This is a genomic window from Solibacillus sp. FSL W8-0372 (assembly GCF_037969735.1).
In the GTDB taxonomy this organism is placed as follows: domain Bacteria; phylum Bacillota; class Bacilli; order Bacillales_A; family Planococcaceae; genus Solibacillus; species Solibacillus faecavium.
The window spans coordinates 3207439-3265109 of the sequence record NZ_CP150204.1 but is presented as its reverse complement, the minus strand read 5'-3'; the positions used below and the strand labels follow the sequence as shown (position 1 = coordinate 3265109).

General features: G+C 39.0%; 51 protein-coding genes, 1 other RNA gene and 1 riboswitch (2 of these 53 only partly in view). Of the genes, 41 read left to right on the top strand and 11 right to left on the bottom strand.

All coding sequences use genetic code 11. The features are described from left to right. Positions 1-793 carry the 5' portion of a Zn-dependent hydrolase gene (locus MKY13_RS16705; protein ID WP_339214034.1) on the bottom strand. The gene continues 455 nt to the left of window position 1, outside the view, so only the first 793 of its 1248 coding nucleotides appear in the window; it begins with the start codon at positions 791-793; its stop codon lies beyond the left edge, outside the window. 125 nt (positions 794-918) lie between these two features. Between MKY13_RS16705 and MKY13_RS16700 the strand changes: the two genes are divergently transcribed. The 9 genes from MKY13_RS16700 (at position 919) to MKY13_RS16660 (ending at position 12870) form a co-directional block, all read left to right on the top strand. Further along, the gene (locus MKY13_RS16700) at positions 919-2460 is read left to right on the top strand and encodes a PucR family transcriptional regulator ligand-binding domain-containing protein (RefSeq protein ID WP_339214032.1); all 1542 of its coding nucleotides are present in this window, start codon (positions 919-921) and stop codon (positions 2458-2460) included. A 169-nt stretch (positions 2461-2629) separates the two neighbouring features. Beyond that, positions 2630-3985, top strand: coding sequence for an aspartate aminotransferase family protein (locus MKY13_RS16695; protein WP_339214030.1), 1356 nt, complete (start codon positions 2630-2632; stop codon positions 3983-3985). Positions 3986-4000: 15 nt separating this feature from the next. Then, entirely contained in the window at positions 4001-5518 is a 1518-nt protein-coding gene (locus MKY13_RS16690; protein ID WP_339214028.1) for a CoA-acylating methylmalonate-semialdehyde dehydrogenase, read from the top strand. A 692-nt stretch (positions 5519-6210) separates the two neighbouring features. Next, positions 6211-7608, top strand: coding sequence for a dihydropyrimidinase (hydA, locus tag MKY13_RS16685; protein ID WP_339214026.1), 1398 nt, complete (start codon positions 6211-6213; stop codon positions 7606-7608). 183 nt (positions 7609-7791) lie between these two features. After that, complete coding sequence (locus tag MKY13_RS16680; RefSeq protein WP_339214024.1) at positions 7792-9129, top strand: NAD(P)-dependent oxidoreductase; 1338 nt, start codon at positions 7792-7794, stop codon at positions 9127-9129. Positions 9130-9140: 11 nt separating this feature from the next. Further along, positions 9141-10424 (top strand): NAD-dependent dihydropyrimidine dehydrogenase subunit PreA, encoded by a 1284-nt coding sequence (gene preA, locus MKY13_RS16675; protein ID WP_339214022.1) that lies wholly within the window; start codon positions 9141-9143, stop codon positions 10422-10424. 118 nt (positions 10425-10542) lie between these two features. After that, positions 10543-12024: an NCS1 family transporter gene (locus MKY13_RS16670; protein WP_339214020.1), complete on the top strand. Its 1482-nt coding sequence runs from the start codon at positions 10543-10545 to the stop codon at positions 12022-12024. A gap of 19 nt (positions 12025-12043) precedes the next feature. Then, complete coding sequence (locus MKY13_RS16665; protein WP_339214018.1) at positions 12044-12256, top strand: hypothetical protein; 213 nt, start codon at positions 12044-12046, stop codon at positions 12254-12256. A gap of 158 nt (positions 12257-12414) precedes the next feature. Then, the gene (locus MKY13_RS16660) at positions 12415-12870 is read left to right on the top strand and encodes a nucleotide-binding protein (RefSeq protein WP_339214016.1); all 456 of its coding nucleotides are present in this window, start codon (positions 12415-12417) and stop codon (positions 12868-12870) included. 238 nt (positions 12871-13108) lie between these two features. On the opposite strand, the gene MKY13_RS16655 is transcribed toward MKY13_RS16660, so the two are convergent. Further along, a complete protein-coding gene (locus MKY13_RS16655; RefSeq protein WP_339214014.1) occupies positions 13109-13978 on the bottom strand; it encodes a helix-turn-helix transcriptional regulator in 870 nt (289 codons plus the stop codon). A 192-nt stretch (positions 13979-14170) separates the two neighbouring features. Here MKY13_RS16655 and MKY13_RS16650 point away from each other — a divergent pair, with 192 nt between their 5' ends. Next, on the top strand, positions 14171-14671 hold the full coding sequence (locus MKY13_RS16650; protein ID WP_191699563.1) for a hypothetical protein: 501 nt from the start codon (positions 14171-14173) through the stop codon (positions 14669-14671). A 16-nt stretch (positions 14672-14687) separates the two neighbouring features. Then, positions 14688-14960, top strand: coding sequence for a hypothetical protein (locus MKY13_RS16645; protein WP_191699564.1), 273 nt, complete (start codon positions 14688-14690; stop codon positions 14958-14960). A gap of 121 nt (positions 14961-15081) precedes the next feature. Here the strand turns inward: MKY13_RS16645 and MKY13_RS16640 are convergent, their stop codons facing one another. Together MKY13_RS16640 and MKY13_RS16635 are read right to left on the bottom strand one after the other, a co-directional pair. Further along, positions 15082-15258: a hypothetical protein gene (locus tag MKY13_RS16640; protein WP_008406370.1), complete on the bottom strand. Its 177-nt coding sequence runs from the start codon at positions 15256-15258 to the stop codon at positions 15082-15084. A gap of 177 nt (positions 15259-15435) precedes the next feature. Beyond that, positions 15436-16047, bottom strand: coding sequence for a spore coat protein (locus MKY13_RS16635; protein ID WP_339214011.1), 612 nt, complete (start codon positions 16045-16047; stop codon positions 15436-15438). Positions 16048-16142: 95 nt separating this feature from the next. On the opposite strand from MKY13_RS16635, the gene MKY13_RS16630 reads away from it, so the two are divergent. The 9 genes from MKY13_RS16630 (at position 16143) to eno (ending at position 25658) form a co-directional block, all read left to right on the top strand. Next, on the top strand, positions 16143-16730 hold the full coding sequence (locus MKY13_RS16630) for a LemA family protein (RefSeq protein WP_339214009.1): 588 nt from the start codon (positions 16143-16145) through the stop codon (positions 16728-16730). A 33-nt stretch (positions 16731-16763) separates the two neighbouring features. After that, a complete protein-coding gene (locus MKY13_RS16625) occupies positions 16764-17543 on the top strand; it encodes a TPM domain-containing protein (RefSeq protein WP_339214007.1) in 780 nt (259 codons plus the stop codon). Positions 17544-17853: 310 nt separating this feature from the next. Next, positions 17854-18087 (top strand): glutaredoxin family protein, encoded by a 234-nt coding sequence (locus MKY13_RS16620; RefSeq protein WP_339214005.1) that lies wholly within the window; start codon positions 17854-17856, stop codon positions 18085-18087. 170 nt (positions 18088-18257) lie between these two features. After that, the gene (locus MKY13_RS16615; RefSeq protein WP_339214003.1) at positions 18258-19286 is read left to right on the top strand and encodes a sugar-binding domain-containing protein; all 1029 of its coding nucleotides are present in this window, start codon (positions 18258-18260) and stop codon (positions 19284-19286) included. A 66-nt stretch (positions 19287-19352) separates the two neighbouring features. Continuing rightward, positions 19353-20366 (top strand): type I glyceraldehyde-3-phosphate dehydrogenase, encoded by a 1014-nt coding sequence (gene gap, locus MKY13_RS16610; protein ID WP_339214001.1) that lies wholly within the window; start codon positions 19353-19355, stop codon positions 20364-20366. A 342-nt stretch (positions 20367-20708) separates the two neighbouring features. Beyond that, positions 20709-21893: a phosphoglycerate kinase gene (locus tag MKY13_RS16605; RefSeq protein ID WP_339213999.1), complete on the top strand. Its 1185-nt coding sequence runs from the start codon at positions 20709-20711 to the stop codon at positions 21891-21893. Between the two features lie 102 nt (positions 21894-21995). Further along, on the top strand, positions 21996-22757 hold the full coding sequence (gene tpiA, locus MKY13_RS16600; protein WP_191699571.1) for a triose-phosphate isomerase: 762 nt from the start codon (positions 21996-21998) through the stop codon (positions 22755-22757). Then, complete coding sequence (gpmI, locus tag MKY13_RS16595) at positions 22750-24291, top strand: 2,3-bisphosphoglycerate-independent phosphoglycerate mutase (protein WP_191699572.1); 1542 nt, start codon at positions 22750-22752, stop codon at positions 24289-24291. Before tpiA ends, gpmI begins: the two co-directional genes overlap by 8 nt. A 74-nt stretch (positions 24292-24365) precedes the next feature. Next, a complete protein-coding gene (eno, locus tag MKY13_RS16590) occupies positions 24366-25658 on the top strand; it encodes a phosphopyruvate hydratase (RefSeq protein WP_191699573.1) in 1293 nt (430 codons plus the stop codon). Positions 25659-26009: 351 nt separating this feature from the next. Here eno and MKY13_RS16585 read toward each other — a convergent pair whose 3' ends face one another. Beyond that, a complete protein-coding gene (locus MKY13_RS16585) occupies positions 26010-27227 on the bottom strand; it encodes a Zn-dependent hydrolase (protein ID WP_339213995.1) in 1218 nt (405 codons plus the stop codon). Further along, on the bottom strand, positions 27220-27939 hold the full coding sequence (locus tag MKY13_RS16580) for an L-2-amino-thiazoline-4-carboxylic acid hydrolase (RefSeq protein ID WP_339213993.1): 720 nt from the start codon (positions 27937-27939) through the stop codon (positions 27220-27222). Before MKY13_RS16580 ends, MKY13_RS16585 begins: the two co-directional genes overlap by 8 nt. 261 nt (positions 27940-28200) lie before the next feature. Between MKY13_RS16580 and MKY13_RS16575 the strand changes: the two genes are divergently transcribed. The 3 genes from MKY13_RS16575 (at position 28201) to MKY13_RS16565 (ending at position 31377) form a co-directional block, all read left to right on the top strand. Further along, complete coding sequence (locus tag MKY13_RS16575; RefSeq protein ID WP_339213991.1) at positions 28201-28785, top strand: TetR/AcrR family transcriptional regulator; 585 nt, start codon at positions 28201-28203, stop codon at positions 28783-28785. A 462-nt stretch (positions 28786-29247) separates the two neighbouring features. Next, complete coding sequence (locus tag MKY13_RS16570; RefSeq protein ID WP_339213989.1) at positions 29248-30663, top strand: DHA2 family efflux MFS transporter permease subunit; 1416 nt, start codon at positions 29248-29250, stop codon at positions 30661-30663. Positions 30664-31146: 483 nt separating this feature from the next. After that, complete coding sequence (locus tag MKY13_RS16565) at positions 31147-31377, top strand: hypothetical protein (RefSeq protein WP_339213987.1); 231 nt, start codon at positions 31147-31149, stop codon at positions 31375-31377. Positions 31378-31655: 278 nt separating this feature from the next. Here MKY13_RS16565 and MKY13_RS16560 read toward each other — a convergent pair whose 3' ends face one another. Then, complete coding sequence (locus MKY13_RS16560; RefSeq protein WP_339213985.1) at positions 31656-32585, bottom strand: nuclease-related domain-containing protein; 930 nt, start codon at positions 32583-32585, stop codon at positions 31656-31658. A gap of 180 nt (positions 32586-32765) precedes the next feature. Here MKY13_RS16560 and MKY13_RS16555 point away from each other — a divergent pair, with 180 nt between their 5' ends. After that, positions 32766-32999 (top strand): hypothetical protein, encoded by a 234-nt coding sequence (locus MKY13_RS16555; RefSeq protein ID WP_339213984.1) that lies wholly within the window; start codon positions 32766-32768, stop codon positions 32997-32999. A gap of 62 nt (positions 33000-33061) precedes the next feature. On the opposite strand, the gene MKY13_RS16550 is transcribed toward MKY13_RS16555, so the two are convergent. After that, positions 33062-33673 carry a hypothetical protein gene (locus MKY13_RS16550; protein ID WP_339213983.1) on the bottom strand — a complete coding sequence of 204 codons (612 nt, stop codon included), beginning with the start codon at positions 33671-33673 and terminating at the stop codon, positions 33062-33064. After that, on the bottom strand, positions 33670-34311 hold the full coding sequence (locus MKY13_RS16545) for a phosphate starvation-inducible protein PhoH (RefSeq protein ID WP_339213982.1): 642 nt from the start codon (positions 34309-34311) through the stop codon (positions 33670-33672). The genes MKY13_RS16550 and MKY13_RS16545 overlap by 4 nt, the downstream gene beginning before the upstream one ends. Before the next feature lie 212 nt (positions 34312-34523). On the opposite strand from MKY13_RS16545, the gene MKY13_RS16540 reads away from it, so the two are divergent. The 4 genes from MKY13_RS16540 to secG all read left to right on the top strand — a co-directional run bounded on the left by MKY13_RS16540 (position 34524) and on the right by secG (position 37860). Continuing rightward, positions 34524-35645, top strand: a complete 1122-nt coding sequence (locus MKY13_RS16540; protein ID WP_339213981.1) for an ABC transporter substrate-binding protein — start codon at positions 34524-34526, stop codon at positions 35643-35645. Between the two features lie 17 nt (positions 35646-35662). After that, a complete protein-coding gene (locus MKY13_RS16535; RefSeq protein WP_339213980.1) occupies positions 35663-36664 on the top strand; it encodes an iron ABC transporter permease in 1002 nt (333 codons plus the stop codon). Next, positions 36661-37506: an ABC transporter ATP-binding protein gene (locus MKY13_RS16530; RefSeq protein ID WP_339213978.1), complete on the top strand. Its 846-nt coding sequence runs from the start codon at positions 36661-36663 to the stop codon at positions 37504-37506. The genes MKY13_RS16535 and MKY13_RS16530 overlap by 4 nt, the downstream gene beginning before the upstream one ends. A 126-nt stretch (positions 37507-37632) precedes the next feature. Next, on the top strand, positions 37633-37860 hold the full coding sequence (gene secG / locus MKY13_RS16525) for a preprotein translocase subunit SecG (RefSeq protein WP_191699596.1): 228 nt from the start codon (positions 37633-37635) through the stop codon (positions 37858-37860). Between the two features lie 92 nt (positions 37861-37952). Here the strand turns inward: secG and MKY13_RS16520 are convergent, their stop codons facing one another. Further along, on the bottom strand, positions 37953-38606 hold the full coding sequence (locus MKY13_RS16520; RefSeq protein ID WP_191699880.1) for a response regulator transcription factor: 654 nt from the start codon (positions 38604-38606) through the stop codon (positions 37953-37955). A 55-nt stretch (positions 38607-38661) separates the two neighbouring features. Next, positions 38662-38745: riboswitch (cyclic di-GMP riboswitch) on the bottom strand. A gap of 1000 nt (positions 38746-39745) precedes the next feature. Here MKY13_RS16520 and MKY13_RS16515 point away from each other — a divergent pair. From MKY13_RS16515 to MKY13_RS16480, 8 genes are all read left to right on the top strand, one after another. Beyond that, positions 39746-40357: a TasA family protein gene (locus tag MKY13_RS16515; protein ID WP_339213975.1), complete on the top strand. Its 612-nt coding sequence runs from the start codon at positions 39746-39748 to the stop codon at positions 40355-40357. A gap of 227 nt (positions 40358-40584) precedes the next feature. Then, positions 40585-41526, top strand: coding sequence for a hypothetical protein (locus tag MKY13_RS16510; protein ID WP_339213973.1), 942 nt, complete (start codon positions 40585-40587; stop codon positions 41524-41526). Positions 41527-41582: 56 nt separating this feature from the next. Beyond that, positions 41583-42197, top strand: coding sequence for a signal peptidase I (locus MKY13_RS16505; protein ID WP_339213971.1), 615 nt, complete (start codon positions 41583-41585; stop codon positions 42195-42197). Between the two features lie 27 nt (positions 42198-42224). Next, positions 42225-42899: a hypothetical protein gene (locus MKY13_RS16500; protein WP_339213969.1), complete on the top strand. Its 675-nt coding sequence runs from the start codon at positions 42225-42227 to the stop codon at positions 42897-42899. Positions 42900-43080: 181 nt separating this feature from the next. Continuing rightward, complete coding sequence (locus tag MKY13_RS16495) at positions 43081-43827, top strand: carboxylesterase (RefSeq protein ID WP_339213967.1); 747 nt, start codon at positions 43081-43083, stop codon at positions 43825-43827. Between the two features lie 241 nt (positions 43828-44068). Beyond that, a complete protein-coding gene (rnr, locus tag MKY13_RS16490; protein ID WP_339213965.1) occupies positions 44069-46480 on the top strand; it encodes a ribonuclease R in 2412 nt (803 codons plus the stop codon). A gap of 74 nt (positions 46481-46554) precedes the next feature. Continuing rightward, positions 46555-47019: an SsrA-binding protein SmpB gene (smpB, locus tag MKY13_RS16485; RefSeq protein WP_191704340.1), complete on the top strand. Its 465-nt coding sequence runs from the start codon at positions 46555-46557 to the stop codon at positions 47017-47019. A gap of 271 nt (positions 47020-47290) precedes the next feature. Continuing rightward, a complete protein-coding gene (locus tag MKY13_RS16480; RefSeq protein WP_339213962.1) occupies positions 47291-47545 on the top strand; it encodes a hypothetical protein in 255 nt (84 codons plus the stop codon). A gap of 25 nt (positions 47546-47570) precedes the next feature. Here MKY13_RS16480 and MKY13_RS16475 read toward each other — a convergent pair whose 3' ends face one another. Then, positions 47571-47729 carry a hypothetical protein gene (locus tag MKY13_RS16475; RefSeq protein ID WP_339213961.1) on the bottom strand — a complete coding sequence of 53 codons (159 nt, stop codon included), beginning with the start codon at positions 47727-47729 and terminating at the stop codon, positions 47571-47573. 63 nt (positions 47730-47792) lie between these two features. On the opposite strand from MKY13_RS16475, the gene ssrA reads away from it, so the two are divergent. The 5 genes from ssrA to MKY13_RS16450 form a co-directional block, all read left to right on the top strand. Continuing rightward, positions 47793-48149: a transfer-messenger RNA gene (gene ssrA / locus MKY13_RS16470) on the top strand. A 466-nt stretch (positions 48150-48615) separates the two neighbouring features. Then, complete coding sequence (locus MKY13_RS16465; protein WP_339213960.1) at positions 48616-50373, top strand: hypothetical protein; 1758 nt, start codon at positions 48616-48618, stop codon at positions 50371-50373. A gap of 13 nt (positions 50374-50386) precedes the next feature. Then, on the top strand, positions 50387-51895 hold the full coding sequence (locus tag MKY13_RS16460) for a hypothetical protein (protein WP_339213958.1): 1509 nt from the start codon (positions 50387-50389) through the stop codon (positions 51893-51895). Positions 51896-51900: 5 nt separating this feature from the next. Continuing rightward, positions 51901-57186: a DUF87 domain-containing protein gene (locus MKY13_RS16455; RefSeq protein ID WP_339213956.1), complete on the top strand. Its 5286-nt coding sequence runs from the start codon at positions 51901-51903 to the stop codon at positions 57184-57186. 2 nt (positions 57187-57188) lie between these two features. Further along, positions 57189-57671: the 5' portion of a DUF4007 family protein gene (locus MKY13_RS16450; RefSeq protein ID WP_339213954.1), read on the top strand. The gene runs 354 nt beyond the window's last position; the window shows 483 of its 837 coding nt (coding positions 1-483); its start codon is at positions 57189-57191; its stop codon lies beyond the right edge, outside the window.

Below are 57671 nucleotides of genomic sequence, written 5' to 3'. Positions count from 1 at the left end.
TGATACGTCCGATTGTATAAACAAGATCATCAGGAAGCTGTTTTAGTTTGTTTTGCAGAATTGAAATAATTTGCATGGTTGCAAACATACTATCTTTTCGCATTGAAATAGGAGTTGTCCCAGCATGGTTCGATTCGCCGGTTAATGTGATGTCATAGCATACCATGCCAAGCACACCATCAACGACACCGATCTCTTTTTTGTAATGTTCGAGCACGGGACCTTGTTCAATATGAAGCTCTAAATAGGCATGAGCATCTGTTAGGCGGTTTGCGATATCACCTTCATAGCCGCTTTGTTTTAGGGCCTGTTCAAAGGTTACGCCTTCTACATCAGTGGAAGCGAGCATGTTTTCCTTTTCGAATTTTCCTGACAGAACGCCTGATGCCATTAACGAAGGCTCAAAGCGTGCGCCTTCCTCGTTTGTGAAGTTCACGATTGTGAGAGGGTGATTCAGTTCAAGGCCTGCGTCAACGATTGTTTGTACGGCCTCTAACGCAGTTAAAACACCGAGCACGCCATCAAAGCGTCCGCCTTTAATAACGGAATCCAAATGGGAGCCCATCACAATCGGTAAATGGTCGGGTTTGCCTGGCAATGTGGCGTACATTGTTCCCATATCATCTGTTGTGACAGTCATGCCAAGCTGTTCGCAAGTTTCCTTCAATTGGTTGCGGGCTAAAATATCCTCCTGGGAAAGGCTTAAACGTGTGACACCGTTATTTTCCGTAGCTCCAAATTGACTGTATAAATCAATACTGTTTTTAAGTCGTTCGCGATTCGTTTTTAACATTAGGAGTCCCCCTTTAATCCATTAATATATATACATTAGCATTTTCATATAACAAATTAATATATACCTAATGTAAAATGATACAATAATTGTATGGACGATTTGTTAATTAGAGGAGGCTGCCTATGATAACTGTAAAAGAAGTTCTAAATCGAAAATACTTTGAATCTGCCAAAGTTGTTGCAGGTCAATCAGGGTTAAATCATGCGATAAAATGGATACATATATTGGAAGTTATCGATGTGAAGCAGTTAATAACAGGTAATGAGCTTATTTTGACAACAGGCGTTATTTTAAAGGATAACGAGCAAGGTTTTTTAAACTTTGTCCAGCAGCTTAGCGATTTGGAAGTTGCGGGACTGTGTATCGAACTCGGTATGTATATTCAGGTCGTACCGGAAAGTGTCGTTAATTTAGCGAATAGTCTGGATTTTCCGCTCATTGTGTTTCAGGAAATCGTGCCGTTTATCGGGATTACGCAGGATTTGCATACAGCAATTATCCATCAGCAATACGATATACTGAGGCAGCTGGAGGATTATTCCCAAAAAATAAACAACTATGTTTTAAAGGTGAATGACAAAGCGAAGATTCTGCAGTATATGCAAAAATATTTAAACGTGAATACTTATTTTGAAGTGAATAAAGGGACAAGTCTCGCAATCCCGGATAAAAAGATTGAAAATTATAAATATTTCATCAATAGACTGAACAGTAAGAATAAGGCAAGTCTTGAAATGACGTTATTTGATCAAGTGTATGGTACGGTCCATATCTATTCTGAGAAAAGGGAAATTACTGAATTGGATTTATTAATTTTGGATCGCACAGTCGTTACTTTGTCTCAGTTTGTTTTAAGAGATTTATATATTGAGGAAAAGCTTGAAAGTGAAAACCGTAAATTTTTTGAAAAGTGGCTGGAAGGTGAAAACAGTGATGATGAAATGCGTTATTTTATTGAAGAGTCAGAGCAGAAGCTAAAGCAAAACGGCTGGATGGTTATGATTCATCAGATGCGAAGAAAAAATATTATAAAGGATTTAACGAATTATAAAATCAATCTTCGGCAGGCTTTGCAAAAGGAAGGCTTTTATACTTTTATTGTAGAGCAGTCGCAGTATTTAATTTTTATATTGAATGATTTGGGGCCAGAAGATACGTATAAAGAACGTATGAAGCGCGCGATGAATGAACTGATCAATCAGTACAGGCTGGATACGCTCATTGCGGTAGGGAAATATGTATCTCATTACAATGAATTGAAGGAAAGTTATCAAACTGCTCAGGAGACGCTTCAAATACGGATGACGAATATGGAGCTTTCGTATTTCTATGATGAGTTGCTACTTTATCATATGGTAAAGGTTCTGCAAAACAACAATAGTTTAATGCAAGCGGCAAAGGAAAAGATTGAAAAGCTCAGTCAGTATGACAGTAAGCACAACACGAATTTAATTCAAACGTTGGATATATATTTTCAGTGTAATGGATTGAAAAAGGAAACGGCCGAAAAATTATTTATTGTGCGTCAAACGCTGTATCACCGTCTTGAAAAAGTGGAACAAATTATTGGCAATGATTTTATGAATTACGAAAATCGTTTATGTATAGAACTCATGTTATTAATGACAAAGCATAATTATTATGAGGGGATGAAAGTCACCTAATATCGCTGGCCGGACTATACAAAAACGTTATATTAACCTACTAATGATGAACCAACTAATTACCTTAATGTGAAGTGAGTGCAAAAAATCATTTTACATAATGTATAGTGCCCTCGTAAGTGCGATAAGCGAAAATAGAGGTAAGTTCAGAAATTTAGGAGGGAAATGCATGAGCCAATACGTAGAGTATAACTGGAAGGCAAATGACGAAAAGCATGTGTGGCATTCGATGAAGCCTTATAACCCGGACGCGACGTTTATAGTGGAAAGAGCGGAAGGGGCTTGGTTAACGGACATCGATGGCAATAAATATTTGGATGCGATGGCAGGGCTATGGTGTACGAATATTGGCTATGGGCGCAAGGAAATTGCAGAAGTAGCCTATGAGCAGATGCTTAAAAATTCCTATACGCCACTCACATATGGGCATACTCCGTCCATCTTACTTAGCCAAAAAATTAGCGAGCTGCTTGGCGATGAATATGTCGTTTTCTACTCCAACAGTGGTTCGGAAGCAAATGAAGTTGCATTTAAAGTAGTACGACAATACCATCAGCAAAAAGGTGAAACGAATCGTTATAAAATTGTGTCCCGCTATCGTGCCTACCACGGCAATACGATGGGTGCTCTAGCAGCAACAGGCCAGGCACAGCGTAAATATAAATATGAGCCACTTGCTCCAGGGTTTTTGCATGTAGCACCACCTGACCAATACCGTAATCCGGAAGAAATGCAGGGTGAAGATCCAACGACATTGCCAAGTGTGAAAAACTTGGATCAGGTAATGACGTGGGAAATGTCGGAAACGATTGCCGCTGTTATTATGGAGCCTATCATTACGGGGGGTGGGGTGATCGTCCCGAATGAGGCTTATTTGCAAGGTGTCCAGGAAGTATGCAAAAAGCACGGTGCGTTACTCATTATTGATGAGGTTATTTGCGGATTTGGGCGAACGGGGAAAGCATTTGGATTCCAAAACTACGGAATTAAGCCGGATATCGTTACGATGGCAAAGGGGCTGACAAGTGCCTATATGCCATTATCGGCTACTGCCATCCGTCGTGAAATATATGAGCAGTTTATAGCTGAAGGAGATTACGAGTTTTTACGTCATGTAAACACATTCGGTGGTTCACCGGTAGCTTGTGCGGTTGCGTTGAAAAACATTGAAATTATGGAGCGTGAAAATTTATTTGATCAATCCACTATGCTTGGGGAATCGCTCAAGGAAACGTTAGCGGAACATTTACAAGATCATCCTTATGTTGGGGATATTCGAGGAAAAGGTTTATTAATCGGCATTGAGCTTGTGGAAAATAAAGAAACGAAAACGCCACTTGATATTAACAAGGTCAATGCGGTTATTGGCTATTGTAAGCAAAAGGGTGTCATTATCGGTAAAAATGGTGTGACAGTAGCGGACTTCAATAATGTATTAACACTTTCACCACCGCTTTCCATTACGTTAGAGGAAAAGGACTTTATTGCAACGACATTGATAGAGGCATTAAACAGCATTAAATAGAGGAGGACATTCATAATGACAGAAGCAGTTTCGGTAAAAAGATTAACGCATTTTATAAATGGGGAATTAGTCGAGGGGAAAAGCAGGAGCTATTCAAAGGTCTATAATCCGTCTACCGGCGAAGTGATTGCTGAAGTACCGATTGCAACAGCCGAGGAAACACGTGAAGCTATTGCAGCGGCAAAAGCGGCATTTCCTGCGTGGAGAGATTTATCTGTTGCGAAGCGAGCTGAAGTTTTAATGCGCTTCCGCTATTTAATTACGGAAAATATGGAGCAGCTGTTGGATATCATTTGTACGGAAAGCGGTAAAACGTTGGAAGATGCGCGCGGTGAAGTGACGCGGGCATTGGAGTCTGTTGATCTGGCAATCGGGGCTCCTCACCTTGTGAAGGGGGAGTATTCGGTCAATGTCGGCGGTCAAATTAATGCCTACTCGGCGAAGTATCCTTTAGGTGTCGTAGCTGCTATTTCTCCGTTTAACTTTCCAATCATGGTACCGCTGGCGCAAACGTCAATGGCGATTGCTGTAGGGAATGCTGTTATTTTAAAAGCTTCTGAAAAGGTGCCGATGACTTCGCTGTTTGTAAGTGAGCTATGGAAAAAGGCTGGCTTGCCGGATGGTATTTGGACAGTAGTAAACGGCAGCAAGGAAGCAGTAAATGAGCTTTTGGAAAACCCGACTGTGCAGGCGATTTCATTTGTTGGATCAACGCCGGTTGCGAAATATATTTACGAAACGGGTGCTAAATACGGTAAGCGTGTCACTGCACTTGGTGGTGGAAAAAATAATATGGTTGTTATGCCGGACGCAGATTTAGAGCAAGTGGCGAACGCATTTATCGGTGCTGCATATGGCGCGGCTTCCCAGCGTTGTATGGCGATTTCTACAATTGTGCCGGTTGGTGAAGAAACAGCTGATAGATTAGTAGCAATTTTGAAAGACAAAATCAGCAAATTGAAAGTAGGCAGCTACACAGAGGAAGGTACGGATTTTGGACCGGTCATTTCGAAGGAGTCCAAAGAAAGTATTTTAAAAGCGATCGATTTAGCTGAGCAGCAGGGTGCGACGGTTGTGAATGACGGTCGTGAATTGGATATTGTGAAAAACTCGGAAGGCTTCTTCGTAGGTCCTACACTATTGGACAATGTGACAAAGGAGATGGATATTTGTGATCAGGAAGTGTTCGGACCGGCTCGAAATGTTGTGCGCGTAGGTTCGCTTTCTGAGGCGATTGATTTCATTAACGACCAGGAGCTGGCAAACGGTGTAACGATCTTTACGAATGATGGTGCTGCTGCGCGTAAATTTACAACGGAAATTGATGTCGGCATGGTCGGTGTTAATGTGCCGATTCCTATCCCAGTAGGCTATCATAACTTTGCCGGCTTTAAAGGATCACGCTTTGGTGAAGGGCATATGTTTGGTCCGGATCAGGCGCGATTCTTTACAAAGACGAAAACGGTATCCGAGCGCTGGCCGGAGACAACAGAAACGACGGCATCGACATTCGCGTTTCCGAGTAATAACTAAGTTAATATGCAAAAACAGCTTGATTCCGGAAAAGGGGGATCAGGCTGTTTTTTATGTAGTGGGCGGCGGTTTGGTTTGGCTTTTATTAGAACATTGGTGGTGGATATTAGAAAATGTGGTCAGGATATTAGAAGGTTGAAAGGGGATATTAGAAGATTGCGGACTTATTTTAGAACATTCAAAGGATTTATTAGAAAATCGTAAATATATTAGAACAAATAAAAATATATTAGAAGATTTCTAAGTTTATTAGAAAATCCCTCGAATGTCATACTTAAATTCTAGGTTTAAATCCCGAATTAGCACTTATTGTGTCAGAAAATGTCACATGAAAACCTGTTTTCACGTTAACTTTTTACGTTATGTCCAAAAAGATTATTGGAAAAATTACCTTTTGTATATTAATTTTTAGTCGAGCATCGAGTAAAGTTAAGTGTATGAAGGGGAAATGTACCTTTTAGAAGTTTATTTAAATTATTTAAAATAATTAGATATTATGTTACGAAAAGTAACATATAATAATATATATATTTAATTATATGCTTTATAAAAGTTAAATATGCATAAATAGCAATTTTAATAGCGTAGTTGCGGCTTAAATTTATTGAAAATTCAGATTAAAATGTAAGGTATGGTTACATCGGTTCTTTCTAGAACTTAGCTAAATTACTAGAAAAATAGGAGGGTTTACTATGAAAAAGATCATTACTGGGGGAACAATTGTTACGGCTACAGATACGTATAAAGGTGATGTGCTGATTGAGGATGGCGTGATTAAGCAGATTGCGGCAAGTATCGAAGACGTGGATGCAGAAATTATTGATGCTACAGGGAAGCTTTTATTTCCGGGTGGTATTGACCCTCATACCCATTTGGACATGCCGTTTAACAATACGGTAACAGATGATGATTGGCAATCAGGTACCATTGCAGCAGCATTTGGTGGAACGACGACAATTATTGATTTTTGTATTAGTGCAGGCTCTCCGACATTGATGGATGCGATTGATACTTGGCATGGCAAGGCGAAGGACAAGGCCGTGATCGACTATGGCTTCCACTTGATGATTGGTGATTTAAATGAACAGCGCTTAAAAGAATTACCGGAAGCACTAGAACGGGGCGGGATTAGCTCGATCAAAGTGTTTTTAGCATATGCAAAGGAATTCCAGGCGACGGATCGTACGTTATTCCAGGCGTTTAAAGTCGGGAAGCAATTAGGTGCAACGGTTATGGTGCATTGTGAAAATGGGTCTGTTATTGATGAGCTGGTGGAAGAGGCAAAGGCAAATGGGCAGACGGAGCCGATTTATCATGCGTTGACTCGTCCACCGGAAGTTGAAGGTGAAGCGACGAAGCGTGCGATTGAACTGGCAAACTTGGCTGGAGCACAACTGTATGTCGTGCATGTAACGTGTAAAGAAGCGGTAGATGAAATCATTTCGGCACGTAATAAAGGCTACAACGTGTTAGGTGAAACGTGCCCACCGTATTTAGTATTGGACCAAACGGCATTGGAAAAGCCGAACTTTGAAGGGGCAAAATATGTATGGTCTCCGCCGCTACGTCCAAAAGAGCATCAGGAAGTATTGTGGAATGCATTGAAATCGAAGCAGCTGCAAACGATTGGTTCGGACCAATGCTCGTTTAGCTTCAATGGCAAGAAAACATTAGGGAAGGATGACTTCTCAAAAATTCCGAACGGAGGACCATTTATTGAAGATCGCTTCTCCGTACTGTATTCGGAAGGCGTAGCAAAAGGCCGTATTTCGGAAAATGAGTTTGTCGATATGATTTCAACGCAGGCTGCGAAGATTTTCGGGCTGTTCCCTAAAAAAGGGACTATTGCGGTCGGTTCGGATGCGGATATCGTATTATTCGATCCAACAGTAAAACGGACAATCTCGGCAGAAACGCACCATATGAATGTGGATTACAACGCATTTGAAGGTTTGGAAGTGACGGGTGAGCCAACAAGTGTGCTCGTGCGCGGGGATTATGTAATTCAAGATAAAAAGTTCGTCGGCAAGCTTGGAAGTGGTGAGTATATTCGCCGCGAAGTGAAGAGTACCACTAAAGTAACTTCATAACAGATCATTTACGCTTTTGCGTAAATGCGTCCAGATTTTTTTGAGTTTACTCAAAAAACTTCCATTAAAAAATCTGTGACATCCGCTGGGGCTTATCTTCATTCAGCTGGTGGTTGGGGCATCGGCTGAATGAAGATATAATCTGCTGAAATAACAAATCAAACTGGAGAGGGTTGTTATGAAATGAGCAATAGTTTAGCGAAAAACTTTGAAGAGATATTTGGTGGTTTAACAACATATGCAGCAACCGTTGAAGCAAATCGATGTTTGTACTGCTATGATCCACCGTGTGTGCAAGCATGTCCGACAAGTATTAATATTCCGAGCTTTATTAAAAAAATTGCTTCGAATAATATGAAGGGCTCTGCGCGTGTCATTATGGAGGCGAATCCAGTAGGGGCAAGCTGTGCACGTGTATGTCCGACTATCGAGCTTTGTGAGGGTGCATGTGTACTTAACAGTGAAGAAAAGCCAATACAGATTGGCCATTTGCAGCGCTATGCAACAGACTGGCTTCGTGAAACCGATGTGAAGTTGTTTACACCGAAACCTGCAAACGGCAAGAAAATCGCGATTATCGGAAGTGGACCAGCTGGATTATCTGCTGCACGTGAACTGGCATTACTCGGATACGGTGTGACAATTTACGAAGCAGATGAAAAAGCAGGGGGCTTGAATTATTACGGTATCGTTTCATTCCGCCTACCTCAAGATGTTGTTGAGTGGGAAGTGCAGCAAGTACAAAACCTCGGTGTTGAAATTAAAACGAGTACAAAAATCGGGGAAGATGTATTAGTTGATGAACTGCTTGAGAATTATGACCGCATTATCGTAGCGGTTGGTATGGGGAAAGTACCGATGCTGAATATTGAGGGCGAACACTTAGAAGGTGTCTATGATGCGATTGATTTTGTAAAAGAGTCGAAAGCTTCGTTTACAGATAAAATGCTGGGCAAAAAAGCAGTTGTGATTGGTGCCGGTAATACGGCGATTGATGCAGCGACATGTTCAGTACGATTGGGTGCAGAACAAGTTCAGATCGTTTACCGCCGTACATCAAAAGAAATGACGGCTTATGACTTTGAATATGATTTTGCGAAGCAAGACGGTGTTGAATTTAGATGGTTATCGTTACCGAAGCGAGTGATTGGTGACGAAGCTGGCAAAGTAATCGGGTTGGAATGCATTAAGATGAAGCTTACGGAAATCGTAGGTGGAAAAGGTACGTTAACGGAGATTCCGGGGTCTGAATTTGTCATTGAAACGGATGCTGTTATTCGGGCAATTGGTCAAGCGAAGCAGTATGAGCTAATTGAGCATCTTGGGCTGGCGAATACTCGTGGAGTCATTGATGTAGAGATGAACAGCTTAAAGACATCGAATCCGAAAATCTACGCTTGTGGCGATGTAATTTACGGCAATGGGTACGGTGAAGCGACAGTTGTATCCGCGGCGCAGCAAGGGAAAGATTCGGCATACGCAATTCATTATGAACTAAATGCAAATTCAGAAATCGCATAGGGGGTATTCACATGGCTGATTTAAGTATAAATTTTGCTGGTATAAAGTCACCGAATCCATTTTGGTTGGCATCTGCACCACCGACAAACTCGGGTTATCAAGTTCAGCGAGCATTTGAAGCAGGCTGGGGCGGCGCTGTTTGGAAAACGTTGGGGGACCCTATTTTAAACGTTTCTTCCCGTTTTGCCGCTGTCAGTTTTAATGGTCAGAAGGTGGCAGGGTTTAACAACATTGAGTTAATCACGGATCGACCGCTCGAAGTGAACCTGAAGGAAATTTACGAAACGAAAAAACGTTTCCCGAATCATGCCATTATTGCCTCGTTAATGGTAGAGCCGAAAGCCGAAAAATGGCATGAAATTGTAAAAAAAGTGCAGGATGTCGGCGTGGATGGCTTCGAATTAAACTTTGGGTGCCCCCATGGAATGGCCGAGCGTGGCATGGGTGCCGCTTCAGGTCAGGTGCCGGAGCTGGTGGAAAAGCAGACGTTTTGGGCGAAGGAATATGCTCAAGTACCAGTCATTGTTAAGCTGACGCCGAATATTACTGATATTACGGTAACAGCTGAGGCAGCCATACGCGGTGGTGCTGACGCGATTAGTATGATTAATACAATCAATAGTTTGGCGGGCGTTGACTTAAACTCCTGGAATACAATTCCGCACGTTGGAAACAAAGGTGCTCATGGAGGCTATTGTGGTCCAGCGGTTAAGCCAATTGCGTTGAACATGGTTGGTGAATGTGCAAGAAATCCTTATATCAATGTACCGATTTCAGGTATTGGCGGTATTTCAAACTGGCAGGATGCTGCTGAGTTTATATTGATGGGTTCTACTAGCGTTCAGGTGTGTACAGCGGCGATGCATCATGGCTTTAGCATTGTAGAGGATATGATTGATGGTTTAAGCAATTATTTAGATGATAAAGGCTTGGCATCTGTTATGGATCTAGTTGGAAAGACGGTTCCAAGATATTCGGACTGGGGGGATTTGGACTTAAATTATAAAGTTGTTGCAGAAATCAATAATGATGTTTGCATTAACTGTAATAAGTGCCATATTGCGTGTGAAGATACATCGCATCAATGTATCGATCTGTATACGGAAGACGGTCGTCCGATGCTGAAAGTTCGCGAGGAAGATTGTGTAGGCTGTAACTTATGTTCAATTGTTTGTCCGGCAGAAGGTGCTATTACGATGAAGGAATTGGTGCCAACACAGCCACCAATGACATGGAATGAAAGACAGTCGTTGATTGCAGGATTCGCAGCGAACACTTCAACTATTGCAAGGTAGTTTAGTAGTAAATATTTTTAAAGGAATACATGTCAGCTTAGCAGCGTCGCATCGTGTGACAACGGCTGACTGACCCACGTTCTGTGGACCCAAAAATTGAATAATGAGAGGTGTAGCGATGTCCAATCCAAAAAGCTCGAGTAATAATTATTTGAAATCACCTGATTTACTTCCTGTCTCGCATGAGAATCGCAGTATTGGAGTGCTGGGCTTTGGTGTTATCTGGGTAGGGATGGCGATTGTACTGGCCGCCTTTGCGATCGGTGCCGGTGGGATTGTGAATTTGAGTATGCCGATGCTTATCCTTGCCACATTGGTCGGATCGATTTTAATCGGTATTTTTATGGTCATTATTGGCGATATCGGTGTAGAACACGGATTGTCGTTTCCGGTGTATATGCGTGCCCCTTTCGGAACGATTGGAACACATCTTCCTTCGTTTGCACGTGCATTTACGGCATCTTGCTGGTTTGGTATTAATACGTATTTCGGAGCCTTGGCGATCAATGGCATTTTGAATGTTATGTTTGGCTTTGACAACTGGTTTATTTGTTTCCTTGTCTTTGCGACATTGCAATTATTCAATGTATCGTTAGGGATTAAATCAATTGAGCGTTTCGCTGATTTTGCTGCACCGATCATTATCTTTATTTCGATTTGGATGTACTTACAATTATCGGCTGAAGCGAAGGAACAAGGAAAAGCGGTATGGTCTTGGGTGGAAGCACCGCAAACAGGTTTTGAACAGTTTACGGCATTTATGATTGTCGCGATGGCAATTATGGGCTTCTGGGCAACACTAGCTGCAGATATGCCGACACTTTCACGTCACTTCAAAGCACCGAAAAATGAGCGTAACTGGTTCAAGCGAAATAAAACACAATTACTAGGTTCACTTGTTGTTCAGCCAATTTTTAATACGCTGATGATTGTCATCGGTGCGGTATGTTATATGTCTACTGGTTCAGGTGACCCAATTAACGCACTTCAGCAGGCTGCAGGTGGAATTGTCCTTGTAATGTTATTATCGATGATCGTGCTCGCTCAATGGTCAACAAATACTTCCGCAAACGTTATTCCGGCTGCGACGATTTTCTCGAATATCGGCGGCCCGAAAGTACCGTTCTGGGTAGGTGTTGTCATTGCCGGTATTGTCGGAACGATTGTTCAACCGTGGAGCTTGTTTGATATTTTAAACAGCGTACTGCTTGTTGTCGGAGGTATCCTTTCTTCAATTGTTGGTATTTTATTCGCTGATTATTATTTAATTCGTAAGCGACGAGTAAATGTAAAGGATCTATATGAAACAGACGGTCAATATCAATATTTAAAAGGTGTCAATGTAGCGGGAATTATCGCTTGGGTACTTGGTGGGCTGATTGCGAATATTTGGCCATCATTTTCTTCACTAATCGGCTTCTTTGTAGGGGCGGCAATCTATTATGTGCTAGCGAAATTCTGGTGGTTCAAAAAGTATCCGCAAGCTGAAATTACGAATCCGAGTGATGAGGAGTATTTAGGCATTACAGCGGGACGTAGCTGGGAAATTGATGTGACGCCGGAACCGATTGGTGTTCAGCAAACTGCTTCTACAGATTAAATGTAAATGGGGTGCGACGATGTCAGAATATGAATTTGTGGCTAAGGAAATTTTACAGATTGATGAATTACTGGCCGATAATTTTATTTTTAAAAGCATTCATGAAAATTTAGAAGGTGCCTTTGTTACTTTTATAAATGAAGAAAGCAACGAAGAGCGTATGCTGCATATTAAAATGGCGGATACGCGAAAGTATTTCTCCAGTAAACTATTGGAACAATTAAGCAGTTGAAAAATTAGAGTGGCAGGCGCATTTCCATAAGGGATGCGCTTTTTTATTTCATTAAAAAACAAAGGCATATTTCGACATGAAAATACATATTGTGAAGAATGACAAGTGGATGCACCAGTTGAATCTAGAAAAATTTCTGATCGAAGTGGAGGGTTTTTATGAGTGGAGGAAAAGGAACATTTCAGAAATGGAGGAAGAAAGTCAACAAGAAGGTGACAACGCTTAGCAGTAAAACGTCTTTTGCGGTCGACCGGTCCAAACTGCGAAAACAAATCAACGGAATTGAAGAAGAGATCAAAGTGCTGAAACAGCAAATTGGGGAAATCGTCAATTTGAACCGCAATAGCCTGTTTTCAGTCAGCATGGTGAATTATCAGCTCGCACAAATTGAGGCGAAAGAAAATACAATTGCGCAACTGGTAAAAGATATTGAAGAATTAAATGAGCTCAGTAAATTAGCGGGTGTTGAAGAGGAGGAAATCATACTCGACCTGAAAGCAAAGCAACCGATTGACGATATTACGGCGTCCTATATATACAATTGCGCCAACTGTAATGAAGTCTACGATGAACCGAAAAAGTTTTGCGAGGAGTGTGGTTATAACATGGATTAAATGGGGCTGAAGGAATCTAGCCTTTAGCTCAAGGTGCAGGGGGTGAGCTAGCGAGAAGCGATACTATAAGTCACCTTAAAGGAGCGATCATAAGAAAATATACAGGGTTTTACATGGAGAGTTCCCCTAAATATGAGGTTTACGCAGATGGTAAAAAAGATGTTTTAATAAAATTCTATAACATTTAGCACAAACACTGATTAATAGCGTTTGTGCTTTTTGATGTGTTTATTGTTCATTAATCCACATTAGACCTTGAAAGGGTATATTGTTTAAACTCTTGCTGAATCAGTTCCCAATAGTATTGATCGTCGTAAAGCATCAATAACTGTTGAGCTTTTTTTAAGGGATGTTCAGGTTTTTTTTCCTGTAAATTAACTCTACAAATGGCTTCTCTTGAATAATGAAGCGACAAAATAGTATAACTCATCTTTTTTTTATCAGATTGAAGTGAATCTTCGATAATTGTAAGTGCCTTTGCATAATCTTTATTTTTTATAAGTATCAGGGAGAGGTTGATTTTAAATGCAATCTTTAGTCTTTCAGCATCATGAAAATCTTTATACATATCCAGTCTAGTTAATACTGTTTGTGTGAATTCAATCGCAATGTCTGCAGGAAATAAAAATAAAATGGTATTGATTATGCGGATATCATTTAAATACCACTGTTCGTATTTCGACATCTCTTTCCAAATAGGCTCCACTATATTTCGGGCTATATCAATATTTTTTGTATCATGAAGTTGTATAAATGCCTCACATATCAGGTAGATCTCCTCTATATCCTCGTCACGATGCTCTTGTAAAAAAAGGACTGTTTGTTGTTTTAATTTATGTAAACTCGCGATGTGATTGTAATCTAAAGAAAATAGACTATGAATAAGTTTTTGTTTCCGTCCGTAATTATAGTCATTCCGAATGTAATCAAATTCTTCCGCTGAAATATTCAAGCGTTGAAGTAATTGAAGGTATATGCTCGCGTCTACATCCCTTATTCCAGCCTCAAACTTAGAATAGGTACTTTGAGAAATAATATTACTCGCCACTTCCGCTTGGCTATATGTTTTATTCTTTCTAATACTTTTTAAATCTTTACCTAAATTCATTCCTATCCCTCCAATGAAATATTCCATATGGAATAATATGTTGTATAGTCCAGTATATCCTTTATAGTAGCTATAAGAAAGGTGGGGTTATGTAATGGAGTTAATACAAATCCTTGTTGATATTTGGATTATAGGTGGATGATTGTATTTAGGTTAAATTTTCATAATAAAATATAAAGGAGAGATTTAATAATGTATAGTAAAAATTTGAAGAAGATTGTTGCTTTGATGATGATGTCGTTTGTATTGTTGACTGGTGGAGTTGGGAATTCTTTTGCACAAGGGCCTACATATGATGAAAATGGATTTACTGAAAAGGACATTCAAATTAGTGAAGTAATAATGGAACACTTAGTATTCGATGAAAAGACAAAATTATTTACCTTAGTAAATGAAAATGAGTTAGGGAAAAAGTTGCAAGTAATATCTTCTGATGTTAGTTTAAGTGAAATAAAAAAAGATATCGATAATATAAATAATGCCATTGAAGATTTGGAAGTAGAAGCTGAAGGTGAGCTCGAATATGGTACTTATGCTAGTATGTGTGAAATCGCATTAGGTGTGCTAGGGTTATACCATGGTGTTCAAACTCAGGCAGCTATGTATATTTTAGGTGTAGCAAGTACACCTGCTTTAATTGCTGTTACAGCACTTACTGGAGCTATTTGGGTGGGAGGATCATTAATGTGTTAATAGGAGGTTGAACTAATTGGTTACAAAATACTTGGATCGTTACGCAATTTCGGTAAGTCTATTAGTATTGTTATTAATCCTTTCTCTAGTATTTACTGGCTTTTTTACTAGTAATGTAATGCCATATGCTTTTGCAGCTACTGTATTAGCTGGGACTAGCTTTTTCTTTGAATACTTATTCAACAAAGCTGGAAATGAAAGGCAAGAGAAAGGCAAGAAAATGTATTTTTATGTTATTCCAGCAAATATGATTATTTTTGTGGGTATTGTTTTACTCTTATTTAATTAATATTTTACAGCTTAATCCCTTTCTAAATTGGGGTTAAGCTGTTTTTTGTCATTAAAAAAGCTGGCTGTAAAGAACCTTAATGATTCTTTAAGCCAGCTGAAAGCAGATTATCCTGCTTTTATTACTTACGATGTTCTACAAGGTCAATTGCTCCTAATACAATATGGGCAAGGCCGAAACCGAAAATGGTATTGGCAAGCATCTTGTTTGTACCGATTTTTTGTTTCATTGCATACCCCGTTGCAGTTACAGCTGATCCAAGTACAGTCGGAATTAAACCTTCACGAATATTTTTCATAAAAGCCCCTCCTTCATCGTAGTAGGTGATACAACACCATTATTAGTGTTTGTTCGTTTAGGGAAGTATATTCTTTAATTTTTGCAAGTAAATATTGGATATCCGCAAAAAAAATGTATTATTATTAATTCAAAGCCAATAATTAATGGAAGAATTAATCGTATACTTTATTGGGGATTAGTTAGGCATATTTTTAGCTTGCTGTGCCTGCCCATACATATTGAGCATCGTATTCATATCCTGCTGCGAAAGTTGTGGTACTTGATAATACCCTTTTTTGTTTTGGTACAAAGAGATTTCGTAGGCCATCTCGATGCAGTTTGGTACAGAGTCCTGCAGTACACGACGTACAACTGGGTTTGTACACTCTAAAGCTGCAGCCGTTTTTCCTGCTGCTCCTGCTTTATGACAGCTTAGCATGAAGCTTGAAATGATATCGTCATTAATTTCGTTAGCAGAAGTAATTGGTTTTTTAGGCTCGCCTGGTTTTATACCGTAATTTGTATCATTGCCGATTTGCATATTGTAGCTGCGAGTTGGGTGCTTTGGATCGTGTCTTGTTTTGTAGGCTTCCATTGTAAGATTGTATTCATCAAGCATAAATGGGTATTGTCGATCCATAATAGATAGTAGCTCTGGGTCTTGAATTTGGTCACGTAATAAAACGTATTGATTTAATCCGCCGATCATAGCGCCTAGTACTTCATGAACATCCAGTAATTCATGAGCACCATGATTCATTGAAAATGGCATTTGGTTATCTTGTGATTGGGATGATTGGGTAAACATTCAGTAACCTCCATAATAAGAATTTCGTACGCTCTTATTGTGGATGTGAACATAAATTTTATACGCACTTTTTTACAAAGAGGGGATGAGAAAAAATGTATTCAAAAAATGAAAGAGGCAGTGCTAGTTTAATTACGGTCATTGCCATTATTGCGGTCATTGTCATTGCGGCAATGATTGTCGTGCCGAAATACAACAATTTAGTGACTGGGGAAGAAACGGTGGATGCAGCATGGGCGCAAGTGGAAAACCAGTTGCAGCGTCGATTTGATTTAGTACCGAATTTAGTGAATACGGTAAAAGGTTATGCGAAGCAGGAAGAGGAAATTTTTACTCAAATTGCCAATGCGCGTACACAATATGGCAATGCCAATACAGTTGGTGAGGCAGCGGAAGCGAACAATGATTTATCTTCGGCATTATCCCGATTATTAGTAGTCATTGAAAATTATCCGACTTTAAAATCGGATGTGCAGTTTACACGTTTAATGGATGAACTTGCTGGGACAGAAAATCGTTTGGCGGTAGCGCGTAAGGATTATAATGATACGGTTCAGCAATTCAATAATACTGTGCGTCGATTCCCTGGAAACTTAATCGCGGGCATGTTCAGCTTTGAGCAAAAAGATTACTTTGAAATTAAAGAAGGTGTGGAAGAAGCACCGGCTGTCGATTTTGATTAATAGAGGCGAAATTTCCAAAAAGGGGGGTTGCGTATGAGATGGATTGTCTCGCTTTTCATATTGTTCTTAGCTGTACCGCTTCAGGTGATGGCCGCTATACCGGAGAAGCCGGCTTATAATTCCTACGTATATGATTATGCGAATGTACTATCTGATGATGTGGAACAACAGCTGATTCAGTCCGCGAAAGCGTTGGAAGGTTCAACGGGCAATGTAATCGTCATGATGACCATTGATACGATCGGTGGATTGGATGCGTATGAATTTGGAACGGAAACGATTCGGCAATGGGGAATCGGTGGTGCGAACGAGAATAACGGGATGCTGATTTTTGCTACGACTGAGCAAGGTCCAGGGGAAAATGATGTATGGATTACGGTCGGCGGTGGGTTAGAGGGTGATTACCCAGATGGCAAGCTAGGCAGCATGATTGATGAATATATGTTTCCTTATTTAAAGAATGGGGATTATACGAGTGCTTTTGCGAATATTTTCTCTGTTTTTTATGAGGAAATGGGTGGTGAAGCAGGTGGGGCTGATTTAGTGAAGCCTGTTTCATCGGGTGATGATGACGGCATTTCCATTGGCTTTATTATTTTTATTATTATTCTTTACTACCTCATTACGAAGTTTGGCGGTGGCGGTGGTCCAGGTGGACGTAGACGTACTGCTCGACGTGTATACCGTAGCGGCGGATTCCCTGGTGCATTTGGCGGCGGTTTCGGCGGTAGAGGTGGCGGCTCTTCTGGCGGTGGATTTGGTGGCTTCGGCGGTGGCGGATCATTCGGCGGCGGGGCTGGCAGGAAGTTTTAGGTTTTAGGATGGGCATCTTACTCTTAAGGGGGTGAGGTGCTTTTTTTGTGGTGTGGTGTGCGGCAGGCGGTGGAGGTTTTCTAATAAATGTCCGGGATGTTCTAATATGTTTTGCGATTGTTCTAATAAAATGTTGATTTGCTAATAAAAGGGTCGGATGTTCAAATAAGTGGGGTTCATTTGCTAATAAGTGTTGTCAAAGTGCTAATATGTCAGCTGGAAGCGCTAATATGTTGCAAAGATTTTCTAATAAAAGCTTCCCCCATTTCTATTTTCCCCGGCTATAATAGTAAAAAAGGGAGGAAATACCATGATTATTAAATTTTATTCAAAACCGGACTGTGAGCTTTGTGTGGAAGGGCTTCATACGTTGAAAATAGTTCAGGAAGATATCGACTTTACAATTGAGCACTATAATATTGAGGAAGATGATGCAGTGCATGAGAAATATATGCTGATGATTCCTGTTGTTGAGCAGGATGGGGAAATTATTCAGTATGGACAGCTTGATTATGCAACGTTATATGAGGCGCTCGGAGATTGAGATGAGCGCCTTATTTTTGTTGAAAGACATAATTCCGACAAGTATATAAGTTGCAAAACAACATTATGCATTTTATAATAAAGACAGAAATTATTTTTTTTGTTCTAAGTGGGACTAAAAAATAATGCGCGGGACAAAACTTGTCCAATATAGTCGAGTAGGTGGTTTTTTTGACTGATGTTTCGTTTTTTGCAGCAGAGCGCAAACTAATGCCTGAAATCGATAGGCTCTTTCAAAAGAGGTTTCGAGTATTGCAGGCTTTAGCGACATTCGGACCGATTGGTAGGCGTGCTTTAGTCGAGCAGCTTCAGATGACAGAGCGTGATATTCGTAATGAAACAACCGTCCTCAGTGAGCAGCAATTGATTTCGATTCAGAAAAAGGGCATGATTTGTACGCCAAAAGGGTATGAAGTATTAGAACAGCTTTCCGAATTACATCGGGAGTTGTCAGGTATTGTGGCGATGGAACAACAGCTTAAAGAAATGTTCGGGATTGCACGCGTTATTATTGTGACGGGTGATGCGGAACAGGATATGACTGTAAAGCAACAGCTCGGTAAAGAAGCGGCACAGATGTTACAGCAACTCGCTAAAGGTAAAGATCAAATTGCTGTGACGGGCGGTAGCAGTGTTGCCTCGATGAAAGAGTATTTAACAGCAGGCACGGTGCTCGGTGATGCGAGTTTTATCGCAGCACGAGGCGGTATGGGTGACGAGATGACGTTCCAGGCGAATACGGTTGTTTCCAAGTTTGCTAAAAGGTGTGGCGCAAAATATCGTACTTTATTTTTACCGGAGCATTTAAGTGAGCAGGCTTATGAAGCGATGAAGGATGAGCCAATCATTAAAGAAATGATTGAACTATATGAGCAGGTAGATATTGTCGTTCATGGCATTGGAGCCGCTCAGGAAATGGCACTTCGTCGCAATAGCACATACGAGGAGCAGCAGCTGCTTGAACAAAAGGGAGCCGTTGCAGAAGCGTTTGGCTATTATTTCAATAAAAATGGCGATATTGTTCATCATTTACGTACAATTGGGATTCAGCTTGAGCATGTAAATAAGGCGCAACATGTCATTGCGATTGCGGCAGGCAGTAACAAGGCAGCTGCAATTCAGGCTTATTTCAAAAATGCAGTAAAGCAGACGATTTTAATTACGGATGAACAAACCGCAAATACAATTCTAGAAAGATAAGTTGTTTTTAAAAGTATGTCCATTACACATACTGTTTAAATAATAAATATATTGGAGGAATTTCACATGGTATTACAATTAGCAATTAATGGATTTGGTCGAATCGGACGTTTAGTATTCCGTGAAGCAATGAAGCACGAGGAATTTGAAGTTGTTGCAGTAAATGATTTAACAGATGCCGGACAGCTTGCACACTTATTGAAGTATGACTCAGTACATGGTGTATACGATGCAGATGTTCAGGCGGAAGATGATGCATTTATCGTAAACGGCAAACGCATTCAAGTGTATTCAGAAAAAGATCCTGCAAAATTACCATGGGGCGAAATTGGTGTGGATGTTGTTTTAGAATGTACGGGTAGATGGCGTTCAATGGAAGAAGTAGAGAAGCATATTCAAGCCGGTGCGAAAAAAGCGATTCTTTCAGCACCAGCAAAAGGCGATATGCCAACTTATGTTATGGGCGTAAACCATACTGATTATGACCCATCAGAGGATGTTATCTCGAACGCTTCTTGTACGACAAACTGTTTAGCACCGCTTGCAAAAGTATTGGATGAACAATTCGGTATTAAGCGCGGTATGATGACGACAATTCACTCGTATACAAATGACCAGCGTATCCTTGACTTCCCGCACTCAGACCCACGTCGTGCACGTGCTGGCGCGGTATCAATGATTCCGACAACTACGGGTGCGGCAGTAGCAGTATCGAAAGTATTGCCACAATTAAAAGGCAAACTGGACGGCTTCTCAATGCGTGTTCCTACACCGAACGTATCTTGTGTGGATTTAGTGGTGGAGCTGGATAAAGACGTAACAGCTGATTCAATCAATGCTGCATTAAAAGAGGCTTCAGAGGGTGACTTAAAAGGGATTCTTGCCTACAATGAATTGCCATTAGTATCGATTGATTATAACGGTAACCCGGCATCATCAACAATCGATGGTTTATCGACTATGGTAATGGAAAACCGTATGGCGAAAGTAGTTGCTTGGTATGACAATGAAATCGGTTATTCTACTCGATTAATGGATTTAGCGTTATATATCGCTGAGCAAGGAATCGATAAAAATTAATTGTGACATACTTTTTAAAGAATGAAGAAAATATGTGACATATTAATTAGAATTTGACATAAAAAGTATAGCCTTTAAAAGGTATAAACCTTATAATGTATAAGGGTAAAAGAGCGGCAGGGAATTACCCGACCGCTCTTTTTTGAATATAAGAAAATTGGGTACATACATATTGTTTGGGGATTTAAGCGCAATGATTCATCTTCGTCATAAATAATCGCGAATACGAGGGAAATCAGAGGCGACACAAGACAGCATTATTGAAGTTTGATACTATTTTAACTAACGAGTATACTATCCACACAATAATTTCACGATCGAATTTAAAGGAGGATTTTCTTTATGTTTTTAAAGAAGTCAATGAATGATGTAGATGTAAAAGGGAAGCGCGTATTTGTACGTGTTGATTTTAATGTACCGATGGAAGAGGGCAAAATTACGGATGAAACGCGTATTCGTGCAGCCGTTCCAACAATCGAGCAATTAGTGAAGAAGAGCGCAAAAGTTATTTTAGCTTCACACCTTGGTCGTCCAAAAGGTGAAGTAAATGAAGAGATGCGTTTGACAGCAGTAGGTGAACGTCTTTCTGAATTAATGGGCAAGCCTGTTACGAAGCTTGATGAATCAATTGGTGCAGATGTAGAAGCAGCGGTAAACAATATGCAAGACGGCGACATCATTCTTCTTGAAAACGTACGCTTCCATAAAGGCGAAGAGAAAAACGACGAGACATTGGCAAAAGAGTTTGCAAAATTAGCGGACCTTTACGTAAATGATGCATTTGGTGCAGCTCACCGTGCACACGCTTCAACAGAAGGTATTGCAAAGCATGTACCAGCTGTATCAGGTTTATTAATGGAAAAAGAATTAGACGTATTAGGGAAAGCTTTATCAAATCCGGAGCGTCCATTCACAGCGATTATTGGTGGCGCAAAAGTTAAAGATAAAATCGGTGTAATTGAAAACTTATTAGATAAAGTAGACCACCTCATTATCGGTGGCGGCTTAGTATTCACATTCGTAAAAGCAATGGGGCATGATATCGGGAAGTCATTGCTAGAAGAAGATAAAATCGAGTTGGCAAAAGGCTTTATCGAAAAAGCAAAAGAAAAAGGCGTTCAGCTGCACATGCCAGTTGATGCAGTCGTAGCAAACGAATTTTCAAAAGATGCTGACACTAAAGTAGTTGCAATCGATGCGATTCCTTCTGACTGGATGGGACTTGATATCGGACCGAAAACAGCCGAAAACTATGCAGAAGTTATTAAACAATCAAAATTAATTATTTGGAATGGACCAATGGGTGTGTTCGAAATGGAGAAATTTGCAAATGGTACAAAAACAGTAGCAGATGCAATGGCAACAACAGATGGCTACACAATTATCGGTGGCGGTGATTCAGCTGCAGCGGTAGAAAAATTTGAAGTAGCATCTAAAATGGACCATATTTCAACAGGCGGCGGTGCTTCATTAGAGTTAATGGAGGGTAAGGAATTACCGGGTATTGTTGCGTTAAACGATAAATAATTTATAGAGTAATTATTTGTGTCAACACTGACTCAAAGCGTCCGTCGTAGCGGAAAACAGTAAGTGTTAATGAACAAAATAATTAAAAACGGAGGGTTTTGTATGAGAAAACCGATCATAGCAGGAAACTGGAAAATGTATAAAACATTTGATGAGGCAGTGGACTTTGTGGAAGAGATTCAGCAAGACATCCCATCCCCTGATAAAGTGGATGCAGTCATTTGTGCACCAGCCCTATATTTACCGACGCTTGTCGTAGCATCAGAAGATTCAAGCCTGGCAATTGGCGCACAAAATATGCATTACGAAAATGAAGGGGCATTTACAGGTGAGATCAGTCCTGTGATGCTTGCCAATATTAATGTAGATTACGTTATTTTAGGGCATTCAGAGCGACGTGAAATGTTTAACGAAACAGATGAAGCGATTAACAAAAAAATTCGAGCAGCGCTTAGTCAAGGAATTGTACCGATTATTTGCTGTGGTGAAACGTTAGAAGAGCGTGAAGCGGAACAGACAGAGGCAAAGGTAGCACGACAAATTACAAAGGCGCTGGAAGGCTTTGCACCGATTGAGGTTGAACATATGGTCATTGCTTATGAGCCAATCTGGGCAATTGGAACAGGTAAAACGGCTACGGCTCAAGATGCTAATGTTGTATGCTGTGCAATTCGTTTAGCGATCGAAACGTTATATGGCAAAGATACTGCTAGAAAAGTACGTATTCAATACGGTGGCAGCGTAAAGCCTGAAAATATTAAAGAGTTATTAGCGCAAGAACATATTGATGGTGCCTTAGTAGGTGGAGCGAGCTTAGATCCGGCATCATTTATGAAGTTATTGGAGGCGGCAGCAAATGCCTAAACAACCTGTTGCATTAATTATTTTGGACGGCTTTGCTTTTCGTGATGAAGTAAAGGGAAATGCCGTTGCCCAAGCATATAAACCGAATTTCGATCGCTACTGGAATGTTTACCCGCACGCTACATTAACAGCGAGCGGGGAGGCTGTAGGTCTGCCAGAGGGCCAAATGGGGAACTCTGAAGTAGGTCACTTAAACATCGGTGCAGGGCGCATAGTTTATCAAAATCTTACACGTATCCATAAATCGATTCGTGAAGGTGATTTTTTCAGAAATAAAGCATTTTTAGCTGCTGTTGAACATGCAAAGGCTCATGGTTCAAAGCTGCATTTAATGGGGCTGCTTTCAGATGGTGGCGTACATAGTCACTATGAGCATCTGTTTGCCTTATTGAAATTAGCGAAGGCAAATAATCTGGAGGAAGTATATGTCCATGGCTTCCTCGATGGTCGTGATGTTGGTCCAACGACAGCGCTTAACTATATTCTTGAAACGGAAAAGCAGATGACGGAAATCGGTGTTGGGAAGTTTGCCTCGATTCATGGCCGCTACTATGCAATGGACCGAGATCGTCGCTGGGAGCGTGTCGCTTTGACATATAATGCCTTAGTCGATGGAGTTGGACAGACTGCTTCTTCTGCTACTGCTGGTGTAGAGTCTTCGTATGAGCGCGATCTTCATGATGAGTTCGTTGTTCCGTTTGTTGTGACAGAAGAAGGTAAGCCGGTCGCTACAATTGATACGAATGATGCGGTAATCTTTTTCAACTTCCGTCCGGACCGTGCGATTCAATTGTCGCAAGTGTTTACAAGTGAAAATTGTGATGGCATTCCGTTATCACAAAACCATCCACAAAACTTAAAATTTGTTTCTTTCACACATTATAGTGAAGATGTCGTATCTGAAGTTGCCTATGAGAATGACAACCTTGTAAAAACACTTGGTGAGGTCATTTCAAGAGCAGGCAAAACACAGCTACGCATTGCGGAAACGGAAAAGTATCCGCATGTCACGTTCTTTATGAGTGGAGGTCGTGAAGTTACATTTGTAGGGGAAGAGCGTATTTTAATCGCTTCTCCGAAAGTAGCGACATACGATTTGAAGCCTGAAATGAGTGCTTATGAAGTGACAGATGCTTTATTGAATGCCATTGCAGAGGATAAATTTGATGCCATTATTTTAAATTTTGCCAATCCAGATATGGTAGGGCATTCAGGCATGCTGGAGCCAACGATTAAAGCGATTGAAGCGGTCGATGAGTGCTTAGGTAAAATCGTCGATGCGATCGCAGAAAAAGGAGGCCATGCGATTATTACTGCAGACCATGGCAACTCGGATGAAGTTGTGACATTGGATAATCAGCCGATGACAGCCCATACGACAAACCCAGTGCCGGTCATTGTGACAAAGCCTGGTGTGATGCTTTATGAAGATGGGATTTTAGCAGATTTAGCACCTACTATGCTGGATTTGCTTGGAATTGACCAACCTGCCGAAATGACAGGGAAATCGTTAGTTATGCCAAGCGAGAAGTAAATCGCGCGGTTAATTATATCGCTTGTCATTGTGCAAGCACCTAATAAATTTATTGACAGAGGAGATTTTTTATTATGCCATTCATTACTCAAGTATACGCTCGTGAAGTATTAGACTCTCGCGGTAACCCAACAGTAGAGGTAGAAGTATTCACAGAATCAGGTGCATTTGGTCGTGCGATCGTGCCATCTGGTGCATCAACTGGTGAATATGAAGCAGTGGAATTACGTGACGGAGATAAAGGCCGCTACTTAGGTAAAGGTGTTGAAAAAGCGGTAGAAAACGTAAACACAATTATCGCTGAAGAATTAGAAGGTCAATATTCTGTATTGGACCAAGTTGTAATCGACCAAGCGTTAATCGAACTTGACGGAACAGACAACAAAGGTAAATTAGGTGCAAACGCAATTTTAGGTGTTTCTATGGCTGTAGCACATGCAGCAGCTGATTACTTAGATATTCCTTTATATCAATATTTAGGTGGATTCAATTCAAAACAATTACCATTGCCAATGATGAACATCATCAACGGTGGTGAACATGCAGACAACAACGTAGACATTCAGGAATTCATGGTAATGCCAGTAGGTGCGAAATCATTTAAAGAAGCATTACGTATGGGTACTGAAGTTTTCCATAACTTAAAAGCAGTTTTAAAAGGTAAAGGCTACAACACAGCAGTAGGTGACGAAGGTGGTTTCGCGCCAAATTTAAGCTCAAACGAAGAAGCGATCACTGTTATTATTGAAGCAGTTGAAAAAGCTGGCTACAAAATGGGCGATGATATCCGTATCGCGCTTGACGTAGCTTCTTCTGAGCTTTACAACAAAGAAACAGGCAAATACGTTTTAGCTGGTGAAGGCGTAGAAAAAACTTCTGAAGAAATGGTTGCTTGGTACGAGGAGTTAACTTCTAAATACCCAATCATCTCAATTGAAGACGGCTTAGACGAAAATGACTGGGCTGGCCATAAGCTATTAACAGAGCGTATCGGTGACCGCGTACAATTAGTAGGTGACGATCTGTTCGTAACAAATACTGAGAAATTATCTCGTGGTATTGAAGAGGGTGTTGGCAATGCGATTTTAATTAAAGTAAACCAAATCGGTACTTTAACTGAAACGTTTGAAGCGATTGAAATGGCGAAACGCGCTGGCTATACGGCAGTAATTTCTCACCGTTCAGGCGAATCAGAAGACAACACAATTGCTGATATTGCAGTTGCAACAAATGCGGGTCAAATTAAAACGGGCGCACCATCTCGTACAGACCGCGTTGCGAAGTACAACCAATTATTACGCATTGAAGATCAATTAGGCGACACTAGCCGTTTTGAAGGGTTAAAGTCTTTCTATAATATTAAATAATGAATGAGTTGAGGCCGGGACAGTTGGTTGTCCCGGCCTTTTTAATAATTAGATAACCATGAACCGTTGATTTCCATTCTGGGACCGATGCTTTCCCCGGGCACGGCTCCAGCTAACTAAATTGTGCCAAGGGCGGCAGGCACAATTTAGTGGATCTTCCGCGCGCGCGGTTCCCGGTGGAGTCACGGTCCCTCCATTCCAATCAACTTATTATTCACTTTAAATAGAAAAGATTAAACAAATTTTTGCATCTAGTTAAAAATCAAAATGCCTCGAGAGATGAACTCTCGAGGCATTTTGCCGGCCTAATAAAGATTAATTAACCTTGAACTCGTACGGCTTCAGCTAACGTTATCGCTGATCGAGCTGCAGTAAAGTTTGTTTTAAAACATTTGCCCCTGCGATGATGTCTTCGGCTGTGGTGAATTCTTTAGGGTTATGGCTGATGCCGTCTTTTGAGCGGACGAAGATCATTGCTACCGGGAATTGTCCGTTAAATTGCATTGCATCGTGACCGGCACCGCTTGGTAAATGGACGACTTGTTGTCCGGTGTCAGTGATGGCTTGAGCAATGATTTGTTGTATTTCGGCATCACATTTAACTGGTGCTACTCTTTGTAATGTTTCGATTGATAAAGTAAGTTGGCGTTCTTGGGCGATGGCTTGTGCTGCTTGATGGATTTCCTGTTCCAATGCATTTCGGACTTCCTCTTCGATATCGCGAATATCGACCGTGAAAGTGACTTCTCCGGGAATGACATTGACTCCGTTTGGTGATACGGATAGTTTTCCTACTGTTGCAACTGCTGCAGGATACTGACGTGCGAGCTCTTCAATTTTCGCAATGATTAAGCTGGTGCCGACTAAAGCATCCTGTCTTAGTGCCATTGGTGTTGCGCCTGCGTGTTCAGCTGTACCGGTAAGGGTGATTTGCTGCCAAAGGGGTCCGGCAATGCCTGTTACAACACCAACACTCGCATTTGCCTTTTCAAGCACTTTTCCTTGTTCAATATGCAATTCAACGTAGCATTCAACATTCGATAATTTTGCTTCTGCCACATTTGAGGCATCTAGACCATCCTGCTGCATCGCTTCTGCTATCGAAATACCTTCTTCATCCGTACGCTGTAATGCCTCTTGCTGTAATGTTCCGGCAGCTGCACGACTGCCAATCATACCAAACTGGAAGCGTGTCCCTTCCTCATCCTTAAAGGCGATCACCTTCACCGGGCGTTTTAATGGGATGTTGTTGTCTTGTAATGTATGGATTACCTCAATCGCACTTAGTACGCCTAGGGCACCGTCATAATGCCCACCGTTTGGCACCGTATCAATATGTGAACCTAACACGATGGCCGGGGCATCAATATGATTGTTAATTTCACCTATAATATTGCCGATTGCATCAGTAGAAACTGTCATTCCGGCTGCTTCCATCAGTTGCTTAATATAGAGATTCGCTACCATTTCTTCCGCGGTAAATGAAAAGCGATTGACCCCTCCCTCGGGAGTAGAGCCGATTTTGGCAAGTTCAGCTAGATGCAACAGTAATCGTTCTTCATTAATCATATAGAGGATCAATTCCTTTCTCTTTCATTTGGAAGCGGAAGTGACACTGGCCTTCACGGAGTAAATACTGGTCGTGAATAACGTCAAATTTGTTGTTGTAGCCATAGGCAATGGAGTTATCAATAACTTGGCAGTACAAAATACCGTATTCATGCATATTGTCGTCAGCCCATTGTTGGCCAAGTGGACAGCCTGTAAAAGTTTGCTCCAATTCATTTGGCGTGTAGTTATCTTCCATTACGAATAACTCACTGCGTCCCATATCGTAGTTGGGAATATAGTTCTCAACGGTGTTTTCCAGCCCGTTGATGCGAGCGCGCTGTGCAATGCCCCGACCACGTTTTTGGCCGAACTGCCATACGCTTTTTTTAATGACTTCTTCACCTGCATTACCGTAGCGATCTACAATTTGCTTTGTTACTTGTGCAAATAGCTTGGCGAATAAGGCGAAGGGTGTGGCGTTTTCGTAGTTGTCCGTCGCTTGATGGTCAGTGGGGATGTAGTCGTAAAGTGAGTGAATCGATCCTTCTAACGTCGCTTTTCTGGCAATTTGCTCCGCATTATAATAGCCAAAAGAGCAAACAGCATTTTGTATGAGCGGTCCGACTTCTTGCCCGAAAGCTTCTTTGGCATTCATTTCGATTTGCGTGAAAAGCATTGCTGTCATGTATTCCATTGAATAGGGTTTGATGGATACTGACTGTTGTTCCATAATGTATCGCCTCCACAATAATAGTTTATAAAGCCTAGTGATATACTTAAGATTAGGCTATTTTATAATATTCTAATAATTATGTAAACGAATTGAATTTGTAATAGTTTGTATGAAACCAGCAGGGAGTAAGTAGGAAAGGGAACTGTAGAGATTTTGTGAACATTTGATTGATGCTTTTCGTCCTTTAATATTATGTGATAAGGTTAGACTGATAAGTATAGATTAATTAGACCGATCATTATAATTTTGGAGGGCAGCATGACAAAGCAATCAAAGGAAAAAATTTTAGAAACCGCAACAAGGCTATTTTATTTTCAAGGGTTTCACGGAACAGGCTTAAATCAAATCATTCAGGAATCGGGCTCGCCTAAAGGTTCGCTTTATCATTATTTTCCTAATGGCAAGGAGCAATTAGCGGAGGCGGCGATTGAGCTATCGAAGCGAAGAATTGGTGCATCTATTCAGCGTTATATGAATGAGTTTGAGGATGTTGAGGCTTCGTTAAATGCACATATTTTAGCAATGGCGGAGTTATTTGATAAGGAGAGCGGACTTGAGGAGCATTCTTTTACGATCATGCCTTTTGGTTTGCTTGCGGCGGAATCGGCTTTTATGAATGAACGGCTGCGTAAAGCATGCGGTGAAACGTATAAATACTGGGAATCGATTTATTATACGAAGTTCATTTCAAACGGTTATAGCGATGAATCTGCTGTCATCATTAGTAAAGCTGTCAGTGCAATGATTGAAGGTGCGGTGACGTTATCATTGTCTCAGCGGTCAAATGAGCCGTTGTTAAATATCAGTAAAGTAATCCCTGCAATACTTGCGCAATATAAGTGAACCGTTAAGGCGAAATTGTCTTAGCGGTTTTTTTGAGCCAATTTTCCTGTGAAAAGTTGTTCACAATTGGCGATTTTTTAGGGGGAATCGATGAAAAAGTATTGATAAATGAACTTTTTTCATAGCAAAGCCTATAAAATGAGCCGCAAATGTTGATGGAACAACTTTTGTCACCATTTGTTCAAATGTAGTTAAAAATATTGCAATCGTTTTCAAAGGAATTGTGGGAATATTTGTATACGAGGCTTTTGCCCATAAAAGGCTATAAATGGGTATTGGGTGTTCACAATTATAACGGTCGGTCTAGTTTTTTTGCTGAGAATATTGAATTTCTATGAAAAAATTTGGTATATTGTTAAGCGTGCTGTTAAAGCAAAGTGAACGTTATATAACAGTAAAAGTATGATAGGAAGCAATTATCATCTTCATAAATTAGTTTTTATAGTACAGGAGGAAATAGAAGTGGCAGCACCTTTTTTCAATGTTAAAAGCCCCAAAGGTATGGCAGCGGTATTAATGATCGGGACGTTCCTAGGTCTATTCGGTGAAACAGCCTTAAACATGGCGTTAACAAATATTATGGATGATTTCAGTATATCCGCGGCATCAGCGGCGTGGTTAACAACTGGTTATCTTTTAGTTTTAGCAGTATTCGTTCCATTATCATCTTATTTAGTACGTTGGTTTACAACTCGTCAATTAGTTGTGGCGGCAATTATCATTGCAATTCTCGGTTCGTTATTAGGCGCATTAGCACCGAACTTTCCGATTTTATTAGTCGGTCGTTTTGTACAAGCGGTCGCAACGGGTATTATTTTACCGTTAATGTTTAGTGTCATTATGCTCATTTTCCCAGTGCAAAAGCGAGGGGCAGTGATGGGGATTGTAGGGGTTATTTTGACTGCAGGTCCAGCATTAGGGCCATCAATTGCAGGGTTAATCGTCTCTTCACTTAGCTGGAGATATATTTTTTGGATCATGGCTATTGTTTATGCGCTCGTTGTTTTCTTAGCGTGGAATAAAATAGACAATGTATCAAATGTGACACGACCTAAAATTGATCTATTATCATTAGTTACCTCTACATTAGGTTTCGGTGGTTTTGTTTTCGCGCTCGCTTCATTGGCTGAGCAATCGATTACAGAAGTGATCGTTTGGGTACCGCTTGTTGTAGGGTTAGTATTATTAGTAGTATTTGGTGTTCGCCAAACAAAAATGGAGGAGCCAATGATCGACTTAACGGTGTTCAAATCACCGATGTTTAGTTTAGGTGTCGCTTTAATGTCAGCGTCATTGTTTATGATTTTATCTGTAGCCATATTAATACCAATGTTTTTGAAAACAGTATTAGGTTTCGCAGCACTAACTGCAGGTTTATGTATGCTGCCAGGGAATATTTTAAATATTATTATGTCACCGATCGTTGGTGCCAATTTCGATAAAGTGGGAGCAAAAATCTTCACACGCATTGGATTTACGATGATTTTAGTGTCGATGGTTGTATTCTTAACGACAATTTCGGCTACAACAGCGACATGGATTATTATCGTTAACTTATGTGTATTTTTCGTAGGGGTATCGATGACCATTATGCCGGCGCAAACGAATGCAATGAACTCATTAGCACCACAGAAATTTGCGGACGGTTCAGCGGCATTGAATACATTAACTCAAATCGCAGGTGCTTCAGGTACAGCGGTCGCGATTACGCTGTTCACTATTGGGCAGGAAAATTATGCTGAAAAGTTTAGCAATGCATTACCGGGAGAAATGCTCGCGCACGGTGTACACACAGCGTTCGTCGTAGTAAGTGTAGTATCTGTAATCGGGTTAGTAGGTTCATTCTTTGTGAAAAATAGTAAGCCAGTGGGGAACTAAGGTTTTTCGTTGAGTGTGCAGCATCGGTTTATTGCCGGTGCTGTTTTTTTGTGGGGGTGTTTTATTAGAAGATTGAGTGTGTTTATTGGAAAAGTTGTGCTGGTTATTAGAAGAAGTGCGGAGGATATTAGAAGATACGTGGATTTGGGGTGGGGACGGGGGTGGATCGCTGCATTAAGTGGGACAGAGAGATGGGGGTACGGATTTTATTAGAAGATTGAAGTGGGTTATTAGAAAATAGTGAGGGGTTATTAGCACATTTTCGAGTTTTATTTGATCATGTGGAGCACTTATTAGCACAATGGGAACTTTTATTAGAAGATCGGCAATTTATTAGAACAAATAAATTTATATTAGAACATTTCACGATATATTAGAAAATCCGTGAACAGGGGATTCAAGTATTTCTTATGTATTAATGTTTTCTTAGTATAATTATGGTATTGTTACTATAAATGAAATAAAAGGGATGTTTATTACTTTATGGAAAAAATAGATAGAAAATGGGTATATGCTGTACTCATCGGCTTTTTCGCGATTTTTTTATTGATTATGTTTAAACCTACTGGATACGACTATATTGTTTTTGCGATTGCTTCAGCTTTATTAGCGTACGGTGGCTTTATTCGCAGAAAAAATATGATAGATAAAATTTCTGTCCCACTGGGTATCGTTTTATTTTTAGTTTTTGTACTATTGTATTTTGTAAATTAGTAGCCATTGTGCTGCTTTTTTTTATTGCATAAAGAAGGGACTTCATCGAACCGTTGATTTCCATTCCGGGACCGATGCTTTCCCCGGGCACGGCTCCAGCTAACTAAATTGTGCCTACAACGGCAGGCACAATTTAGTGGATCTTCCGCGCGTGCCGTTCCCGGTGGAGTCACGGTCCCTCCATTCCAATCAACTTATTAATCACTTTAAATAGAAACGATTGAACAACAAAAAAGGTCTCGAGAGGTCGTCTCTCGAGACAAAGTCCCTTCTTTATTTCACTCAAACCTCTCTGGAATGATATAGTATGTCCCTTTATTCGTCCCGTGCTTTTGGAGGCCGGCTTTGGCTAATAGTTTGGATGCGATATGGATACAGGGGATGTTGAAAAATTCGCGGAACGCTTTATTGGATATGCGGGGACTGACTAAAATTCTGTATTGCAATAAAGTTTCATATAGGGCTTCCTTACTTTTTGCGCCGCAGACGGGACAGATGAAATAGCCTTGCTTATAATGCATTTCGTTGACATAATCGCACTGCTTGCATAGAACGCCGTTGCGGAGTCGGTGCTTTTCGATCGTTCTGCGAGGGGGGAGCGGCTCGTATAATTGCTCGAATTGTTTTTGCAGAAAAGTGAGATGGGCACGAGGTTTTGGATGTTGCTTATAGAGTTTTTCGATAAATCTCGGGATGCCGCTCATATGCATGATTGGGAAATTGTTTAAGGACTCATCGAGCTTTGCGCGATAATTGGCTAGAACGACGATGTGGTAAACGGGAATGGATAGTTGCCAAGTCTTTAACTGGTGCTCCAGGAAAAGCTGATGACGGTAGGCTTGGTCAAATGGATTGGGAAAATTTTCGTTCATTTGATCCTGTACGCGGAAAAATTCGTGTAGGGAAGGTTTGTAAAATAGGGTACCGGATATTTGTTTTACTTCGATGATTAAGAGGGAATTTGGTGTTAGGAGCAAAGCGTCCATTTGATGGGTAAAGCCGTTGGAATTTTTACATTCGAAATTATAAAAGATGTGAAAATCTGATTTAAAATAAAAATCTGTTAGTAGCCGCTTTAATTTTTGCTCGCCTGATAAGCCGGCTTCTAGTCGGTAAAATTCCTGTTGAATTGCCGGGGTCTCAGAATCGTCCATTCTAATGCGCTTCATCAGTGTTTCGATAAGTAAATAGTGCCTTGATTTTTGCACTTTTTTCACCTCCTGTACTCATTATAAAATATCCTAATATATGGGAAAATAGAATGGGTGAAAATGTTCTTTTGCGGGAAAAATGAAAAAATATGTTTCTCTTTTAGTAATGCTGGGAAAAGACCATCAAACAGTAAGGGAGGCAATTTATTTATGAAATTAAAAAAATACTCTACACTTATGGCAGCTGCGGTATTATCATTATCACTAGCAGCATGTAACGACGACGACGATCCGGTTATTATTGAAGATGATAACGATGGTGTTGTTGACGATAATAACGACGGTACTAATCTAGATTTAGATGTAGATACTGACGGCGATGCAGGTACTGAAGGTGACGCAGGTACTGACGGTACTGAAGGTACAGGTATTGAAGACGAAGACACTACTGATGACAACAGCAACGACTAATTAAAAGCATAAAGCATGGCACTCGCATTGATTTGCGGGTACCATGCTTTTTTTCTGTTCTATTAAATTTCCCCGCACGCTAACCATGGGAGGAAGCCGTCTAAAAACTTCTCTGTTGCCGGCATGAAATAAGAGCCGAAATGGAAGTCAGGGTCAAGTGTTGTGACGATCCAAGTGCCTTTTGAGCTCACTTTATCGACGTACATTAATGAGCCGCCGTCCTTCATATCAATAAGTGATTGCATGCCCTCCTGCAAATGGAATACACCGTGCTGATGCCACGTACAACCTGCTTCATCTAAATGACCATCACGGAATAATGGGTAATCCGGTGCGACCATGCGAAGTCCGCTATCTGCATCCTTTTCAAGCCACCACCAGAAATTTGTCGGGCGTGTTTCCCAGTTTTGACCTGGAATCCAGTTCCATGGCTGAGGACCGAATGCTACGACAACCCCGCCATTATCAGCAAAACGACGAATCGCAGGAGCTGCTTCTAGCAACAATTTGTTGTGCAATTGGGAAGGCACGATTAAGACGTCCATGCCATCTAAATCCTGCTCAGCAAAGCGAGGTAAGTAGATAATTTTATCGAAATATTGTTTGTACTTTGGTGTATTGAATGTTACAAAATGTGGTGCGTGACCGCTATATAAAACTGCTATTTTTTTCATGCTTGAGCTCCTTTTAAGCGTAGTAATTCTTTATCCAGCCATGCCAAAAATTGCGGTGCGATTAGCTGTGTCGTGTTTTCACCGGTTGCGTATGTTAAAAAGTCACGGCAAGAAGCAGCGACAACCGTTCCTTTTGTTGCAGTACGGTCAATGAAAACGATTGGTGTACCATCTGTATATTGCAAAATGACCTCCGATTCTTTATTTACGATAGGGTGCGACCCGCGTGCATAGAAGCCTGAAACCCCTTTACGATACGCAAGCTCCATCATGTCAACGCCTTCATAAAATGTCCCTTCAGCAGCGGGCTCCATTAAATAGTCAGCGTGCGACTTAATTTCCTTTGGCATAAACAGACCAGCACCCGGTAGCCAAGGGCGGAAAATATGTGTGTTGGCAATAACAATTTTCCCCTCATTTAAGAAGTTCTCAATTACTTGTTTTTGCTCATAAAGATGTTCCTGATCGATAAAGTCCGTTACGACCAACACATTGAATGCGGAAAGGTCAGCAGTTGAAATTTCATATTGATCGAGAAATGTTACATGGTCCATTGGTTCGTTTGAGACGTTCATCGCGCGTCCCTCTAAGCTAAAGGCATGTCCGCCATCTAGCTTTACAATTTTATACTCCGACATAAAAATTCTCCTTTAAACAATTAAATTTTGTTAAATGATACATATTCTCATTTGAGAGCAGAAATCTCATTGACATTGAAAATCATTATCAATTATACTCAATCTTGTAATTAATTCAAATCATTTTTTTAATATAATTATTTTTTTGTTATAGGCGACCAGAAAGTTAGCCCTATAGCAATTAAAAATTCGGTTAGGAGAGACAGATGGAAATGAAACGTAAAGTAATTTTAAGTTCGCTTGCAGTCGCGGCGATGGCACTTGCAGCATGCTCAGATAATGAGGTTGCAAATTCTGGAGGAGAGGTTCAGGCAACGGCAGAGGAAAAAATCGTTATCGACCAGGCGGGAACTGAGGTAACGATTCCTGCTGAAGTGAATTCGATTGTATCGGGCGGGATTTTACCGTACTTCCACACGTGGTATGTGGCGACAAATTCTACAAAGGAAATTGTAGGGATGCATCCGAATTCTTATAATGCAGCAGAAAATTCAATTTTAGCGAAAATGTCGCCGGATATTTTAAAGGCGGATACATCGTTTGTGCAAAATGGTGAAATGAATGTAGAGGAATTAATGAAAATTAACCCGGACGTATTTTTTGAGCTCGCGACCGATGAAAAATCAATCGAGCAAGCACGTAAAGCCGGTATAAATACAGTGGCGATTAAAGCAATCGATGCAGCGGCAGCAGAGCCACTTGCAACATTCAATAGCTGGTTGGAGTTAACGGGTGAAATCGCAAGCACAACAGATCGTGCAGATCAATTTATCGAAGTCGGTACAGCGGTACAAAATGAAATTAACGAAAAAATTGCTGGCTTAACGAAGGAACAGAAGCCAAATGCATTAATGATGTATCAATTGTCAGAGCAGGCAATTACAGTGAGCGGTAAAAACTTCTTCGGGAATCAATGGCTGAATGCAACAGGTGCCAATGACGTTGCGGAAGAGGAAGTAACTGGTCGCAAAGATGTGAACATGGAGCAAATCTACAACTGGAATCCGGAGATCATCTACTTAACGAACTTTACGGAAATCCAACCAGAGGACCTATATAACAATACGATTCCTGGTCAGGACTGGAGCGAAGTTGAAGCGGTTAAGAATAAGCAAGTTTATAAAATTCCATTAGGTATTTATCGTTGGTTCCCGCCAAGTGGGGATGCACCGTTAATGCTTAAGTGGTTGGCGAACAACAATCAGCCTGAGCTATTTGACTACGATATGAAGGCAGAAATTAAGAGCTATTATAAAGACTTTTACGGATTTGACGTAACAGATAAAGAAGTAGAGCGCATTTTGCATCCTTCTTCTGATGCTGCGAAGTATTAAGAAATCGAGGGAAGCTTATGAAAACGTGGAAAAATATTTTACTGTGGGTATTACCGCTCGTTATTGCGATTGCTTCACTCGGCATTGGTCGCTTTGAAGTGGATTTTGTAACAGTCGTAAAAATTTTAGGTTCACATATTTTTCTGATAGAACAAACTTGGACGCAAATGGAATATAACGTCGTCATGACGGTTCGTCTCCCGCGTATTATCCTCGCACTTTTGATCGGTGCGGGGCTTTCCATTTCCGGAGCAGCTTTCCAAGGGATGTTTGCGAATCCATTAGTGAGCGCGGACATTTTAGGTGTCGCTGCAGGTGCTGGTTTTGGTGCTTCTATCGGGATTTTATTGTTTGGTAATGGTTATATAACACAGGGCTTAGCTTTAATATTCGGTTTAGGGGCTATTGCTTTTACGTATATGATCGGCGGTTCCGGACGCAATATGCCGATTTTTATGCTCGTGCTGGCAGGGGTAGTAACAAGTGCGTTGTTTAATGCGTTAATTTCTTTAACGAAATTTGTTGCAGACCCTGAAGAAAAGCTGCCGGCCATTACTTATTGGTTAATGGGGAGCTTAGGGACAGCTTCATACCGTGATTTATGGACAGCCGGACCGATTATTTTAGTCGGGATGCTGATTTTACTAGCATTGCGCTGGCGTATTAACTTATTGACATTGCCTGATGAAGAGGCGAAATCATTAGGAATTAACGTAACACGTCTAAAGTGGCTTGTTATCGCAGGGGCTACGCTTTGTACAGCGGCAGCCGTTGCGGTAGCGGGGATTGTTGGCTGGGTTGGATTAATTATTCCGCATATTGCGCGTATGTTTGTCGGCAGTAATAATGAACGCGTATTACCGGTGTCGATTGCACTGGGCGGGGCGTATTTATTATTAATCGATACATTGGCACGCTCGGTAACGGCGGCGGAAATTCCGTTGTCGATCTTGACGGCAATTGTCGGGGCGCCATTCTTTGCTTATCTTTTACGCCGTACAGGGGGTAGCTGGTCATGAAAATAGAAGTACGTGAAGGCAACTTCTGCTATGCAAAAAGGAAGGAAGTAAAGCCGTATATTTATGAATCGAATATTAGCTTTACGCTAGAGCCGGGGAAGATTATGGCCATACTAGGTCCGAACGGTGCAGGGAAAACGACGCTATTAAAATGTATTACCGGCTTGCACGATTGGCGTGTTGGTGAAACATTAATCGATGATGTGCCACTTCGTAAGGTTTCGCAAAAAGAGCTGTGGAAGCGGATCGGCTATGTGCCGCAAGCGCATAAAATGGTGTTCGGCTTTTCAATAGAAGATTTAGTTGTGATGGGGCGTGCACCGTATATTGGCTCGTTGTCAAAGCCACGCAAGGAAGATTATGAAAAGGCACATCAAGCATTAAATGAAGTCGGCATTGTGCATTTAGCGAAAAAGTCGTGTAATGAAGTAAGTGGCGGGGAGCTACAGCTTGCTTTAATTGCCCGGACGCTTGTATCAAATCCGGAAATTTTAATATTGGATGAGCCGGAATCGCATTTGGATGTGCAAAAGCAGGTTGTGATTTTAGAGACGTTAAAACGCCTATCTCAAGATCATAATATTTCATGTATTATTAATACACACTACCCGAACCATGCCTTTTATTTAGCGGACCAGGTGCTGATGATTGCGAAGAATAAGAAGGCAATTATTGGACCGGTTCAGGAAGTGATGACGGAATCGCGGATGAAGGAGTACTTCAATATCGAACTGCGAAAACTCATTTTTGAAGAAGAGGATTTACTGTTTGAAACGATGGTGCCACTTGCGCTTGCTGCAAAACGGGATATTAGCGAATGCCGATTTAATCGCTTTGACTAAATGAATGATTGCGCGAAGCTATATTTGGATAAAATTTGCTGTGCATTTCCAAGAAATATTGTAAAGAGGTTCGCAGTTTGATATACTATTTGGTATTGTGACGTCCATATTTAGGAGGTGGAGCAAATGCATACGTTATTTACAGTATTACTTCTGATCGTAGCTTTAGCCTTAATCGTTGTCGTGTTATTACAATCAGGTAAAAGCGCTGGTTTATCAGGTGCCATCTCTGGTGGAGCTGAGCAACTATTCGGTAAACAGAAAGCTCGCGGGATGGATCTAGTATTACACCGCACAACAATCGTTCTTTCTGTTGCATTCTTCGTTTTGGCACTTGCTATTACGAAATTCTAATTGAACGAAAATTAAACGCCCAACCTCGCATTAATTGCAGGGTTGGGCTTTTTTTTTTACAAAATGGAATTTTAATCATTGGCACTACGTTATTAAACAACCACACCATGCTTAAATTGAACTAACCCAGTTTCATTTGCAAAGAGCGCAACTTGCGTACGATCACCAAGCTCCAATTTTGATAATACCTGGCTTACATGCTTTTTCACGGTATTTTCTGATATATAAAGACTGTGAGCTATTTGTTTATTGGAATAGCCCATTCCTAGTTTTTGCAATACCTCTTTTTCCTTAGAAGTTAGGAGTGCTAGACGGCTGTCATCTTTTGGGGATTCCTTTTGAGTTTGTACGAGCATATCGATTAAATCTGGATCATAATATTTCTTTCCCTTTTGAATAATTTGAATGGCATAAATAAGTTCTTCTGGGTGTGAATTAAGTGAAATATATCCAACCACATCCATCGCCATTGCACGTTGAAATGATTCACGATCTTTTGAAAAGGTAAGGATCGCAAATTTGCAAGTGCCCCCTAATTTTCTCGCTTCTTTAATCAATTTTAATCCACATTCATCTCCTACATGAAAATTAATAATAGCCAAATCAGGCATTTCTTTTTGAAACAAATTAAGCGCTTCTTGTGTATTATCAGCTTCTCCGATTATTTCCAATTCTTCATCCGAAGATAGAATGGAAATTAATCCTCTGCGGATGATTGCTTGATCATCCACCAATAAAATTTTCATCAATAAATTGCCTCCCCAGTCAAATTAAAAAGTGCTCTTAATAAGTGACTTTCAAATGAAATGAGGTCGGTTGCACCACTGACTCCATACATCCCAGGTGCCCAATTAGAGGATGTATTTCCAAGTCTCCCAATGTAAAACGTAGTTCTGTAATAAGTAGTATGTGATTTTAGATAAGAATGAAGTATCAGATGATGGAATTTTCAGTCTATTTTCTGCGGAATTTTCTTCGGAAATATGAGATTCGAAAATTAAAAACTCTAATTCATTATACTCAGTTGCCTTTGGGAGTTTTTGTCATTATATATATTTCCTAAAGCACTTTCTTTGTAATCTTATTGCTTATCTCGTCGTTTTATATCTATTTATGTAGGAAGTCAGAGCATAATCTACCACTTTTGATGAATGAGCAGTAGTTTGAAAGCCATTGGAATCATTAGTTGGTCATAGGATAGTTAAAAACATGATGAGAATTACTACTATGAATGATTATCTCCATTAATAGATACGACAACATTTTCTAAATACGATTATGTAGTTTAACTATAGAAGCAATAGGCATCTTGAATTAAGGATAAAACAAAAGGAGGTCTGAAGGTCACCTCTGGAAGTTAATAGACATGGGGGGAGGTGTATAAGATACTTTTTATTAATATAAATGGGAATTCGAAATAAGTCAATCAATTATTTACTAATTTTAATTCCTTTAATATAGAAGGTAAATAAAAAAATCGAAGCCAATGTATACATATGTATTCGTAGAATAAAGGTAAAACGTTGATAGAATGGTATTTATAGACACTGTTTAACCAATTAGTAGTACATCGGATAACACTAAAGTATACCATTGGGTAAGTTCTAAAGTAGAATGCCAAAGTGCTAAAAATCATCCATTAGAGGTGAGAGGAAATTTATGTGGCGGTCTATACTAAACCTAGTTCCACTTTCATAGTTGAAAAAGTGAAATGCAAAGGGGGAGAGCATTACCATTTATATGCCATATTATGAATTTGGTACACATGATCAAAATGCTTTATTGAATTGTAGGAAACTCGTACCCAACGTCGAGAAAGATAACTTTCTTATACGATCCAGGGAAGAGGCAAAAAAAACTAAAAAACTAATTGGAGGAATTTAAAATGAGTATCAAAAAGAAACTAGCAATGGGAATCGCAACTGGAGCATTAGCTGTAAGCATGATCGGCGGGGGAACTTATGCATATTTCAATGATGTGGAAGTAAATAACAGTAAATTTGCTGCTGGTACGTTGGATATTAATGTTAAAGGTAATGATGCAGATAATGCGATTATTAATGTAACGAATATTAAACCTGGTGATACAATGCTACGTACATTTAAACTTAATAACACTGGTAGCCTAGATGTATCAAAAGTATTTTTAACTTCAGAATATACAACTACTGATACGAAGGGCGATAATGCTGGCGCAGACTTCGGTGACCATATTAAAGTAAAGTTTCTTAAAAATGTAGACAAAGGATTGACTACAGTGATTCATGAAACGACACTAGCAGATTTAGCTAAAAAAGACGTAGTTGATAATAGAAATGTGTTAGATTGGACTGGGTTGGTTGGAGAAAGAGACGGCCTAAAAGCAGGTACAAATGATACACTTTCTGTTATGTTCGAATTTGTCGACAATGGCGCAGATCAAAATGTATTCCAAGGCGATTCATTACAGCTTAAATGGACATTTGATGCAAAACAAACAGATGGAACTTTAAAATAACAATACCGTAATTCAGGGAGGAGAGCCCTTCTCCTCCCTTATTTTATTTGAAATTTACCGGAACTCTTCCTTATATATATTTCTCAACGTATAAATAGCTTTTGTGTTTTGAGGAATATATTTAAGGAAATTCCAATTAAATAAATTAGAAAGGCGGTATTGGATTGAACCCCAGACCTAGAGGCAGATATAAGAAAAAGCAATATAATCTGATCCTATATATAAAAATGACACTTATCGTTTATTTAGCTATTTTTGGAGTCAATTATTTGTCATCTGATACATCCGCCTATCTCAGCAGCCAGTCTGTGCTTACCGGAACAATTGCGGCTGATATATGGGAAGTGCCCGTCGCTCCTGCTTGTGGGGAGGAAGACTTGGATGAGAACGTGCCGGGTGAGGAATCCGAGCCTAATACTGAGCAAACAGTAAATACTGAACAAACAACAAATCCTGAAGAAACAGCAACTACTTCCCAGGAACAAACAGCAACGGTTGCTATAACAAGTCCAGAAAACGAGATGGACTGTGTAATTGTCGTGAGTGCCCCTGGAGCTATAGATGCAGGTAATTCAAGTGATTTAGCATGTAAGAAAACAGATGCACCAGTATTGAAAGTTCCGGTATCGGAAGTATCTGGAACAGAGCCTGTAACAGCAGTGGTCCCTGTATCGAATGACAAAGTCGATTGTAAAAAAGAAGATATAGATGAAGCTGAAAAGAAAGATGAAGAAAAAGATAAAGAAAAAGATAAAGAAAAAGATAAAGAAAAAGATAAAGAAAAAGATAAAGCACCAGAAGATGTGGAAGGACCAGCTAGTGACAAAGAAGATGCAAAAAATGATGAAGAGAAAGATGAAAAAGAAACTAAAAAAGAAAAAGCAACAGAAGATGTAGAAGCCCCAGCCAATGAAAAAGAAGAAAATGATAAAGCACCAGAAGAGGCAGAAGCTCCAGCTAGTGACAAAGAAAAGGCAGAATCCCCAAACCAAAAGGAATTAACTCCTGTGGAAAAAGGCGCGGAGAAAGATTCTGGTACTAAAGCAGGTTCAGGTGAAAGCAAAGAGAGCGCAGGGCAGAAATCGAACGATGAAAGTCCAGCGCAGCCGGTTAGCAGCTCTGAAACTACTACCCCAGCTAGCGAGGGATCACCATTACTGGAGCCGTAAAGCTTCGTGTTGACTGGAAATATTAATTACAAAAAATTATGTAGAGGGTGGTACAGATGAGAAGTATTAGAAACAAAGCAAAGAACAGCAAAATAATGAAATGGGTCAATAATATTGTGACAGGTATTTTAATGACGCTTCTCATTAGCGTCGCTTTCATCGTAGTGATTTCAAAAGCATCGGGCGGTGAGCCTCAATTTTTCGGATATCAATTAAAAACGGTTCTTTCGGGATCGATGGAACCAGACATCCAAACGGGTTCCATTATCGCAGTCAAGCTTGCAGAGGATAAAACGAGCTATAAAGCAGGGGATGTCATCACGTTCCAGGAAGCAGAAGACTTCTTAGTAACTCACCGCATTACAGAGGTGGTTTCAAACGGAGATTCTGTACTTTACCGAACAAAGGGTGATAACAACCAGTCAGAAGATTTAAATCCAGTAATGGCTGAAAATGTGGTGGCGCAGTACACGGGCTTCACATTGCCGTATGTAGGATATTTTAATAACTTTGCTTCTTCAAAAAATGGTGCATTTTTATTGATCATACCAGGCATACTATTGCTTTTATATTCAGCATTTACACTATGGAAAGCACTAGCTTTAATCGAAATACCTCTTAGAAAACAGGATGAAGTCGTTGCAGAAGATAATGCGAAAAGCACATCTTGAATCGATTGCAAGGATATGGAGGATTATATGAAAAAACTGTTTCAAATGATACCGCTTCTGTTGCTGCTAGGCAGTATATCTTTATTTCCCGTAACAAGTGCATTTGCAGATGATGAAAGCACTGAGGAAAATAATGAAATAAACTTAAGCCTTTCACCTAAGGAAACTTTATTTGATATTACAAATATGAAGCCTGGTGACTGGGCGCCTAGAACGATTACCGTCAAAAACATGGGAACAAAAGACTTTGACTATCTCATGCAGTTACAAAATAGTGGAGATAAAAAGCTGTTTAATGAGTTGCTACTCGAAATAAAAGCTGGTGAACAGGAATTGTATCAAGGGAAATTAGCTGACTTTGAATCTTTGCCAATAAGAAAACTGGCAACCGGCAATGAGGAGAATTTGGATGTAACAATTCGTTTTCCAGAGCATCTTGGCAATGAATTCCAAGGACTTCATGCTTCATTCGATTTCGTTTTTACAGCAGAAGGAAATGACAGTGAGGCAGAGACTGTGACTGTTCAAGAAGTGATGATAGGAAAGATTGATAGCTCAGGAAGCCCTATGTCAGGTGGTCCACGTTTACCTGACAGCACAACAAATTTAGTTAATTTCATGTTAATTGGTGGTGCTCTTGGAGTAGGCGGGATTGTCTTAATCGTCTTCCTTTATTACAGAAAGCTAAGATTTGCTCAATAATCTTATACGGATTTTATTACACGCCTAACCAAGCATTTACTGCTAGGTTGGGCTTTTTCTTTTAGTACGGGGGAAAACACAGTATAATAGAAGAAATGGAAAGTTATTCATCAAAATGATCGATTCGTAGGTGTGTACGGGTCGTATTTTTCATATCTTGAATAAGACAGGAGCCACTAGCATGAAAACAGCTTTGTCTTCACCGTTCTTTTTTGAGGCAGGGAAAAGGGCGGTATTATTATTACATGGATTTACAGGAAGTTCGGCGGATGTGAGGATGCTTGGCCGCTTTTTGGAAAAGCAGGGCTATACATCGCTGGCACCGCATTATAAAGGCCATGGTGTACCACCGGAAGAATTAATCGTCTCCAATCCCGATGAATGGTGGGAAGACGTAAAAAGTGGGTATACTAAATTAAAGGAAGCAGGCTATGAGGAAATCGCCGTTGCGGGACTATCGCTCGGTGGCGTGTTTTCATTAAAGCTTGCGACAAGTCATCCAGTGAAAGGTGTAGTCACAATGTGCTCACCGATGACGATGCGCACGACAGACATTATGTTTGAAGGCGTACTTGAATATGCAAAACAATACAAAAAAAATCAAGGTAAAAGTGAACAGGAAATTGAATTAGAGATTGAAGCAATTAAACAGCAGGGCATGCCTTCATTGCCTGAACTGCAGCAACTTATTTACGATGTACGACAAACGATTGACCATTTGTATGCGCCGATTTTAGTCATTCAATCGACGAACGACAAAGTCATCAACCCCGATTCCGCCAATATCATCTTTGATACCGTCGAATCCATCGACAAAACGATCAGTTGGTATGAAGAATCAGGGCATGTCATTACACTCGATAAAGAAAAAGACAAGCTTCATGAAGAAGTTCTCACGTTTTTAAATTCATTAGATTGGACAGTCTAATGATGTGAAATAATTTTGTTCAATTTATTTATAAAAGGGAAAATTTTTAACCGTACAGTAGTTGATTGTAGTGGAGGGGCGACTCCTGGGGGATAAGCGTGACGCCTGAGACTACAGGCTCAGGCCACGCCCCCGGAAAGCGTCCCCGCAACGGAAATCAACGGTTATAAGGGAATAACCTTTTAAACATATTATAGGTAAACTTGAACTTTATTTTCTGTTCAAAGGAGGGAAATAATACATGACACAACAAAATGAATTACAACAGCGCGTCCTTGATATGATGAAGGACGATGGCTACAAACCAATGACCGTTTCGGAAATTGAAGATACGCTTGAATTGGTAGAAGCGGATGATTTCCGTGAATTAGTGAAAACACTCGTAAAAATGGAAGCACAAGGACAAATCGTTCGCTCCCGTTCGAATCGTTACGGTTTACCGGAGCGCATGAACTTACTGCGCGGCCGCTTTATCGGGAATGCAAAAGGCTTTGGCTTCGTTGCACCGGAAGAACAGGGCATGGACGATATTTTCATCCCGGCACATGAAGTAAACGGGGCGCTAAACGAGGATACCGTGCTAGTCCGTGTATTAAAGGAACAATCAGGTGACCGCCGTGAAGGAACGGTTGTTAAAATCGTAGAACGCAGCAAAACATCATTTGTCGGTACGTACCAGGCAAATCGTGGCTTTGGCTTTGTTATTACAGATGATAAAAAGCTGAATATGGACATTTTCATCGCGAAGGAAGATTCATTGGGCGCGGTTGATGGACATAAAGTAGTCGTAGAAGTGACGCATTGGCCAGATGCAGCGAAATCAGCGACAGGGATGGTTACAAAAATTTTAGGTCATAAAAATGATCCGGGTGTGGACATTTTATCGATCCTTTATAAATACGATATTCCGCCAGAATTCCCGCAAGAGGTTGTCCAGGCGGCAATCGATGTACCGGAGGAAATTACGGAGCAGGATTTAGTTGGTCGTCGTGACCTACGTAATGAAGTCATCGTAACAATTGATGGTGCAGACGCAAAAGACTTAGATGATGCCGTAACAGTTGTCAAAAATGGTGATGGTACGTATAAATTAGGTGTTCATATTGCCGATGTTAGTTACTATGTGACACAGGGCTCGGTACTGGATGAGGAAGCTTATGAACGTGCGACTTCTGTTTATTTAACAGACCGCGTTATTCCGATGATCCCACACCGTTTGTCAAATGGGATTTGTTCATTGAATCCACAGGTTGACCGTTTAACGTTATCTTGTGAAATGACGATTGATGGAGCAGGTCATGTTGTGAAGCATGAGATTTTCCAAAGTGTCATTAACACGACAGAGCGTATGACGTATTCGGACGTTTATAATATTTTAGAAAATCCGGATGAAAACCCAGAGCTAATGGAGCGCTATGAAAAATTAGTGCCGATGTTTAAAGATATGGCGGACTTAGCGCAAATCCTACGCAACAAACGTATGGGGCGCGGTGCGATTGACTTTGACTTTAAAGAATCAAAAGTATTAGTTAATGAAGACGGTTGGCCGACTGACATCGTATTACGCGAGCGTACAGTAGCAGAGCGTTTAATCGAGGAATTCATGCTTGCGGCGAACGAAACGATTGCCGAGCATTTCCACTGGATGGAGCTGCCGTTCATTTACCGTATTCACGAAGATCCGAAACCAGAAAAATTACAACGTTTCTTTGAGTTTGTTACAAATTTTGGTATTATGATAAAAGGTACAGGAAATTCGGTACATCCGAAAGCATTGCAGGAAGTCATTAAATCGATTGAAGGGTTACCAGAGGAGCCGGTTATTTCAACGATGTTATTACGTTCGATGCAACAGGCGAAGTATTATGCGGAGTCTTTAGGTCACTTCGGTTTATCGACAGAGTTTTATACGCATTTCACATCACCAATCCGACGTTATCCGGATTTAATCGTCCATCGTTTAATTCGTACGTATTTAGTAAATGGTGATACGTCGAAGGAAACAGTTGTGCAGTGGAGTGCTGTAATGGATGAAATTGCGGAACATACGTCAAGCCGTGAGCGTCGTGCAGTAGAGGCAGAGCGTGATACTGATGCATTGAAAAAAGCACAGTTCATGTCTGACAAAATTGGTGAAGAGTTCGAAGGGATTGTATCATCGATTACGAACTTCGGTATTTTCGTGGAGCTTGAAAATACAGTAGAAGGACTTGTGCATATTTCGAATATGACCGACGATTATTACCGATTTGATGACCGTCAATTGTCAATGATCGGTGAGCGTACAGGTCGCCAATTCCGTATTGGGGATGAAGTGAAAATCCGTGTAGCGAATGTCGTGATTGAGGAATCTTCAGTCGACTTTGAAATTGTCGATATGATCAGCAGTCCTCGTCCAGCACGTCGCTCAACATCGAAAGTCATTCATGCAGGCCGCAGAGAAGGTCGTGGCAAGGATGCTGAACGTACAGGCGAAAAACGTGACCGCAAAGCACGTGGTGGAAGCAAGGCACGTCCTGAGAAGGCAAAACGTTCAGGAGGCTCGTCTGACCGTGATCCACGTGGACGCCGAAAAGAAGGCAAAGCGGGCGATAAGCCAAAGTTTTTCGAGGGCATCGCAAAAGGGAAAAAGAAAAAAAGTAAAAAGAAATAGTAAGGTGTGAAGCTATGGTGCAATTTTCGGCATCATAGCTATCTCCCTTATGTTGATAATAGAGGTGTTTAACGATGGCAAAAGGCACAGGTAAAGTGTTAGCTCAAAATAAAAAAGCAAGCCATGATTACTTCATAGAAGAAACGATTGAAGCAGGGATGGTACTGACAGGTACAGAGATTAAATCTGTGCGAGGTGCCCGCGTCCAACTGAAGGAAGCGTATATTAGTGTGATGGGCGGCGAAGCATGGGTTAAAAATATGCATATTTCTCCGTTCGATCAAGGCAACCGCTTCAACCATGACCCACTACGTGAACGCAAGCTGCTCTTACATAAAAAGCAAATTAGTGAGTTAGTCGGTGCAGTAAAACGTGACGGCTATACAATCGTGCCGCTTAAAATGTATATTAAGGACGGCTATGCGAAGCTGTTAATCGGTCTTGCAAAAGGTAAGAAGGATTACGATAAGCGTCATGATATGAAGAAAAAAGAAGCAAAACGCGATATGGAGCGTGCTTTCAAGGATCGCCAGCAGTAAGCGGGTTTTCTTTATTTTAGTAAGAGTAACTACCTAATAAGTAAATTGAATAGGGGCAGCCTGGTTTTTACTGAGGTCGCTTGTATAAGATTTTTTAAAAGGTATGTTAAAGGTTTTAAAATCTTTTAACATATCTTTTTTTGTGTGGAAAAAGTGGTTTTGAAAATTTTACTTGTGGGTAATAATTAAAAATGGACATTAAATTGACAATATTTTAGATAGAACAGGTTGTAAATAGGAAAGGTACTAGGATAATAGGGGGATATAACAGGTGATAAGAATACGCAATGCAGAAATTATAGATAGAATTGTTTTGTTAGTTGAAAAACATTGTGAAAATCCTAAATGCATGGCAATGGTAGAAGAACTGGTTGCGATAAAATGTCCAGAATACGAGGAGGTTTTTGAAGAACAAGTAGGAATGCCTTTAAGTGAATATATTTCAGCCATCCGTTTATACAGAGCTGAAAAATCGCTCGTAAATAAAGGAATCGACCGTGTAAAGTTGCAAAGCCAATTCAGCTGATTCGTTCGTGGAAAGAACAGGACAATCATAATTGTGCTTGATGGAAATAAAGCAATGACGGAATCGTAGCTTTGCGATGGAGAGCGAAGCAAATATTGGCAAGGTGTAATCGAAGTGGATTTACTTGCAAGCTCGCACGTTTTGTCATATAATTTACTGTACTAGCCAGTGTGTATCTACTCATACGGTACACGTTTTAATGAGCATCTCGCTCATGCCGAAACTTAACTCGGGTTTACTACTACTCGGGGACGTTACGGATTCGACAGGGGTGGTTCAAGCTCTGGTCGCGCGTCGGAGGTCTCGTCTTCGTCAACAACGGAAGTTATATAATAACTGGCAAACAACAAAACTTCGCTTTCGCAGCTTAATACTGCGTAGCACTCAGCCTGTCTATCGCCCATGTAGACTACGCTGGGTTCAACTTAAGTGGGATACGATCGTTGGCACCACCTGAGTCAACGGTAAGAGATTTCCAGGTTAGCGATTCGGACGCCTGTCTGTCGGCATAAGAATTCGCGAATTGCAAATAGACAAACTACACGCGTAGAAGCCGGCGTATTGGAGCTTCTGGACGTGGGTTCGACTCCCACCGTCTCCATACTACAAAGTCTTTAAATTTCATTTGATGCCAAGACCCTTGATAAATTAGGGTTTTGGCATTTTTTCTTTAGTATACAGTATCGATGAGTATTATAATCAGGGGAGCAATCCTTTTTATTAGCAGGTTTTAATGTGGCTTAAAATATGCCGTTTAATATCAAAGAGAGATGTAAAAAGACCGTTTAGAAGATAAGTGGTAGGCTGCTGGATATTAGTTTTGTAAATGAAAATAAATATAATAGGTGACGGCTAGTTTTGTTTGACCGAATTTTAAATGTCATATTATCGCCTTACTTTTCGGAATTGTATGGGTTTTTTATAGGATAATAGAATTGCATACTATATGAGCATATTTATACAAATTTAATATAGAAAATCTATAGAAAAAAGGAAATTTCTGTTTACAATAATATATAATTAAAACTATCAATATAATTTTACAAATATAATGAATTTGGAGTGTAACAATGCATACAGATTATATCAAATATTTACAATCTATGAATAATGCGAATAGTTCTAATGACAACGCGATTGCAGAATCTCAATTTACTAATCCCTTTTATGAAAAAATCCGAGTACAAAGTAATCTTGGAGATTTTTTAATAAATAAAATAAAAGCAAAGCCAACGTTTATTTTACTTACAGGTCATGCTGGTGATGGAAAAACAAGTTTGTTACACCAAATTTTGCGTCAATTTAATGGTATTCAGTCGGGAGTGCCGTTAGAAGAGGAAGATATTGTAGAAACTTCATTTAATAATAAAAAAATTCACTATGTTAAAGATATGAGTGAACTTATTTCAGAAAAACAGGTTGAAAGTATTAAAAGGGGCTTAAAGGTTGTTTCGGAAGAAGGATCAAGTATTGTTGTCTCTAACACAGGGACATTAATAGATGCATTTAAAAAGTATTTTGAGGAATCGAATTTTGATTTGAGCGAAATTGAAATGGATATATTAAAGCTGATGGATGAAAATTCATTTGAAGAGGGTTATATAGGGGATATCTCTGTCCTAGTTATTAATTTAGCATTAATCGATAATACAGGAATTGTATCAAATTTAATTGATAACATTTTAAATGAAGAGTTATGGGAAGGTTCAGATACATGTAATTTAAAAGAAGTGTGTCCAATTCATAATAATTATAGGACATTAAAAAATAACCAAGAAAAGTTTAAAGAATTTGCGATGAATTATTATCGCTGGTTAGCTGAAAATGATAAACGTTTAACGATTCGGCAAATTTTATCTCACTTATCATTTGCCATTACCGGTAATTTACAGTGTCACAAAATTAATGTAATCAATCAACAAAGAATTTTATTTGATTATCATGTAAGTAATTTATTTTTTGGTTGTGTAGGTATTGAAGTAAACAATGATGCTAGAAAGATTAAATCTATTACTGAAATTCAAAAATTAAAATTAGATGAAAAAAAATTATTATTCGACCAAGAATTATTTGTAAAAGAAGATTTTTCAATATTGGTAGATGATGTTCGAGGAATATCAAATAGCATTTGGAGAGACTATACAAAAAAACAAATAGTAAATACAAATTATCTGCTTTACGGAGAAGAATCAATTAAGATTCGAAAAGCAATGCGGCGTATGCAAATTTTATTCTCTGATGTTGATGAACACCAAAAAGAAATTTTATTTGGGGAATTATACTCTCCGGTGTATCTAAAATATTTAGATTATCAAAAAAATAAATTAGGAGTTCATCAAAAACGTCAACTAAGAGAGATTGTGTTTAAAGCACTTCAAATTTTAATAATGGGTGATAATAGCGATATTTCAATAAATAAAATACTATATCTTCCATTAAAAAGAAGTGGATTGAATAATCAAAATGTTTATTTATTAATCGGTAAAGTGGAGTATCAAAGTTTGTCTGTAGAGGTTGTAAAAAGAGAAAATGCTATTTCAGACAAATCAATCAACCAACTAGTATTGAAATTTGATCGTTTACCAAATGAGTATATTATATCGTTGCCACTTTTAGAATATTTTTATCAGATTGCCAATGGTTCTTTATCCACAAAATTAAACCCAGTTTTGTCTCATGGTATTAACAAACTAAAAGCCCAGTTATATAAAGAGTATAAGTTTAATGACGGAGATGAAGCCATTAAATTATTGATTCAAACATTAACGGGTTCAGAAATTATCGATATTGAATATGATATGGATAATAAAAAACTCTATTTTAATTAGGAGGCAGATGAATATGAACTCACAGTTTTTCCCGAATTATGATGATTACAGTATTAATGAACATAATTCACAAATTCAAACTTATGGGCATCGTTTATATAAGGACCAAACATTATATGAATACCTACTAGAATTTTTATTAGTTTTTATATCCCCGAAAAGTGAGGGACTAACTAAATATGATGAAGTGAAGCGCGATAGGTTTTATTTTAATGATTTAAAAGATGAATCTAAGCAAATTTATTATTATCCAACACCACGAATGGGATTAAAGCGTTTTATCTTTTTTAACCGTAGTGATTTAGAAAAACGCTTTGAAGTAGATCGTTTTGCGTTAGAGGAGCATCGAAAGCATTTAAAACAATCTATTCAAGTTGAAACTTCGGCTTATAATCATGAATTTGCATTAGATGTAATTCAGGATTTATTTTATGGATACAATGGGATTGTAGGTAAGCGTTCATGGTTCGCACAGTCATTATTACCATTAGCACCAGAAATCATTTTTACAGAATCAATTGGTAATAAGAAAACACGTTCAGAAATTTTACAGCCTGAAAAAAACTTATTAATAGATATTGATCGTAAATTTCAATTCAATCAGCATATGTTCATGGCTCGTGGTGGAGAAGTGTATTATTTACACGTACTTCAAGGATTAAAGCAATTTCCTCCCGAGTGTCGCGAAATAATTTCTAATAAATTGAAAGAACTGGTGACATCTATTCCACAATTAAGCTCATTAGCAGATTTTGTTCAAAGTGAGTGGGAGGACTTTATTGACTTAGAAGAGACTAAAGAAGATTTTCATTATATTAAAAAGAAAATTGAAGTAATACCTAAAGATTATGAAGATGTAGCACCTTATACAGTAAAGGAATTGCAAAATTTACTTAATAGCGAACTAGATACATTTGAAAAAGTAGAACTATTAGGGATGTTAATAGCTATACAAATTATTCGTATGATGACGCATCGTTCAAATAAAGTTTTAAACATTGAGAAAAAGCAGCCTTTGGTAATCGATTTAACGAAAGTAACGCAGGGGGCAATTCGTAAACAAGCAGTGCAAAGTTACGAGCAACTTGAAGAAAATTTATTTAGAGCAATTTTCAATGCTTATGACGAAGAAAAAGAAAGTCATAAGAAAAATGCTATTACAGATGCGGCAAAGGATACGAGCTTATTGGTAAGAAAACTAGGTAAAGATATTGGCTTAGTAATTCCACCAACAGGTGTGAATATGCGCATGACTTTAGATGAGAACTTGGTGAAAATTTTAGTCTTAACATTAATTAGCCCGGGAGAACGATTATTATTTACAACATTCTTACAAAAATGTTATGAACAGTACAATATTATTATTGGTCCAAAAGAAGCCGAACTACATTTTGATGATGTTGCATATTTAAATGACTTTAATGAAAATGAGCGTATTTTCTTAGAGTTGTTAAGAAACTGTGGTTTCTTAAAGAATTTATCCGATGCTACATCAATCGTTGAAAATCCATTCAAAGGGTGAAATTAATGAAAACATATATTAAGAAATTAAGTGATTTAATTAAACAGAATATTAGTAGTACAGCTAGTGCATCATTTATTCGTTTGGATTATTTCAATCATCCTACTATTTATTTAGAAGTTGCCAAACATTTAACAACTGTTATTCCTAATATTGAAGTCCATCTTTCTGAAGAAAAGTACGATGCCTGGAAAGAGGAATATCCAGTTGAAATTGGAGAAATGATGCATTTAGGATTTGTAAGTGTAAATCAACGATTTACTAAACTGCGTAATGAATTTGGTGAATCTAAAAAATCAATTGTTTTACTTGCTACAGAAAGTGTACAAGATACCGGTGGGCTAGCTGATTTTTATTCTATTACACCTGAGGATATGAATGTGAAATATAAGGGGAATTTCGTTGAGTTTTTCGGAACAATAGATGAAGAGGACGAGCGTTCTGTAAAAATTATTAATAATTTATTTACAAGTATATTTAAACATGTGCCTTTAGACTTATTAAAAGTAAGTGATATTGCGGACACAGTGTTAGAACATGGTTTATATGATATTGATGAAATCGTAGAATTCATTTTAGGGAATTTATGGAGAGAATTTAGTTTGCCCAATATTTTAACGGTGAGTAATAAGTTGTTAAATGAACTATACAAAGGTAAAACATTTAAATTATTTGATGCTAGTGTGAAATTTATTAAGCGAGATGCGTATAAAAGCGGCTTAAGTAATAGTGCTGAAAAAAAACTAGTAGAGAAATTTGAAAAGTTTGAATCTGCAATTAATTATGATGAGTATGTAGAGGCAATTAATCAAACATTTGGATCATACGATAATTATCGCAATAATGTTATTGATTTTGCTAAAGGGGAAAATTTAGATTTTTTACGCCCGAAATTAGCGCAATTTGACCAAACGATCACAGTTGAAATTTTAGGGATTAGAATAACCGGGACAACTGTAAAAAGAGATAAGGTCAAAAAAATTAAAGGTGACCCAATGCAAGCGTATGCTCAGATGATTATTGAAGTAATTGCGAGCTTACCGGAACGTTTAAATATGTCTGATAAAATAGAGTTTCATGTAACAGGTGTCAACTTAGCAGATAGTATTTTAGACGAAGACCAAAATAATCGTTGGAGCGAGGTTTGTATTGCGCTAGGTGGTCTAATTGACTATTTAAATGTAGAATTGCAAAATATTTTCGAGCTACAATACCGTAGTAATGAAGATCCGTTTGCTCTAAAAGATAGAGCTAGTGTGAACCTTGATTTTAGTAAATCACCAAATGCAGTTTCAAAAATCAACTTTGAAATTACAGTTTCAGGTTATGAAAAAGATAAATGGTTATTTGAGTGGTCGTTTAATCCATATGAATATTGGTTACAATCATTTAATTTAATGCCATACTTTAAAGCGGAATTAGCGGAAAATAATGAAATGAAACTACCGATTTTTACAGTGAAAAATTTAGGTAACTTACTAACAAGTACTGATACAGCTTCATTCCATTATCAATTGAATAATACTGAAATTATGCTTCATGATACTTTACCTATTTTTAAAAAAACCGGTAAAGCTGAGGCTATTGATGAAAATAGAGTAGTAAATAAGCTATTTCGTATAATAGAGCCATTTATGAAATTTGTGTTAGCAGTCAGTGATAATGGCATATATCATGCTTTGAGAATTCAAAAATTAGATGTAACCACTGCGGCTGCCGAACTAATTAATATTTATACTACAGTATATAATGAATTATGGCAGGCCTACAGCATGTATCCGCAATATGAAAAAGATCATTTTTATTTAATATCTAATTTGTTCACATTCGTCGAAGAAGAAGACTTTAAAGAATTAAATAAAAAGGTTCAGGGGGCCATTATTCCGCCTTTTCATCCAGCAATGCTAGAGAAATATGAGGCACAACAATCATTTATTCGTCGAGGACTTTATTTAGTGTTAGAAGAGTTAATTGACGAAAATGAGGAAGAAATTAAACCTTATTTAGATGAATTTAATCGTTATCGAAATAAATCTGCTATCTTATCAGGTGTAGATTCTTTAATTACTGCAAAAAATATTTATCATGCACCATCACATATACTTGGACATTTTGCTTTGCATGGAGAATCTACGAGAACGCAAATTATTGATAGTTCTCATTTAATGGAGATGAGCGTAGCAGATGATGTAGATGGTTCAGAAGAAATAGAGACAAACTCATCGAAGGCGATAATTATTGAATCACATATTGATGAATATATTAAAACATTTCCTTCAAGTATAGATGCATTATCATTGTGTTTCATCAATTTTAATCATTTATATCCAGTTATTGAGGGAATCAGAAACTATATAAAAAAACATCAAAAATATATAGAGAAAATTAATTTAAATATTGATATTCTTACTTCAAAAATAAATTATAAAGCTCAAAATTATGTGAAAATGTGGCTAGATGACACATTCAACGTTGATGATAATGTCTTATTTAATTTACATTTTAATACGTATAATGCTGATGAAATTGAAAAATTAAAGGAACAGCTTGAGTATAAATCGTATGACTTAGCATTTGTAGATAATTTATTAATTACTAGTGATATAAAGTATCAAATTAACAAAGGGAAAAAGATTGCACCGAGCGAGATGAAATACCCAATGGTGTTTAATCCAATTCCAGCACCAAACGATATGGCAGAAAGACGTGTTTCGATTAGCCAAATGCAATTTGAGGCTTCGTTTGCTCATTCACAATTAGTTTTCTGGACAGAAAATAATTATGCGAAAGAAAATGAGTTTTACCGAGTAGAAAAAGTTCTTTCAGTCCAAAAAGGAATTGAAAAGATTCTAGAAGTCTTACATGAAAAAGCACGCTGGGTTGTAAGTATAGATATGGGTCTAGATAAGCAAATTTTTAATAAAGAAAATATTATTAGCTTTTCTACCGGTGAAGGGGTATATGGAGAGCTAAACGTAGCGATTTCAGCTTCAAAAGATATGAAGGAGGATATTAAAAGACGATTAGAAACACGACTTTGCAAATTATTTCCTTCATGGAGTTCAAATATGTATTCAAGAGCAGCTGAATATTGTTTAAATGATTCGGTAGTATTAGATGGCATCAAAATTTTAAAAGCTTTAAATCCATACGATTATGAAATTCATAGTTATTTGGCGTCATTGTTTGCAGTGGAATCTTTAAAGATTAAAGAAATTAGAGAAGAGACGCTGTTGAAAAGCTTTATCTCTTTAGATTCATACAATCATTGGTTTATTAATGAACCCAATCGTCCAGACTTATTGGAGCTTGAAATCGTTCGTAATTACAATGATGAGGATCTACATATTAAAGCGAATCTTGTAGAATGTAAAATGGGGAAAGAAAAACCAGTTCATGTTGAAAAAGGTCTTCGACAACTTACGAACGGCTATGCTTTTTTATCAGAAAAATTCTCGAAGGATTCTACAAATCATGACCGTCGTTATTGGTTTGCGCAGCTCTACCGACTATTAGCATTCTCACCAATGTATATTACAACTGATGACCAAAGTCGTGAAAAATTAAACAGTGATTTGATGAAAATTTTAAATGGTGAATTCACAATTGAATGGAAGACAACATTATTAACCTATTGGTTAGACTATAACGCAGAAGAATTAGACATACAGGTATATCCATTAGGTAATACGGATGTTGAGGTACATCACCAGGCATACGGTCAGTTATATATTCAGAAACACTTGTTGCCCCAAGAGCAGCGAGAAACTGTTGAGTTTGAAGATGCTTTAAATGAAGAGTTTGATACATTTGCTGATGATGAACATTCATTTAACGAGTATATAAAGGAGCAAAAAGTCAGGGGGAATGTTGAAGTGGAAGAAATACCATATGAAGAACAGGAACCAAGTATTGGTCTAGGCAGTGCAGAAGAGGAATTTGAGCAAGTGATAAAAGTGGCTCCAAAGCAAGACTTTAATGATGATGTACAGAATCTTGAAAAAGAATTAACTCCTGTTGGGATAGAAACAGAAATAAAAGATAAATTTGAAGAGCAGCCTAAAAATCAATCTGAAGTTTCACTAGCGAATGAATCAGATTATTCACAGCAAACTACATCTGACAAAGGAGAGTCGCCGTCTACAAATGTTGTTAATTTAATGGATGCACGAGTGCTGTTAGGGAGAGATCCAAAAACGCTAAAAGATATCTATTGGGAATATGGTCATCCACAATTGGAAAACCGCCACTTGTTAATTACGGGAACATCTGGTGTAGGTAAAACATACTTTATGCAATGCTTATTACTAGAGTTAGCAAATAATAATATTTCAACACTGATTTTTGATTATACAGATGGCTTTAAATCTAGTCAGTTAAACTCAGACTTTAAAGCAGCAATGGAAGATCGCATTATTCAGTTCAATGTTCTACGCAATGGATTCCCAATTAACCCGTTTAAACGAAATATGAAAGAATATGATGAAAATGAATACGATCTAGAGTCTGAGATTGATGTAGCTGAACGTATTGCTAGTATTTTCTATTCAGTATATAAAAAGAACGGTATTGGCGATCAGCAAAAAAATGCAATTTATCGTGCTACATTAAACGGTTTAAATAAATATGGCGATAAAATGAGCCTAGAATATTTACGAAGTGAACTAGAGGCTTTAGATAAAGGTAGTGCAAAAACCGTATTATCAAAAATTGAGCCTTTAATTGATCGAAAGCCATTTGAGACAGAAGACCTATTTGATTGGTCGGAGCTACGTAAAGCTAGCGGTAAAGTATTTATCGTTCAGTTAACAGGATTTAATCGTGATATTCAAGTGCTGCTAACAGAATTTATTTTATGGGATATTTGGAGCTATAACTTATCGCATGGCAGTGTTGAAATACCATTTCCTGTAATTCTTGATGAAGCACAAAACTTAGATCAGTCAGAGAATTCTCCAAGTGCTCGTATTTTAACAGAGGGACGTAAGTTTGGATGGTCTGGCTTATTTGCAACTCAAACATTACAACTTCCTATTACAAAAGATGCGATTACTCGCTTCCAAAACGCAAGTTTAAAAGTGCACTTTTTACCGCCAGAAGGTGATAACAAAAATATTGCAAGTTTCTTAAGTACAGAAAGCAATGAGCAAAAAAATTGGGCATCTAAATTATCGAGATTAGCAAAAGGGCAATGTGTAGTTGTAGGGGCCAACCGCTCGCCAGATGGTAGCCTAGGACCGAAGACGAAGCATATTATTGAGGTAACGCCATTGAATGAAAGGAAAAAATAAGAATGAGTAATCTTGAGTTGAAAGTGTACCACCTTAACTTTCATCAATCTTTCGCACCCGAAACAGAATCAATAAATCGCATATTATCATTAGCTAATTCAAATGTAGATTTTTTAACGAAAGAGGAAATTTCAGAGCAAACTTCAATTCCAACAGGAAAGTCTTCAGGGAAAGTCGAGCCGCATATTTACTATGCGGCTGCAATGAAGCTAATTACATTTGAAAAAGTTTCTGGAAAGTACAAATGTGAATTAACAATATTAGGGAAACTAGTCTTATTGGAAGATCCATATATGGTAGAGAATCTTTCAAAATTGTTATTACATACAATGCTAGTTGATAGCCACTCACTGGCTTCGTTATGGTCTTACTTATTTAATGAGTTTATACCGAAAGTTATGAACAATTTTAATAATGATCAAATTCAAAATGCTATTGAGCGAAAATTTGAAGCGAATGTAAATCTGACTCCTTTCAGAACTTGT

Coding starts and splice junctions, on each gene's coding strand:
- MKY13_RS16700 (WP_339214032.1), top strand. CDS start 919: ATGATAACTGTAAAAGAAGTTCTAAATCGAAAATACTTTGAATCTGCC.
- MKY13_RS16695 (WP_339214030.1), top strand. CDS start 2,630: ATGAGCCAATACGTAGAGTATAACTGGAAGGCAAATGACGAAAAGCAT.
- MKY13_RS16690 (WP_339214028.1), top strand. CDS start 4,001: ATGACAGAAGCAGTTTCGGTAAAAAGATTAACGCATTTTATAAATGGG.
- hydA (WP_339214026.1), top strand. CDS start 6,211: ATGAAAAAGATCATTACTGGGGGAACAATTGTTACGGCTACAGATACG.
- MKY13_RS16680 (WP_339214024.1), top strand. CDS start 7,792: ATGAGCAATAGTTTAGCGAAAAACTTTGAAGAGATATTTGGTGGTTTA.
- preA (WP_339214022.1), top strand. CDS start 9,141: ATGGCTGATTTAAGTATAAATTTTGCTGGTATAAAGTCACCGAATCCA.
- MKY13_RS16670 (WP_339214020.1), top strand. CDS start 10,543: ATGTCCAATCCAAAAAGCTCGAGTAATAATTATTTGAAATCACCTGAT.
- MKY13_RS16665 (WP_339214018.1), top strand. CDS start 12,044: ATGTCAGAATATGAATTTGTGGCTAAGGAAATTTTACAGATTGATGAA.
- MKY13_RS16660 (WP_339214016.1), top strand. CDS start 12,415: ATGAGTGGAGGAAAAGGAACATTTCAGAAATGGAGGAAGAAAGTCAAC.
- MKY13_RS16655 (WP_339214014.1), bottom strand. CDS start 13,978: ATGAATTTAGGTAAAGATTTAAAAAGTATTAGAAAGAATAAAACATAT.
- MKY13_RS16650 (WP_191699563.1), top strand. CDS start 14,171: ATGTATAGTAAAAATTTGAAGAAGATTGTTGCTTTGATGATGATGTCG.
- MKY13_RS16640 (WP_008406370.1), bottom strand. CDS start 15,258: ATGAAAAATATTCGTGAAGGTTTAATTCCGACTGTACTTGGATCAGCT.
- MKY13_RS16635 (WP_339214011.1), bottom strand. CDS start 16,047: ATGTTTACCCAATCATCCCAATCACAAGATAACCAAATGCCATTTTCA.
- MKY13_RS16630 (WP_339214009.1), top strand. CDS start 16,143: ATGTATTCAAAAAATGAAAGAGGCAGTGCTAGTTTAATTACGGTCATT.
- MKY13_RS16625 (WP_339214007.1), top strand. CDS start 16,764: ATGAGATGGATTGTCTCGCTTTTCATATTGTTCTTAGCTGTACCGCTT.
- MKY13_RS16620 (WP_339214005.1), top strand. CDS start 17,854: ATGATTATTAAATTTTATTCAAAACCGGACTGTGAGCTTTGTGTGGAA.
- gap (WP_339214001.1), top strand. CDS start 19,353: ATGGTATTACAATTAGCAATTAATGGATTTGGTCGAATCGGACGTTTA.
- MKY13_RS16605 (WP_339213999.1), top strand. CDS start 20,709: ATGTTTTTAAAGAAGTCAATGAATGATGTAGATGTAAAAGGGAAGCGC.
- tpiA (WP_191699571.1), top strand. CDS start 21,996: ATGAGAAAACCGATCATAGCAGGAAACTGGAAAATGTATAAAACATTT.
- gpmI (WP_191699572.1), top strand. CDS start 22,750: ATGCCTAAACAACCTGTTGCATTAATTATTTTGGACGGCTTTGCTTTT.
- eno (WP_191699573.1), top strand. CDS start 24,366: ATGCCATTCATTACTCAAGTATACGCTCGTGAAGTATTAGACTCTCGC.
- MKY13_RS16585 (WP_339213995.1), bottom strand. CDS start 27,227: ATGATTAATGAAGAACGATTACTGTTGCATCTAGCTGAACTTGCCAAA.
- MKY13_RS16580 (WP_339213993.1), bottom strand. CDS start 27,939: ATGGAACAACAGTCAGTATCCATCAAACCCTATTCAATGGAATACATG.
- MKY13_RS16575 (WP_339213991.1), top strand. CDS start 28,201: ATGACAAAGCAATCAAAGGAAAAAATTTTAGAAACCGCAACAAGGCTA.
- MKY13_RS16565 (WP_339213987.1), top strand. CDS start 31,147: ATGGAAAAAATAGATAGAAAATGGGTATATGCTGTACTCATCGGCTTT.
- MKY13_RS16555 (WP_339213984.1), top strand. CDS start 32,766: ATGGCAGCTGCGGTATTATCATTATCACTAGCAGCATGTAACGACGAC.
- MKY13_RS16550 (WP_339213983.1), bottom strand. CDS start 33,673: ATGAAAAAAATAGCAGTTTTATATAGCGGTCACGCACCACATTTTGTA.
- MKY13_RS16545 (WP_339213982.1), bottom strand. CDS start 34,311: ATGTCGGAGTATAAAATTGTAAAGCTAGATGGCGGACATGCCTTTAGC.
- MKY13_RS16540 (WP_339213981.1), top strand. CDS start 34,524: ATGAAACGTAAAGTAATTTTAAGTTCGCTTGCAGTCGCGGCGATGGCA.
- MKY13_RS16535 (WP_339213980.1), top strand. CDS start 35,663: ATGAAAACGTGGAAAAATATTTTACTGTGGGTATTACCGCTCGTTATT.
- MKY13_RS16530 (WP_339213978.1), top strand. CDS start 36,661: ATGAAAATAGAAGTACGTGAAGGCAACTTCTGCTATGCAAAAAGGAAG.
- secG (WP_191699596.1), top strand. CDS start 37,633: ATGCATACGTTATTTACAGTATTACTTCTGATCGTAGCTTTAGCCTTA.
- MKY13_RS16520 (WP_191699880.1), bottom strand. CDS start 38,606: ATGAAAATTTTATTGGTGGATGATCAAGCAATCATCCGCAGAGGATTA.
- MKY13_RS16515 (WP_339213975.1), top strand. CDS start 39,746: ATGAGTATCAAAAAGAAACTAGCAATGGGAATCGCAACTGGAGCATTA.
- MKY13_RS16510 (WP_339213973.1), top strand. CDS start 40,585: ATGACACTTATCGTTTATTTAGCTATTTTTGGAGTCAATTATTTGTCA.
- MKY13_RS16505 (WP_339213971.1), top strand. CDS start 41,583: ATGAGAAGTATTAGAAACAAAGCAAAGAACAGCAAAATAATGAAATGG.
- MKY13_RS16500 (WP_339213969.1), top strand. CDS start 42,225: ATGAAAAAACTGTTTCAAATGATACCGCTTCTGTTGCTGCTAGGCAGT.
- MKY13_RS16495 (WP_339213967.1), top strand. CDS start 43,081: ATGAAAACAGCTTTGTCTTCACCGTTCTTTTTTGAGGCAGGGAAAAGG.
- rnr (WP_339213965.1), top strand. CDS start 44,069: ATGACACAACAAAATGAATTACAACAGCGCGTCCTTGATATGATGAAG.
- smpB (WP_191704340.1), top strand. CDS start 46,555: ATGGCAAAAGGCACAGGTAAAGTGTTAGCTCAAAATAAAAAAGCAAGC.
- MKY13_RS16475 (WP_339213961.1), bottom strand. CDS start 47,729: ATGAGTAGATACACACTGGCTAGTACAGTAAATTATATGACAAAACGT.
- MKY13_RS16465 (WP_339213960.1), top strand. CDS start 48,616: ATGCATACAGATTATATCAAATATTTACAATCTATGAATAATGCGAAT.
- MKY13_RS16460 (WP_339213958.1), top strand. CDS start 50,387: ATGAACTCACAGTTTTTCCCGAATTATGATGATTACAGTATTAATGAA.
- MKY13_RS16455 (WP_339213956.1), top strand. CDS start 51,901: ATGAAAACATATATTAAGAAATTAAGTGATTTAATTAAACAGAATATT.